Annotated in this window: 56 protein-coding genes, 2 tRNA genes and 1 other RNA gene (2 of these 59 running past the window's edge); 36 read left to right on the top strand and 23 right to left on the bottom strand. The window is 66.2% G+C overall.

What is annotated here, in order from left to right; translation table 11 throughout:
• Positions 1–725, top strand: the 3' portion of a protein-coding gene (gene ftsY / locus KKR91_RS11250) for a signal recognition particle-docking protein FtsY (RefSeq protein ID WP_210229595.1). Its footprint begins 493 nt before the window's first position; only the last 725 of its 1,218 coding nucleotides appear in the window; its start codon lies beyond the left edge, outside the window; its stop codon occupies positions 723–725.
• Positions 726–831: 106 nt separating this feature from the next.
• On the opposite strand, the gene KKR91_RS11245 is transcribed toward ftsY, so the two are convergent.
• Complete coding sequence (locus tag KKR91_RS11245; protein ID WP_210229593.1) at positions 832–2,535, bottom strand: hypothetical protein; 1,704 nt, start codon at positions 2,533–2,535, stop codon at positions 832–834.
• Positions 2,536–2,769: 234 nt separating this feature from the next.
• Here KKR91_RS11245 and KKR91_RS11240 point away from each other — a divergent pair, with 234 nt between their 5' ends.
• A complete protein-coding gene (locus KKR91_RS11240; RefSeq protein ID WP_210229591.1) occupies positions 2,770–4,065 on the top strand; it encodes an ammonium transporter in 1,296 nt (431 codons plus the stop codon).
• Positions 4,062–4,400, top strand: coding sequence for a P-II family nitrogen regulator (locus tag KKR91_RS11235; protein WP_104053827.1), 339 nt, complete (start codon positions 4,062–4,064; stop codon positions 4,398–4,400). Before KKR91_RS11240 ends, KKR91_RS11235 begins: the two co-directional genes overlap by 4 nt.
• A 42-nt stretch (positions 4,401–4,442) precedes the next feature.
• Here KKR91_RS11235 and KKR91_RS11230 read toward each other — a convergent pair whose 3' ends face one another.
• Complete coding sequence (locus tag KKR91_RS11230; RefSeq protein ID WP_210229590.1) at positions 4,443–5,852, bottom strand: glucose-6-phosphate dehydrogenase; 1,410 nt, start codon at positions 5,850–5,852, stop codon at positions 4,443–4,445.
• 129 nt (positions 5,853–5,981) lie between these two features.
• Between KKR91_RS11230 and ffh the strand changes: the two genes are divergently transcribed.
• The 13 genes from ffh to KKR91_RS11165 all read left to right on the top strand — a co-directional run bounded on the left by ffh (position 5,982) and on the right by KKR91_RS11165 (position 15,764).
• Positions 5,982–7,565: a signal recognition particle protein gene (gene ffh / locus KKR91_RS11225; protein WP_210229588.1), complete on the top strand. Its 1,584-nt coding sequence runs from the start codon at positions 5,982–5,984 to the stop codon at positions 7,563–7,565.
• Positions 7,566–7,680: 115 nt separating this feature from the next.
• Positions 7,681–8,238, top strand: a complete 558-nt coding sequence (locus KKR91_RS11220; RefSeq protein WP_210229585.1) for an NUDIX domain-containing protein — start codon at positions 7,681–7,683, stop codon at positions 8,236–8,238.
• 27 nt (positions 8,239–8,265) lie between these two features.
• Positions 8,266–8,787, top strand: coding sequence for a GNAT family N-acetyltransferase (locus KKR91_RS11215; protein ID WP_210229582.1), 522 nt, complete (start codon positions 8,266–8,268; stop codon positions 8,785–8,787).
• 381 nt (positions 8,788–9,168) lie between these two features.
• The gene (locus tag KKR91_RS11210) at positions 9,169–10,056 is read left to right on the top strand and encodes a VOC family protein (protein WP_210229580.1); all 888 of its coding nucleotides are present in this window, start codon (positions 9,169–9,171) and stop codon (positions 10,054–10,056) included.
• Positions 10,057–10,238: 182 nt separating this feature from the next.
• Entirely contained in the window at positions 10,239–10,646 is a 408-nt protein-coding gene (rpsP, locus tag KKR91_RS11205) for a 30S ribosomal protein S16 (protein ID WP_210229578.1), read from the top strand.
• A 1-nt stretch (position 10,647) separates the two neighbouring features.
• Positions 10,648–10,890, top strand: a complete 243-nt coding sequence (locus KKR91_RS11200; RefSeq protein ID WP_210229576.1) for an RNA-binding protein — start codon at positions 10,648–10,650, stop codon at positions 10,888–10,890.
• Between the two features lie 236 nt (positions 10,891–11,126).
• Entirely contained in the window at positions 11,127–11,726 is a 600-nt protein-coding gene (gene rimM, locus KKR91_RS11195) for a ribosome maturation factor RimM (protein ID WP_210229574.1), read from the top strand.
• The gene (gene trmD / locus KKR91_RS11190) at positions 11,727–12,530 is read left to right on the top strand and encodes a tRNA (guanosine(37)-N1)-methyltransferase TrmD (RefSeq protein WP_210229573.1); all 804 of its coding nucleotides are present in this window, start codon (positions 11,727–11,729) and stop codon (positions 12,528–12,530) included.
• A gap of 222 nt (positions 12,531–12,752) precedes the next feature.
• Positions 12,753–13,112: a 50S ribosomal protein L19 gene (gene rplS / locus KKR91_RS11185; protein WP_210229570.1), complete on the top strand. Its 360-nt coding sequence runs from the start codon at positions 12,753–12,755 to the stop codon at positions 13,110–13,112.
• Positions 13,113–13,206: 94 nt separating this feature from the next.
• Positions 13,207–13,839, top strand: a complete 633-nt coding sequence (gene lepB, locus KKR91_RS11180; RefSeq protein WP_237687355.1) for a signal peptidase I — start codon at positions 13,207–13,209, stop codon at positions 13,837–13,839.
• An 11-nt stretch (positions 13,840–13,850) separates the two neighbouring features.
• Positions 13,851–14,651 (top strand): signal peptidase I, encoded by an 801-nt coding sequence (gene lepB / locus KKR91_RS11175; protein ID WP_210229568.1) that lies wholly within the window; start codon positions 13,851–13,853, stop codon positions 14,649–14,651.
• Entirely contained in the window at positions 14,648–15,433 is a 786-nt protein-coding gene (locus KKR91_RS11170) for a ribonuclease HII (RefSeq protein WP_210229566.1), read from the top strand. Before lepB (KKR91_RS11175) ends, KKR91_RS11170 begins: the two co-directional genes overlap by 4 nt.
• 7 nt (positions 15,434–15,440) lie before the next feature.
• Positions 15,441–15,764 carry a DUF2469 domain-containing protein gene (locus KKR91_RS11165; RefSeq protein WP_210229563.1) on the top strand — a complete coding sequence of 108 codons (324 nt, stop codon included), beginning with the start codon at positions 15,441–15,443 and terminating at the stop codon, positions 15,762–15,764.
• Between the two features lie 16 nt (positions 15,765–15,780).
• Here KKR91_RS11165 and KKR91_RS11160 read toward each other — a convergent pair whose 3' ends face one another.
• The gene (locus KKR91_RS11160; RefSeq protein ID WP_210229562.1) at positions 15,781–16,383 is read right to left on the bottom strand and encodes a GNAT family N-acetyltransferase; all 603 of its coding nucleotides are present in this window, start codon (positions 16,381–16,383) and stop codon (positions 15,781–15,783) included.
• A gap of 58 nt (positions 16,384–16,441) precedes the next feature.
• Between KKR91_RS11160 and KKR91_RS11155 the strand changes: the two genes are divergently transcribed.
• Entirely contained in the window at positions 16,442–17,098 is a 657-nt protein-coding gene (locus KKR91_RS11155; RefSeq protein WP_210229560.1) for a 2'-5' RNA ligase family protein, read from the top strand.
• A gap of 107 nt (positions 17,099–17,205) precedes the next feature.
• On the opposite strand, the gene KKR91_RS11150 is transcribed toward KKR91_RS11155, so the two are convergent.
• Positions 17,206–18,021 (bottom strand): RodZ family helix-turn-helix domain-containing protein, encoded by an 816-nt coding sequence (locus KKR91_RS11150; protein ID WP_210229558.1) that lies wholly within the window; start codon positions 18,019–18,021, stop codon positions 17,206–17,208.
• Between the two features lie 196 nt (positions 18,022–18,217).
• The gene (locus tag KKR91_RS11145; RefSeq protein WP_210229556.1) at positions 18,218–19,129 is read right to left on the bottom strand and encodes a hypothetical protein; all 912 of its coding nucleotides are present in this window, start codon (positions 19,127–19,129) and stop codon (positions 18,218–18,220) included.
• Between the two features lie 329 nt (positions 19,130–19,458).
• On the opposite strand from KKR91_RS11145, the gene KKR91_RS11140 reads away from it, so the two are divergent.
• From KKR91_RS11140 to KKR91_RS11115, 6 genes are all read left to right on the top strand, one after another.
• Positions 19,459–19,818 carry a YraN family protein gene (locus tag KKR91_RS11140; protein ID WP_210229554.1) on the top strand — a complete coding sequence of 120 codons (360 nt, stop codon included), beginning with the start codon at positions 19,459–19,461 and terminating at the stop codon, positions 19,816–19,818.
• A complete protein-coding gene (locus KKR91_RS11135) occupies positions 19,815–21,365 on the top strand; it encodes a YifB family Mg chelatase-like AAA ATPase (protein WP_210229552.1) in 1,551 nt (516 codons plus the stop codon). The genes KKR91_RS11140 and KKR91_RS11135 overlap by 4 nt, the downstream gene beginning before the upstream one ends.
• A complete protein-coding gene (dprA, locus tag KKR91_RS11130; RefSeq protein WP_210229550.1) occupies positions 21,362–22,564 on the top strand; it encodes a DNA-processing protein DprA in 1,203 nt (400 codons plus the stop codon). The genes KKR91_RS11135 and dprA overlap by 4 nt, the downstream gene beginning before the upstream one ends.
• Positions 22,565–22,650: 86 nt before the next feature.
• A complete protein-coding gene (locus KKR91_RS11125) occupies positions 22,651–23,172 on the top strand; it encodes a methylated-DNA--[protein]-cysteine S-methyltransferase (protein ID WP_210229549.1) in 522 nt (173 codons plus the stop codon).
• 151 nt (positions 23,173–23,323) lie between these two features.
• Complete coding sequence (locus tag KKR91_RS11120; protein WP_237687620.1) at positions 23,324–24,211, top strand: tyrosine recombinase XerC; 888 nt, start codon at positions 23,324–23,326, stop codon at positions 24,209–24,211.
• 216 nt (positions 24,212–24,427) lie between these two features.
• Entirely contained in the window at positions 24,428–24,931 is a 504-nt protein-coding gene (locus tag KKR91_RS11115; RefSeq protein WP_210229546.1) for a DUF3145 domain-containing protein, read from the top strand.
• Positions 24,932–25,120: 189 nt separating this feature from the next.
• On the opposite strand, the gene fabF is transcribed toward KKR91_RS11115, so the two are convergent.
• The 8 genes from fabF to KKR91_RS11075 all read right to left on the bottom strand — a co-directional run bounded on the left by fabF (position 25,121) and on the right by KKR91_RS11075 (position 34,382).
• Positions 25,121–26,356 (bottom strand): beta-ketoacyl-ACP synthase II, encoded by a 1,236-nt coding sequence (gene fabF, locus KKR91_RS11110; RefSeq protein ID WP_210229544.1) that lies wholly within the window; start codon positions 26,354–26,356, stop codon positions 25,121–25,123.
• Positions 26,357–26,450: 94 nt separating this feature from the next.
• On the bottom strand, positions 26,451–26,696 hold the full coding sequence (locus KKR91_RS11105; RefSeq protein ID WP_104053860.1) for an acyl carrier protein: 246 nt from the start codon (positions 26,694–26,696) through the stop codon (positions 26,451–26,453).
• An 82-nt stretch (positions 26,697–26,778) separates the two neighbouring features.
• Positions 26,779–27,843: a beta-ketoacyl-ACP synthase III gene (locus KKR91_RS11100; protein ID WP_210229542.1), complete on the bottom strand. Its 1,065-nt coding sequence runs from the start codon at positions 27,841–27,843 to the stop codon at positions 26,779–26,781.
• Entirely contained in the window at positions 27,840–28,811 is a 972-nt protein-coding gene (locus KKR91_RS11095; RefSeq protein WP_210229540.1) for an ACP S-malonyltransferase, read from the bottom strand. The genes KKR91_RS11100 and KKR91_RS11095 overlap by 4 nt, the downstream gene beginning before the upstream one ends.
• A gap of 108 nt (positions 28,812–28,919) precedes the next feature.
• Positions 28,920–30,146: a PucR family transcriptional regulator gene (locus tag KKR91_RS11090; protein WP_210229538.1), complete on the bottom strand. Its 1,227-nt coding sequence runs from the start codon at positions 30,144–30,146 to the stop codon at positions 28,920–28,922.
• Between the two features lie 82 nt (positions 30,147–30,228).
• Positions 30,229–31,740: a carboxyl transferase domain-containing protein gene (locus KKR91_RS11085; protein WP_210229536.1), complete on the bottom strand. Its 1,512-nt coding sequence runs from the start codon at positions 31,738–31,740 to the stop codon at positions 30,229–30,231.
• Positions 31,737–32,957, bottom strand: coding sequence for a CaiB/BaiF CoA transferase family protein (locus tag KKR91_RS11080; protein WP_210229534.1), 1,221 nt, complete (start codon positions 32,955–32,957; stop codon positions 31,737–31,739). Before KKR91_RS11080 ends, KKR91_RS11085 begins: the two co-directional genes overlap by 4 nt.
• 63 nt (positions 32,958–33,020) lie before the next feature.
• Positions 33,021–34,382 carry an SLC13 family permease gene (locus KKR91_RS11075; protein ID WP_210229532.1) on the bottom strand — a complete coding sequence of 454 codons (1,362 nt, stop codon included), beginning with the start codon at positions 34,380–34,382 and terminating at the stop codon, positions 33,021–33,023.
• A 176-nt stretch (positions 34,383–34,558) separates the two neighbouring features.
• Here KKR91_RS11075 and KKR91_RS11070 point away from each other — a divergent pair, with 176 nt between their 5' ends.
• On the top strand, positions 34,559–35,254 hold the full coding sequence (locus KKR91_RS11070) for a FadR/GntR family transcriptional regulator (protein ID WP_210229530.1): 696 nt from the start codon (positions 34,559–34,561) through the stop codon (positions 35,252–35,254).
• Between the two features lie 88 nt (positions 35,255–35,342).
• On the opposite strand, the gene aceE is transcribed toward KKR91_RS11070, so the two are convergent.
• Positions 35,343–38,081 carry a pyruvate dehydrogenase (acetyl-transferring), homodimeric type gene (gene aceE / locus KKR91_RS11065; RefSeq protein ID WP_273544895.1) on the bottom strand — a complete coding sequence of 913 codons (2,739 nt, stop codon included), beginning with the start codon at positions 38,079–38,081 and terminating at the stop codon, positions 35,343–35,345.
• Positions 38,082–38,426: 345 nt separating this feature from the next.
• On the opposite strand from aceE, the gene KKR91_RS11060 reads away from it, so the two are divergent.
• The 6 genes from KKR91_RS11060 to gndA all read left to right on the top strand — a co-directional run bounded on the left by KKR91_RS11060 (position 38,427) and on the right by gndA (position 43,239).
• Positions 38,427–38,846, top strand: coding sequence for a DUF3052 domain-containing protein (locus tag KKR91_RS11060; RefSeq protein ID WP_210229528.1), 420 nt, complete (start codon positions 38,427–38,429; stop codon positions 38,844–38,846).
• Positions 38,847–38,852: 6 nt separating this feature from the next.
• Positions 38,853–39,326: a peroxiredoxin gene (locus KKR91_RS11055; protein ID WP_210229526.1), complete on the top strand. Its 474-nt coding sequence runs from the start codon at positions 38,853–38,855 to the stop codon at positions 39,324–39,326.
• A complete protein-coding gene (locus KKR91_RS11050) occupies positions 39,326–40,288 on the top strand; it encodes an NAD-dependent protein deacetylase (protein ID WP_210229524.1) in 963 nt (320 codons plus the stop codon). Before KKR91_RS11055 ends, KKR91_RS11050 begins: the two co-directional genes overlap by 1 nt.
• A gap of 115 nt (positions 40,289–40,403) precedes the next feature.
• Positions 40,404–40,476, top strand: a tRNA-Val gene (locus tag KKR91_RS11045).
• 297 nt (positions 40,477–40,773) lie between these two features.
• Entirely contained in the window at positions 40,774–41,724 is a 951-nt protein-coding gene (locus KKR91_RS11040; RefSeq protein ID WP_210229522.1) for a serine hydrolase, read from the top strand.
• A 78-nt stretch (positions 41,725–41,802) separates the two neighbouring features.
• The gene (gndA, locus tag KKR91_RS11035) at positions 41,803–43,239 is read left to right on the top strand and encodes an NADP-dependent phosphogluconate dehydrogenase (protein WP_210229520.1); all 1,437 of its coding nucleotides are present in this window, start codon (positions 41,803–41,805) and stop codon (positions 43,237–43,239) included.
• Between the two features lie 89 nt (positions 43,240–43,328).
• Here gndA and epsC read toward each other — a convergent pair whose 3' ends face one another.
• The 3 genes from epsC to msrA form a co-directional block, all read right to left on the bottom strand.
• Positions 43,329–43,913 (bottom strand): serine O-acetyltransferase EpsC, encoded by a 585-nt coding sequence (gene epsC, locus KKR91_RS11030; protein ID WP_210229518.1) that lies wholly within the window; start codon positions 43,911–43,913, stop codon positions 43,329–43,331.
• A 52-nt stretch (positions 43,914–43,965) separates the two neighbouring features.
• Positions 43,966–44,901 (bottom strand): cysteine synthase A, encoded by a 936-nt coding sequence (cysK, locus tag KKR91_RS11025; RefSeq protein ID WP_210229516.1) that lies wholly within the window; start codon positions 44,899–44,901, stop codon positions 43,966–43,968.
• A 106-nt stretch (positions 44,902–45,007) separates the two neighbouring features.
• On the bottom strand, positions 45,008–45,532 hold the full coding sequence (gene msrA, locus KKR91_RS11020) for a peptide-methionine (S)-S-oxide reductase MsrA (protein WP_210229514.1): 525 nt from the start codon (positions 45,530–45,532) through the stop codon (positions 45,008–45,010).
• A gap of 138 nt (positions 45,533–45,670) precedes the next feature.
• On the opposite strand from msrA, the gene KKR91_RS11015 reads away from it, so the two are divergent.
• The 3 genes from KKR91_RS11015 to KKR91_RS11005 all read left to right on the top strand — a co-directional run bounded on the left by KKR91_RS11015 (position 45,671) and on the right by KKR91_RS11005 (position 48,512).
• Positions 45,671–46,657, top strand: coding sequence for a Nif3-like dinuclear metal center hexameric protein (locus tag KKR91_RS11015; protein ID WP_210229512.1), 987 nt, complete (start codon positions 45,671–45,673; stop codon positions 46,655–46,657).
• Between the two features lie 70 nt (positions 46,658–46,727).
• Positions 46,728–47,468 (top strand): zinc ribbon domain-containing protein, encoded by a 741-nt coding sequence (locus tag KKR91_RS11010; protein WP_210229510.1) that lies wholly within the window; start codon positions 46,728–46,730, stop codon positions 47,466–47,468.
• 3 nt (positions 47,469–47,471) lie between these two features.
• Complete coding sequence (locus KKR91_RS11005) at positions 47,472–48,512, top strand: reverse transcriptase-like protein (protein ID WP_420481391.1); 1,041 nt, start codon at positions 47,472–47,474, stop codon at positions 48,510–48,512.
• A gap of 33 nt (positions 48,513–48,545) precedes the next feature.
• Here the strand turns inward: KKR91_RS11005 and KKR91_RS11000 are convergent, their stop codons facing one another.
• On the bottom strand, positions 48,546–49,319 hold the full coding sequence (locus tag KKR91_RS11000; protein WP_210229508.1) for a YaaA family protein: 774 nt from the start codon (positions 49,317–49,319) through the stop codon (positions 48,546–48,548).
• Between the two features lie 90 nt (positions 49,320–49,409).
• Here KKR91_RS11000 and rnpB point away from each other — a divergent pair.
• The 3 genes from rnpB (at position 49,410) to KKR91_RS10985 (ending at position 52,832) form a co-directional block, all read left to right on the top strand.
• Positions 49,410–49,817, top strand: an RNA gene (rnpB, locus tag KKR91_RS10995) — RNase P RNA component class A.
• A 136-nt stretch (positions 49,818–49,953) separates the two neighbouring features.
• Complete coding sequence (locus KKR91_RS10990; RefSeq protein ID WP_210229506.1) at positions 49,954–51,255, top strand: MFS transporter; 1,302 nt, start codon at positions 49,954–49,956, stop codon at positions 51,253–51,255.
• 110 nt (positions 51,256–51,365) lie between these two features.
• Positions 51,366–52,832: a glyceraldehyde-3-phosphate dehydrogenase gene (locus tag KKR91_RS10985; protein WP_210229505.1), complete on the top strand. Its 1,467-nt coding sequence runs from the start codon at positions 51,366–51,368 to the stop codon at positions 52,830–52,832.
• A gap of 86 nt (positions 52,833–52,918) precedes the next feature.
• Here KKR91_RS10985 and KKR91_RS10980 read toward each other — a convergent pair whose 3' ends face one another.
• From KKR91_RS10980 to KKR91_RS10960, 5 genes are all read right to left on the bottom strand, one after another.
• On the bottom strand, positions 52,919–53,491 hold the full coding sequence (locus tag KKR91_RS10980) for a peptide deformylase (protein WP_210229503.1): 573 nt from the start codon (positions 53,489–53,491) through the stop codon (positions 52,919–52,921).
• A gap of 61 nt (positions 53,492–53,552) precedes the next feature.
• Complete coding sequence (locus KKR91_RS10975) at positions 53,553–54,710, bottom strand: acyl-CoA dehydrogenase family protein (protein ID WP_210229501.1); 1,158 nt, start codon at positions 54,708–54,710, stop codon at positions 53,553–53,555.
• 160 nt (positions 54,711–54,870) lie between these two features.
• Positions 54,871–54,946 (bottom strand) — tRNA-His (locus KKR91_RS10970).
• Positions 54,947–55,088: 142 nt separating this feature from the next.
• The gene (orn, locus tag KKR91_RS10965) at positions 55,089–55,703 is read right to left on the bottom strand and encodes an oligoribonuclease (RefSeq protein ID WP_210229499.1); all 615 of its coding nucleotides are present in this window, start codon (positions 55,701–55,703) and stop codon (positions 55,089–55,091) included.
• 53 nt (positions 55,704–55,756) lie between these two features.
• On the bottom strand, positions 55,757–56,210 hold the 3' portion of the coding sequence (locus tag KKR91_RS10960; protein ID WP_210229497.1) for a hypothetical protein. Its footprint extends 452 nt past the window's final position; only the last 454 of its 906 coding nucleotides appear in the window; the start codon falls outside the window, past its right edge — the gene reads right to left on this strand; it ends in the stop codon at positions 55,757–55,759.

The following is a 56,210-nucleotide window of genomic DNA, read 5'->3' as shown; positions in this document are numbered from 1 at the left end:
TAAAGATTTCCGGCAGCCGCGACCCGCAGGAAGTGCACCAGATGCTCCGCGAGGAGCTCATCAAGCTGGTCGATCCCACCATGGACCGCACCCTGGCCACCGACCGGCACGCCGACAAGCCCGCCGTCGTCATGGTGGTAGGCGTCAACGGCGTCGGCAAGACCACCACCGTCGGCAAGCTCGCCCGCGTCCTGGTCGCCGAGGACAAGGACGTGCTCCTGGGCGCGGCCGATACCTTCCGCGCCGCCGCCGCTGAGCAGTTGGCCACCTGGGGACAGCGCGTGGGCGTGCCCACGGTAAAGTCCGACGTCGACGGCGCCGACCCCGCCTCCGTTGCCTTCGAGGCCGTGAAGGCCGGCATCGACGGCGAAGTGGACGTGGTCCTGATCGACACCGCCGGGCGCCTGCAGAACAAGGTGGGCCTGATGGACGAGCTCGGCAAGGTCAAGCGCGTCATTGAAAAGCAGGCCGAGGTGGACGAGGTCCTGCTGGTCCTGGACGCCACCACCGGGCAGAACGGCCTGATGCAGGCCAAGGTCTTCTCCGAGGTCGTCAACATCACCGGCATCGTGCTGACCAAGCTGGACGGCACCGCCAAGGGCGGCATCGTCGTCGCGATCCAGCGCACGCTGGGTGTGCCGGTGAAGCTGATCGGCCTGGGCGAGGGCGCCGATGACCTGGCACCGTTCGAAGCCGAGGGATTCGTGGACGCACTGCTGAGCTAGCGTTCTACGCATCAACAACCAAGGGCCCCGCACTTCCGGATGGAAGTGCGGGGCCCTTGGCGTTTCCGGAAGACCGGAACAACGGTGCTTTTGTTTTGCGCCTGGCCTAGCGGTATTCGAAGTTCAGGACTGTCACCGTGCCGGCGGTGACCGGCAGCGTGATCTCCCCGGATTTGCCCGTCTCCGCGGTGTATCCGGGGATCCGGTTGCGGTCGGCAACAGGAACCTGGAGGGCACCGTCGATTACCGTCGTGTCCTGTGACGCGTAGGTAGCGCCCGTCAGCTGGGACATGCTGCCGTACCGGCTGCCTGCCGGCACCTTCAGCGTGACAGGCGTCGGAGCCATTGACTGGGGATCGTTGAGGTTCACCAGCGCAACGCTGATCGACTCGTCCTCGTGCCGGACGGCGTACCAGTAGGTATTGGTGCCTCCGGATGCGTTTCCCGTGAGGAACTCGCCGCTGCCGAGCATTCCGACCACGGACAGTCCGTAATAGTTGGCACGCGGTTCGAAGTCAGGCCCCGCAGATCCCCATTCGCCGGTGGCGCACAGCACGGACATGGGCGGCCCGCCGCCGCAGGCCATCAGGGAACTGTGGAAGGCGATCCGGCTGACTCCGGCCTTGGCCGCCGTCAGGGCAAAGTTTGCCGACCACAGAGCTGACGCATGGGTTTTGGTGTATTCATTGCTGCCGGTGCAGGCGGAAGCACTGGTCTCAGCCAGCCACGTCTCCAGCTTGGCATCCGATCCGATACGGGCTGCCGCATCGCTGTATTTGACGCTGCGCTCCGCAGTCGAGGGACTGACCAGATTGGCCATGGTCGGCGTCTGGGTCGGATCCGTTCCCGAGCAGCTGGAGAGCGGATAGTTGTGGTAGGCCAGAGCAACCTTGTTGGGGACATCCGAGGCGGAGAATTCCTTCCACCAGTCCTGGGTGAAGGTGCCCGGGCCGGCGATCGGGGTTCCGGGGGCTGCGGCCTCAATGGCCTTGCTGTAGGCGGAAAGTTCATCCAGATAGTCCTCCACGTCCCATCCTGCCGGCCGGAGGTCGTTATAGGCGCCGGCGGCTTCGCTGAGCCCGTTGGGTTCGTTGCCCACGATCACTCCAACGAGCCGTTCCCCGAAGATCTCGCCGGCGTGCTTCGCCTGGTCCGCAGCGCGCTCGGGATCGTACTGACCCAGCGTCACGTTCATGATGATCGAGGCGTCAACGGCCTCCGCCAGGGCATTAATACGTTCCAGGTCTGCCGGGGTGACCGTGGTGAACGGCCCGCCTGAGGCGGCGTTCCAACCCGCCGGGACAGCTTCACCGGTGGACGTCCAGAAGAACCGCCGGTCGACGGCGTTGCCGCCGAACCGGAGGGTGGGGCTGCCCAGCTCGCGCAGATACGTCACGAGGGTTGCATTGTCGGCGCTGAGCCGTTCATCGGCCAGATCTGTTGCCTCCAGAGACAACCCCACGGATCCCGGCGTCAGCGAGGTGCCAACGGGCGTGGCGGAGACCTCAAGGTTCAGCGGATCAGCTGCTGCCAGGCCGGCGTCTGGTGACGGGGCGAGCTGCTGATACTCAGGCCTTGCCAGTTTTTCGGAGTCGGGGAGCACCACCTCGGCAGGGGGTGCGGCCACGGTTCCGGCGTCGGAAACCGCAGGGGCATCATCTGCCAGCAACTGCGGGATGGCAACCGCGCCGGCGGCGATCACTACGAGGCCGGCGGCCCCCGCGAGGAAGCGCGTGCGGCGTCGGAGCCGGCGCCGCTGCGGTGCGCTGCCGTCCTGTCCGGGGGCAGGGCTGTCTATAGGGTCAGGCATGAGTCGGTCCATCCTTGGAAATTGAGACTAAGGGTTCATCCTAGCGGCGCTAGTCAGGTCCTCAGCGCCGCTTCAGGGTCCACCGAAACATCCCCGAAATGTCAGCGTCACCGGCCTTTTACCAAAACCGCCGGTTTGTAACCTCCCGGCAACGCGCCCGGGCCGTCGCCGAAATCTGGCCCCGGCAAAGTTCAGGGTGCGGGAAAGCCCCGCGGTAGGTGAAGGGACGTGGAGATGGATCTGTCAGCAGGTCACGTCTGGGTGATGATATCGGCGGCACTCGTGCTGCTCATGACGCCCGGGGTGGCATTCTTTTACGGCGGTATGACCCGCGCCAAGGCTGCACTGAACATGATGATGATGAGCTTCGTGTCCATTGGGCTCGTGGGCGTCGTCTGGGTCCTCTGGGGCTTCTCCATGACAGGGGGCGACGGCGTGGGCGGGCTGTTCGGAAATCCCTTCACTTCCTTTGGCCTCGAGTCCCTTCTCGGCACCGAGGACCTTATCGGCGCCGGCTTCGGCGCCACCTTCGCCATCATCACCGTCGCCCTGATCAGCGGCGCCATTGCCGACCGGGCCAAGTTCAGCGCCTGGGTGGTCTTTGTGCCGGTCTGGGTCACCCTGGTCTACTGCCCGCTGGCCTTCATGGTCTGGGGCGGAGGCCTGCTCGGTGAAGAAGGCGCCATCGGCTCCGTGGTCGGCGAAGCCATCGACTTTGCCGGCGGCACCGTGGTCCACATCAACGCCGGTGTCGCAGCCCTGGTGCTGGCGCTGATCATCGGCAAGCGCAAGGGCTTCGGCAAGGACCCGAGCCAGCGGCCGCACAACATCCCGTTTGTCATGCTCGGCGCCACGCTGCTCTGGTTCGGCTGGTTCGGTTTCAACGGAGGCGCCGCCGGCACCGCCGAGGAAGCAGGCCTGATCTGGATCAACACCATGGCCGCTCCCGCCGCCGCCATGGTTGGCTGGCTGCTGACCGAACGCATCCGGGACGGCCGCCCGACATCGCTCGGCGCAGCCTCCGGTATTGTCGCCGGCCTGGTGGCCATCACCCCGGCCTGCGCCAACGTGAGCCCGCTCGGCGCCGTCGGCCTGGGCCTGCTGGCCGGAATCCTCTCCGCGCTCGCCGTCGGCCTCAAATACAAGCTGGGCTATGACGACTCCCTGGACGTGGTGGGCGTGCACCTGGTCGCCGGAATTGCCGGCACCCTGGCCCTGGGCTTCATCGCACTGCCGGTCGAAGGCGAGGGCGGCGGACTGTTCTACGGCGGCGGCTTCGCACAGCTCGGAGCGCAGCTCGTGGCCGCCCTGGTGGCGATCGTGTTCTCCGCGGTGCTGACGCTGGTCATCGGCCTGGCAATCCACAAGACCATCGGCTTCCGGGTATCCGAGGAGCAGGAGGTCAACGGCGTGGACCTGAGCGAACATGCCGAAACCGCATACGAATTCGGCGGCCTGGGTATGGGCGGGTCCTTCCGGCCCGTCGCCGAGTCCGCAGCGCTGACCACGAAGGAGAGCATCAACTCATGAAACTCGTAACGGCTATTGTCCGGCCGGAAAAGCTCGACGCCGTGCGCGGCTCCCTGGAAAGCTACGGCGTGCAGGGTCTGACGGTCAGCCAGGCCAACGGCTACGGACGCCAGCGCGGGCACACCGAGGTCTACCGCGGCGCCGAATACACCGTGGACCTGCTGCCCAAGATCCGGATCGAGGTGCTCGTGGCCAACGAATGGCTCAACGACATCGTGGATGTGCTGGTCTCGACGGCAAACACCGGGCGCGCCGGCGACGGCAAGGTCTGGGTGGTCAACGTGGAAGAGGCCCTGCGGGTCCGCACAGGGGAGCGCGGCGACTCGGCGCTCTAAGACAGCGGTTCTGCGCGAAGCAGTCCTGCGCAACGCTCACCGTCACAGGTCCGCCCGGCTGGTTTTCCAGCCGGGCGGACCTGCGGTTCCGGCCGGGTAGCTTTCCAGCGGCACCTGGTCCGCCGCCCATGCCGCGAGCACCGGATCCACGATCCGCCAGCATTCCTCGGCGACATCCGCCCGTACCGAGACCAGCGGGTCGCCGGACAGGATCCCGTCCAGCACTTCGCCGTACGGGGTAAACGTGGATTTGTGCATCGGAGCGGCCAGCCCGGTGCGTTCCATATCGAACACATCCGCCGGACCGTTAACATTCAGTTCCAGCTCCAGCCGGGCCGGTGCAAAGGAAATCCGCAGCCGCGACGCGTCGCCGGCCGCACCGGTGAATCCGGTCGGCAGATGGCTGACCGGTTTGAACGTCACCACCGCTTCCTTCCGCTGCTTTCCCAGAGCCTTGCCCGAACGGAGGATGAACGGCACTCCTGCCCAGCGCTCGTTGTCGATCCGGATTTCCACTTCCGCCAGGGTCTCGGTATTCCGGGCAGGATCCACGCCGGGGGAGTCCGCATAGGCCTCGATACCCTCCCCGTTAATCTCTCCTGCAGTCCAGCGGGCCCGGCGGGTGCTGGCCCGGTAATCCTCCGGCACGGACGAGGCCCGCAGCGTAGCGGCCAGCAGATCGCGCAGGTCCCGCTCGCCCAGGGTCGCCGGGGCGCCCATCGCAATAACCGCCATGGTATGCAGCAGATGGCTCTGGATCATGTCCCGCAATGCGCCGGCGCCGTCGTAGTACGCCGCCCGTCCCTCGAGCCCGAGCTCCTCGTCAAAGACAATCTCCACGCGGTCGATGTGCAGGTTGTTCCACACCGGTTCAAGGATCCGGTTCGTGAAGCGCAGGCCCAGGATGTTCATGACCGTGGCCATACCCAGGAAATGGTCCACCCGGTAAATGTGGTCCTCCGGCACCAGATCAGCCAGCAGCCGGTTCAGTTCCCGGGCCGATTCCTCGTCGGTGCCGAACGGCTTTTCCAGCACCAGACGGGTTTCGTCGGGCAGGTCGCCGGGCTTCAGTGCCGCCACGGTGGATTGCGTCAGCCCCGGCGGCAGGGCGAAGTACAAGGCCAGTGGAGCCTGCAGTCCGGCGATGTCCCGGACCAGCCGCTCCGGGTCCTGCAGGTCCACGCGCAGATAGCTGCCGCTTTCGACTGCTGCGTCCAGCGCCCGCCGTCCCTGCTCATCCGCGTCCTCCCGGGCTGCCGCGAAGGAGGCCAGCAGCCTGTCCTGCCAGTCGCCGTCGGACCAGTCCCGGGAACCGGAACCGGTCACCGTCAGGTTCTCCGGTGCCCGTCCGCTGGCGATCAGCTGTCCCAGCCCGGGCAGCAGCAGCCGCTGCGACAGATCACCGGTCCCACCGAGAATCAGGAGGGTGCGCAAAGGGGAAGTATCGTTCATTTCCCCAGCGTGCCACCGGCTGCGCATGGCTGGTAAGGGTTCTGCCTGAATTACCCAACCCGGCTTGGTACCCTTAACAGCTGGGCCTGCCAAACATGGCGAAGATACGAAGAAAGAAGTGCGCGGCACGTGTTCAATTCACTGTCTGACCGGTTGACTACAACCTTCAAGAACCTTCGTGGCAAGGGCCGACTCACCGAAGCCGACGTTGACGCCACAGTCCGCGAGATCCGGCGCGCGCTGCTGGACGCCGACGTCGCCGTGCCCGTCGTCCGTGCGTTCACCGCCTCCGTCAAGGAACGCGCCCTCGGTCTTGAGGTGTCGCAGGCCCTGAACCCGGGCCAGCAGGTCGTCAAGATCGTCAACGAGGAACTCGTAGGCATCCTCGGCGGCGAGACCCGCCGGCTGCGCCTGGCCAAGAACCCGCCCACGGTCATCATGCTCGCCGGCCTGCAGGGCGCCGGTAAGACCACCCTGGCCGGCAAGCTCTCCAAGCACCTCAAGAGCCAGGGCCACAGCCCGCTGCTGGTTGCCGCCGACCTCCAGCGGCCCAACGCCGTCAAGCAGCTCCAGGTCAACGGCGAACGCGCCGGCGTGCCGGTGTACGCTCCGCATCCGGGCGTTTCCTCCGAATTCGAGTCCGCCACCGGCGATCCGGTTGCCGTTGCCCGCCAGGGCATCGAGGAAGCGCGCGCCAAGCTGCACGACGTCGTCATCGTGGACACCGCTGGCCGCCTGGGCGTGGACGCCGAACTGATGCAGCAGGCAGCGGATATCCGCGCCGCCATCAACCCGGACGAAGTCCTGTTCGTCATTGACGCCATGATCGGCCAGGACGCCGTGAACACGGCGCAGGCCTTCAACGAGGGCGTCAACTTCACCGGTGTTGTCCTGACCAAGCTCGACGGCGATGCCCGCGGCGGTGCCGCACTGTCCGTGGCGTCGGTGACCGGCAAGCCGATCATGTTCGCCTCCACGGGCGAGGCCCTGACCGATTTCGAGGTCTTCCACCCGGACCGGATGGCCAGCCGCATCCTGGACCTCGGCGACGTCATGACGCTCATCGAGCAGGCCGAGCAGAACTGGGACAAGGACGAAGCCTCCCGGATGGCGAAGAAGTTCGCCGACCAGGAAGACTTCACCCTGGACGACTTCCTGACCCAGATGCAGCAGCTGCGCAAGATGGGCTCCATGAAGAAGATGCTCATGATGATGCCCGGTGCCGCCGGCATGCGTGAGCAGCTGGAGAACTTCGACGAGCGCGAGATCGACCGTGTCGAGGCCATTGTCCGGTCCATGACCCCGCATGAGCGGGTAGCGCCCAAGATCATCAACGGCTCCCGCCGCGCCCGCATCGCCCGCGGTTCCGGCGTGCACGTGTCCGAGGTCAACGGCCTGCTGGAGCGCTTTGTCCAGGCCCAGAAGATGATGAAGAAGATGGCAGCCGGCGGCGGAATGCCGGGCATGCCGGGCATGGCAGGACCGGGCGGTTTCGGCGGCGCGCGCAAGAAGCAGCAGGCGGCCAAGGGTAAGAAAAAGGCCCGTTCGGGTAACCCGGCAAAGGCGGCACAGGAGCTGGCCGAGGCTGAGGCCCGGCGCGCCGGAGCCCGCAAGGCCATGCCCACGGGCAGCGCGTTCGGCGCCCAGGACACGGACTTTGACCCGTCGTCGCTGAACCTGCCCAAGGGCTTTGAGAAGTTCCTGGGTAAATAGCACTCTTCACCACGCACCGCCGGACAGCATCAGTCCGGCGGTGCGTGTTTAAGCCGCGGTAAGCTCAGGCAACTCTCTCGGATGCAGGAAGGCGGGCACGGTGGCGGCTCAGGGGTTGACCGGATTCTACGGCTCCGTCTTCAAGCGCAGCACCACTGTCGGGATCCTGGTCCGCAACGGTGACGGCCGGGTGCTGGTCCTGCGCACTGGCTCCGGCGGCTGGAACCTTCCCGCCGGCATCGTCAAGAGCGGGGAGGACCCGCGCTCATCCGCACGGCGTCTGCTGCGCAACGTGCTGGGGCTGGAGTCCGACGTCGGGCGCGTCCTGGTCCTGGACTACATCCAGGCCGGCAGTGCGCAGCCCGGCGCAGGCAGCCAGGGCACCGGGGACTCCATCACCTTCCTGTTCGACGGCGGCATCCTGGACACACCTGTGGAGACTTTCACGCTCGCCGGCGGGGAACGGGTTGCCCGGTTCGTTCCGGGTGCCGGTGCCCAGACGCTCGACGCCGCCGGCTCCCACCTGGCGGCCGCCGGATGTGAGGCCCTGGAACTGGGAACGGTCACGGAACTCGTCAACGGCGCCCCCGACAGCACCGTTCCGGACGCCGTTCCGCGTCCGAGCCCGATGATGCCGCCCCTGGCCGGCTTTTCGACAATCCTCGGCCGATAGCCAGCCGACCTGACAGGGCGGACTCTGATGATCCCGGTAATCCGCAGCGCTGAACCTGACGATCTCCCGCTCCTGTCCGCGCTCGAGACGGCAGCAGACACCCTGCTCGCCGGCCTGCCCGGCTTCGACATATCCGTAGTGCGGCAACTTCCGGCCCCCGCCGATGTTGCCGGGCTGGCTGCCGCGCGGCACCTCCTGGTCGCCGGGACGCCGCCCGTGGGGTTCGCCCGCGTGGAAGAAGTGGACGGGCAGGCGCATCTGGAACAGCTGTCGGTACATCCCGATGCCGCCGGGGCGGGAGTGGGCCGGGCACTGGTGGCCGCGGCCGTGGGCTGGGCCCGGGAGCAGGGGTACGCCTCGATGACCTTGTGCACCTTTGCCGGGGTTCCCTTTAATGCCCCGTTCTACGCGAGCTGCGGCTTCTCCGTGGTGGCCGATCCCCGCGGCGGACTGGCGGAGCTCAGGAACCATGAGCGGGAGCTGGGCCTGGACGCGCTGGGGGAGCGGGTCGCGATGAGAAAGGACCTGCGGGCCGACGCTGCAGGCTGAGGCCCGTGCCGCGGCGGGTCCTACTTGTTGCCCTCTTCCGGGAATTGCCCAATACTCGGGCTGCCGGCACAGCGCCGGGTGGGGGAGCCCAATTGCGAAAGGCACACCGATGATTGACCGCCGGGTCCTGGCATTCTCAGCCGTCTGTTTGGGGATGTCTGCATTCGCCCTTGGCCTTGGCGTTTATCTCCTGTCCCGGGACATGTCGGTGACTGCTCTTGCTGCCTTCTTATTCCTCACCGGCTCACTGCCGTCCTTTATTGCCCTATGGATCGCGTACCGGTCCAGGAAGCCTGCCCAAGGTTCCTGAGAAGTCTCTGAAAAGCTCCTGGCGGCTGCTTCAGTCTTGGAAATACGTGAAGCTTCAAGTAACCTCATTACATGAATCTTCAAGTAAATGCCCCCGACCTGCTGCCCGCCGACCTTGCCATGGGTACGGTCATGCTCAAGGTCGGCGACCTGGCCAAGGTCTCCGCCTACTACCGCGGAGCTTTGGGCCTGGAGGTCGTGGCGGAGGCCGACGGCGGCCAGTACCTGGGCCGCGGCATGGTTCCGGTGGTGCATCTGGCATCCGCGCCCGGCCTGCAGGTGGCTTCCCGCGGAGAGGCCGGCCTGTTCCACACCGCACTGCTCTTTCAAACCCAGGCAGATCTTGCGGCCACCGTCGCCACCGCGGCCCAGTACGACCCCGCGGCATTCGTCGGGTCGGCGGACCACCTGGTCAGTGAGGCGTTCTATTTCACCGATCCGGAAGGCAACGGGATCGAGCTCTACTATGACAAGCCGCGCGCCACCTGGGGCTGGGTCGAGACGATCGCCGGGCGCGAGGTCCAAATGGCTTCCCTTGCCCTGTCCCCGCAGGCCTACTTCCGGGAACATCTGACCGAGGCGGCACTGGCGGGCCTGCACCATGCCGGTGCCGGCGTCGGTCACGTCCATCTGCAGGTGGGTGACACCGCGACCGCGGCGCAGTTCTATATCGACACCCTGGGGTTTGAGCGCACCGCCGGCTTCCATGGCCAGGCGCTGTTCGTTTCCGCCGGAGGCTACCACCACCACATGGCCATGAATGTCTGGAACAGCCGCGGCGCCGGACCGCGGCGCGACACGCTGGGCCTGGGCGAGGTGCTGATCACCGTTCCCGCAGCCGACGACGTCGCCGGGCTGGCCGACCGGCTGAAGTCCGCCGGGATCACCAGCCACCACACCGGTGCCGAGCTGCGCTTCGAGGATCCCTGGCGCAACCGGCTGCGCGTCGCCGTCGGCTAACCGCCGCACCCCGGCCAGAGTCGCCAAACATGGAGTCATCTGGCACAATGGTCAGGTACTCGATCTGCGCGGCCCCTCTCTCCGTGCAAGTATCTTGTCCTTTTGAACCCCAACGTTATGGCCCGCCCCACGGGAGCAGAAGTACGGGTTCGTCCCTTTTTAGATCAGGAGTGACCACAAAAGTGGCCGTAAAGATTCGCCTCAAGCGCCTTGGCAAGAAGTTTTCAGCACACTACCGCGTCGTTGTCATGGATTCCCGTGCCAAGCGCGATGGCCGTGCCATCGAAGAAATCGGCATCTACCGTCCGACCGAGAACCCGTCGTACATCGACATCAAGTCGGACCGTGCCCAGTACTGGCTCAGCGTCGGCGCCCAGCCGACCGAGCAGGCTGCAGTTCTGCTGAAGATCACCGGTGACTGGCAGAAGTTCAAGAACATCGAGGGCCAGGAAGGCACCCTGCGTGTCAAGGCCCCGAAGGAAGCTTTCGTAGCTCCCGAAAAGAAGTCCGTAATCGTTCCCGAAGCCATCACCCCGAAGGCCAAGAAGGACGAGGCTCCCGAGGCTTCCGCAGAGGCTGAGGCTGAGTAACTTGCTGGCTGAAGCGCTGGAGCATCTCGTCCGCGGAATCGTTGACAGTCCTGAGGACGTCAAGGTTTCCGCGAAGAGCAACCGCCGCGGGGAAACCCTCGAGGTGCGCGTTCATGAGGACGATTTGGGCCGCGTCATCGGACGCCAGGGACGCACCGCACGTGCATTGCGCACTGTGATCGCAGCCCTGGCCAACGGAGAGCAGGTTCGCGTCGACGTAGTGGATACCGACCGCCGCCGCTGATAACCCGCGGGCGATCGGATGCGCATCGGCAGCTTCCGGCACTTTCTTCATAGCAGTACCAGTTGAACGCAGCTGTACCGGTTCAACGCAGTTCACGGCATCCGGCCCCTGCACCAGATAATGGTGAAGGGGCCGGATGTGTTTCCGGGCAGAACCTGCCCACCCGCCGCCCGAAGGGGCGCATCATGACCAACGCCGCACCAATACAGGCCGCACCAATACAAGGAGAACCCCTCATGCAGTTACAGGTGGCACGCATCGGCAAGCCGCACGGCATCCGCGGCGAAGTGACCGTCCAGGTCATGACCGACGCCCCCGAAGACCGCTTCGTGCCGGGAACCGAGCTCACCGTCGAGCCCGCGTCCAAGGGTCCGCTCACGGTCATCAGCGCCCGGTGGAACAAGGACATCCTGCTGCTCGGATTCGAGGAAATCGTGGACCGCAACGGCGCCGAGGAGCTCCGCGGCGCCATGCTCTCGGTTGATACCGACGAACTCGAGGATGAGGACGACGACGAGGGTTGGTACGAGCACGAGTTGGTAGGCCTGCAGGCCAAGGTGGGCGACGTCGTCGTCGGCACCGTCAGCGGGCTCCGCACCCTCACCGTCCAGGACCTGCTGGTGGTGAACGACAATGAGGGCCGCGAGGTCCTGGTTCCCTTCGTCGAGGCCATTGTGCCCGAGGTCAGCATCGAGGGCGGCTACGTCCTGCTGACCCCGCCTGCCGGCCTGTTCGAGCTGAACCTGCCCGAGGACAAGGCGTCAGCCGAGGCCAAGGGTGAAGGTGAAACGGCGTCCGACGCCAAGCAGGACAAGCAGGAAGAGGCCGGCCGCTAAGTGCGTATCGATGTAGTCAGCATTTTCCCCGAGTATCTGGCCGCACTGGACCTGTCGCTGATCGGCAAGGCGCGGCAGGACGGCCTGCTGGACCTGCGGGTGCATGACCTTCGCGACTTCACCACGGACCGGCACCGCACCGTTGATGACACTCCGTACGGCGGCGGTGCCGGCATGGTCATGAAGCCCGAGCCCTGGGCCCAGGCCCTGGCCTCGGTTGGCGGGGAAGAAGGTGCCGGCGATGGCTCCGGCGACCGCGCGCGCCCAATCCTCATCGTTCCCTCACCCGCAGGCGCCGTGTTCACGCAGGCGATGGCCTACGAACTCGCCGAAGAGAAGCACCTGGTGTTCGCCTGCGGCCGCTACGAAGGCATCGATGAGCGGGTGCTGGAATGGGCCGGAGAGCGCTTTGACGTGCGGCCGGTCAGCCTGGGCGACTATGTGCTCAACGGCGGGGAAGTAGCCGTGCTCGCCATGGTGGAGGCGGTCGGGCGGCTCGTGCCCGGCGTCGTCGGCAATCCCGAATCCCTGGTGGAGGAGTCACATTCGGACGGGCTGCTGGAGTACCCCGTCTACACCAAGCCCTCGTCTTGGCGGGAACGCGAGGTGCCGGAAATTCTGCTCAGTGGCAACCACGGCAAGATCGCCCAGTGGCGCCGCGGCCAGCAGCTGCAGCGCACAGCGGCACGCCGGCCTGACCTGCTGGAGAAAATCGACGCCGGCACGTTGAGCAAGGCCGATAAGGCAGAGCTTGCAGCGCTGGGGTACGAAGTGGCCGGAGACAGGATCCTGCCGCGGCGCTGATTGGTGGCGTTTGGCCGGGTATGGCAGAATAGGTGACTGTGTCATCTGGGTCCGCACCTGCCACAGGGGGAGCGCGGCCAACAGATACGGCACGCCGGCCGCCAATCCTCGGCTCAGCCGGTCCTTAGCTTCGGCAGCATCTGTGCAGCGTGAAAACCGCAGCGCCCTTGTATGCCGTTACCAAAGTGAATGACCTGTGGCGTTCACCAGGAGTGACAACACATGCACATCCTAGATTCTGTTGATGCAGCTTCGCTGCGTTCAGACATCCCCGAGTTCCGCGCCGGTGACACCGTCAAGGTTCACGTCAACATCATCGAAGGCAAGAACACCCGTGTTCAGATCTTCCAGGGCTTCGTCATGAAGCGCCAGGGCGATGGCCTGCGCGAGACCTTCACGGTCCGCAAGGTCTCCTTCGGCGTCGGCGTGGAGCGTACCTTCCCGGTACACTCCCCGGTCATCGACAAGCTCGAGGTCGTCTCCAAGGGTGACGTCCGCCGCGCCAAGCTGTACTACATGCGCGACCTGCGCGGCAAGGCAGCCAAGATCAAGGAAAAGCGCGACGCACGTCCCGCCAAGTAATTTCTTGATCCCCGCACCATCCGCTTCCGGGGAGTCTTCGGATTCCTCCCGGAAGCACACGAAACGCCGGTCCAGATTTGTGGGCTGGCGTTTCGTGTTATGCGCCCTCGCCGCAGCAGCAGTGCTGGCGGCGCTCATCCGTGCGTTCGTCGTCGACGTCTACTTCATTCCCTCCGAGTCGATGCAGCCGCTCCTTGAACCCGGGGACCGCGTGCTCGTCTCGCGGACGGCGTATGCCTCGGAACCGGTCCGACGCGGCGACACCGTGGTCTTTAACGGCCGCGGATCCCTGGCGCCGCTGCACAGCGGCAATTCAGCGCTGGTCGACGCGGCACAGACAGTTGCCCAGTGGGTCGGCCTCGCCGGCAGCGACACCGTCTTCATCAAGCGTGTGATCGGGGTTGCCGGAGACCGCGTCACCTGCTGCACGGAAGAGGAGCCGCGGGTGAGAATCAATGGAACTCCCATCGACGAGCCATACGTTTATCCAGGAGATGCCCCCAGCGAAAAGGCCTTCGACGTCATCGTTCCGGAGGGCCGGATCTGGCTGATGGGCGACCACCGCTCCGAATCGGCTGATTCACGGTCCCTGCTGGGAGCCCCCGGCGGCGGACTCGTTTCCGAGGATCGTGTGATCGGGCGGGCCACGGGGATCCTGTGGCCGCTGGAGCGGCGTTCGGATATTGAGCGGCTAGAGTTAGGAGCCGAGTGGAATACGGCGAAATAAGAGGAAAGCACATGGCCCAGAACGACCCGGAAGAGCCGGGCCAGAGCGCCGGATCCGGAATGCACGATGCCCACGCGGCCCCGGCACATGCCGCAAGCAAGAACCGGGACAGCCACGGGAACAACCGCGGCTTCGCCGGATGGCTGCGCGAAGTGGCGACCATCATCGTGATCGCACTGCTGCTGTCCTTCCTGATCAAGACCTTCCTGTTCCGCGCGTTCTACATCCCGTCGGGCTCCATGGAAGAGACCCTGGAGATCAACGACCGCATCTTCGTTAATCTTCTGGTCCCGGAGCCCTTCGACCTCGAACGCGGCGACGTAGTGGTGTTTGAGGACACCAAGGACTGGCTTCCCGAGCTTCCGCCGGCCGCCGAAGGCCCCGGCACGTGGGTGCGCGAGGCGCTGACGTTCGTCGGGCTGCTGCCTGACACCTCCGAACAGCACCTGGTCAAGCGGGTCATCGGCACCGAGGGCGACCGTGTGGTCTGCTGCGACGCCGACGGACGGATCACCGTCAACGGCGAGCCGTTGAACGAGCCGTACATCTATCCCGGCGCCAGGCCCTCCGACACTCCTTTTGACGTAGTGGTTCCCGAAGGCAAGGTCTGGGTCATGGGGGACCACCGCAATGCCTCGGCCGATTCCCGCGAGCATCTGCAGGACACCAGCGGCGGCTTTATCGATGTGGAGGATATCGAGGGCAAGGCCGCTGTCACCGCCTGGCCTTTGAACCGGGCGGGCTTTGTGGGCAGCTACCCCGAGGTCTTCGAGAACGTGCCGGACCCGTCAACCTCCCCGGCAGGGCAATGACAGCCGACGTCAGCGCCGGGTCCGTGAGCGCAGATACGGTCCGCGTGCGCCCGAAGACCGGCACCGGCAGCAAAGCGCCGACGCTGCGGCACGAACGCGCCTTTGCCGCCGTCGGGCACCGCGTCCTGGCCGGCTGCGACGAAGTAGGCCGGGGCGCACTGGCCGGGCCGGTCAGCGTGGGCATGGTGGCAGTGGACCTGGGCACGGTCCGTTCCCTCAAGGGTGTCCGGGACAGCAAGCTGCTTTCCGCCGGAGACCGGGAGGCCCTCGTGCCGTTGATCCGGAAATGGTCCCCGGGCTGGGGTGTGGGCCACGCCAGCGCCGCGGAAATCGACCTGCACGGCCTCATGGCTGCGCTGCGCCTGGCCGGGACCCGCGCCTGGGACCAGGTCTGCACCCGCCTGACCCCCGACGTCGTCCTCCTGGACGGCAACTACAACTGGCTCTCGCCGGCCCGGCAGGGCAGCCTGTTTGATGTTCCCGGGGATGACGACGACGGCGGCTGCACAGCTCCGGTCCATACCCGGATCAAGGCAGATATGCAGTGCCTGAGCGTTGCCGCTGCTTCCGTCCTGGCCAAGGTGGAACGGGACGCCTTGATGGTGGACTACGCTGTGACACATCCTCAGTATGGCTGGGAAGTGAATAAGGGATATGCCACGGCATCCCATCGGCTGGCGATAGACGAGTACGGGCCCACCGCCCTGCACCGGATGTCCTGGCAGCTGGGATCACGTCCGGAACCGGATGCCGGGGACCATGAGAGTGTCATTGGGGGATGATTGAACCATGAGTGCCGAAGATCTTGAGAACTATGAAACGGACATGGAGCTCCAGCTCTACCGTGAATACCGGGACGTAGTAGGGCTCTTCAGCTATGTCGTGGAAACCGAGCGGCGCTTTTACCTGGCCAACCACGTTGACCTGCAGGCGCGCTCCGCCGACGGCGAGATCTACTTCGACCTCACGCTGCAGGACGCCTGGGTGTGGGACGTTTACCGGTCGGCACGGTTCGTCAAGAGCGTCCGCGTCATCACCTTCAAGGACGTCAACGTCGAAGAGCTCACCCGGAACGACGACCTCACGGTGCCCAAGCCGGACGAGCTGGCCTGATCCTGGTCCGCTTCGCCTAGCGGACTGTAGAAGCCGGCTGTGCCGGAAGGCGCGCGGCGACGTCGTCCCAGCGTTCCCATGCCCCGGAAGGCTGCCTGGGGTCCGTTGAAGCCAGGCTGGAAATCCACCCCTCCACCATTTTTCCTCGGTGCGCGAGGAAATGCGGTACGGCGATCGGCGGCGGAAAACCATTGCGCCACACACTCTTGTAGCTTCCGGTGTTCCCTGCGTTTGCGCTCCAGGTCACCACGTCCCAGCCGAGGTCATCAAAGGCATGGCCCACGGCCAGCGCGACGGCGCGTGACATCAGCCCCCGCCCCCGGAAGGCCGGGGACGTGACAAAGCCCAGGTTTCCCGAGTTGGCCCCCTGGTAACGCAGGTCCAGGGTGCCGGCATAGCAGCCGTCGGCTTCGAGCGCCCAGGACACCGCGTCTTCCTGCGGAACGGAAATGGCTGCCACATACTCCTGCGCCATGGCCGGCGTGTAGTCCAGCGGGATGGTCGTCCATTTACGGGTCAACGGGTCCACTGAGCGGGCAAAAACCGGCTCGACGTCGGAGCTGCGGTGCGGACGAAGCGTCAGGGTTCCATCCGACAGGAGAGGGATCACGAAGGGCATGGGTACACCCTATAGCGGCCGGGGTGTTGGACCGGGATGCATCTCCTAGACTGCTGCCATGGTGTCTGACGATTCGTCGCTGGCCGGCTACCTGGCTGGTAACCGCCGGCTGTATGCGCAGCTTCGTCCGGATCCGCCCTCCCTCGCGCACCTGCTCCGGCTGCAGCAGGCGCTGGGGGCACTGCCGGAAATCAACGACGGCGGTTCCCCGCGCTGGGTGCCCGCGCGGCAGATGCACCTGACCCTGATCCATTTCGGCAAGGTCAGGGACGTCCATGCAGTGGTTGCGGCTGCCACGGGAATCTCCGCGGTGGAGTACGAGGAATTGCTGGCCTGCTATGTGGCGCAGACTGAAGCCGAGATGCCTCGGCACCCCGTGGTCCTTGAGCCGGCCGTCCTGTCCCGGTTTGGCCGCCAGGGCAGGACCCTGGTGCTGGAGTATTTTCCCTCGCCGGAGCTGAAGGAATCCCACGCAGCTGCGTATGCCGCGCTGGAGACCTTTCTCCGTCGCGCGGGGATCTCCGACGTGCCGGCGTTCACCGCGGGCGATCCCAACTTTATGTTCGCCTCACGGCTGCGTCCGCATATCACGCTCGCCCGAGGCTTTGCCGGGACGCTGCCTGCGCCGGCGCAAGGATCCGGGCCGGCCGGTGGATTTCCGCTGGAGCGGGTCCGGCTGGAGCCGATGCCCGTGGTCTACTCCGGGCCTGCATAACCGGAGCAGATCCAGAACCGGTAAAGTCCCGGCGGCCAAGCGCCAGGACTCTACAGACCCCGGCGCCCAAACCGGGTGGGGCTATCGCTGAGGTCCTCTGCTTGCACTTAGGCGTCGGGGGAAGCCTGGCGGCGTCGGCTGCGGACCAGGACTGTAGTGCCGAGTCCGATGGCCAGTGCGCCGGCTCCGACCACTGCGGTCATCACCGGAGCGTTGGCCCCGGTCCGTGCCAACTCAGCTGTGGCGTCGACCATCGGTGCTGCGCTCGGGCCGGTCGTCCCGCTGGGCGTTCCGGTAACGGTGGTGCCAAGCGTCGGGCTCGGACTGGGGGTCGTGCTGGAGATAGGAGTCGTGCTGGGGGCCGACGCCGCCTTGGGGCTTGGGCCCACCGTGGGGCTTGGGCTGGCGCTCGGAACCGTCACCAAGGGCGGACTGGTGGCCGGCGTCGACGGCGCCGGTGTCTCGGGCGCGGGGGTGGTAACGCAGTCCGGAATTTCGCCGTGTTCCTCGAGCTTCTTATGAGTGCTGCCCTGCAGATCGCCCCCGTCCTTGAACTCTTCGGGATAGGTGATCGTCTCTGGCCAGCTGAAGGCCCCGGTGACTTCCAGCTTGTCCTGCTGGATGGCCCAGCCTGTTCCGCAAACTTCTGCAGGGAGCTTTGCCATAATGGTCTCGTCGGGGACCCATTCGCTGCCGTCGACGACGACGATCAGGCGCTGCTTGCCGGAATTACCCCACGCTGCCTGCTCATCTGGGCGGAGCATTTTGTAGACGTACGCGCCAACCTGCTCTTTCACGCTGACCGATGGTGCAGGGGAGGCAGTGCCTGTGGCGACGGCCGGGGTCATGGCGGCGAGCGACAAGCCGCCGATGGCCAGGGCAGTTGCTCCGGCCGTAGCCGTTATCTTCAGAACGTTTTTCATGATTCCTTTATGGAATTTTGAGAGAGGCGCGGGGGGCCACCCTCATCCTGTCCGAGGACCCTCAGGACAGACGCAAGATCACGTCAAGATCACGGCAATACGTGAGGTGGGCCACCCTGCAGCAATAGGACGCAGGGTTCTCATCGCCCACACGAGGAGGACTCCCGCTCAGGCGGTTGACCCACGCAAGTGCTCGCTATCCGAGAACGATGTCCGTCAGCGCGCTGCCGATGATGCCAAGGACCAGGGTCGCCGCAACCGTCCCGAACCATCGGATCAGGGCTATGCCCCGTGCCCGCCCGTTCGGGGGCACCAGTTCAAAGGCCGGCAGGTAAGCCCTCGTCCAGTTCAGGGCCAGCACCATGATGGTCGCGCTCACCAGGGTAAGGCCGGCTATCCACCACAGGGCGTCCCTCGAGGCGAAGGTCAGTCCCGAGGGCATCCGCGAGAGGGCCAGCAGCCACACGCAGGAAATCAGCGTCGCAAAGAAGGCCCAGAGGACCCTTTGGCGGCGGATGAACTTCCAACTGGGAACGTGTTTGCTGATTTCATCTTCAAGCTCGGCGAAAGCGGCCCGGCACCATTGCGCATCCGTGGAGGAAACCCGCAGATCGATACCCGCGCCCCGATCAACACCAATGGTGATGGACCTTCCCCGAATGTCGCCACTTGGTGCCAAGGCGACAAAGTACTTAAAGCGTTCGCCGCTGATGTATTCCATCAACTGTGAAGCGGTGCCCCTTAGGGTGGTTCGATCGCCGTTCATGGCAGTCAGGGACAATTCAATGCTTCCGGCGTCAAGAGCCGCTTCCTCAGCTTCTTTAATGTCGTCGTTGAGCTTTTTGATTTCGGCATCGTTCTCCGAGATACGCGACGCCAGACTCGAATCGATGCCATCCTCCGTGGCTTCCTGCCTTAACCGGACCCGCCTGGCCTCGGCCCATTCCAGCATCCGCCGGGGTTGTTCCAGTTTTTCCTCGACGTGGGGAGCTATGAGCGAGTCGTATTGCTTTTGCACCACTCTGAAGAGGCGCTGCAGATCGCTGGAAGAACCAACCCACATAGACCATGCCTTGGTCTGGGTCCGTGTTTCGAGCAGTGCGGCCATAAGCAAAGGATAAAGAGGCCTTGGTAAATGTCGAGGCCGCGGAGGCGTTTTCTGCGGGCAGGAGGCCAAAATGAAACATATGGTGACTGCTTGTCGTATCACTGCTGAATTGATCCCAGAGGTTCAGCGCCATTCGCAATAGGTCATGTTCCAGGCGTTCGCCGACCCGTCGAAGGCGTCGCCTGGATATTCCCCGGCCATTTCGGGGCATCGGACAATCAGCGCACTTCTCCTCCCCAGTGCGATCCTGTCTGCCACGCAGGGCGCCGCGGTCCACATCCGGCGGCGCGGGCGGTGCCCAGTCGCCATGCTCCGCCCAGAGTGAAGCCATGAGAGCTAAAGACAGCTTGGGACGCCGCGGTGAGGACCTTGCGGCCGGTTACCTGGCGGCGGCAGGCATTGAAGTGATCGACCGCAACTGGCGTTGTCCCGACGGCGAAATCGACGTGGTTGGAATCGAGGACGGGACGCTGGTCATCGTCGAGGTGAAGACCCGCAGTTCCCTGGACTACGGGCATCCCTTCGAAGCGATTACGCCCGCCAAGCTGGCGCGCCTCTACTTGCTGGCCAGCCGGTGGAAGCAGTCACAGGACCGCCGTTTTGCCGGGTTCCGCGTCGACGCCGTTTCCATCCTCGATGACGGTGCGGGCAACCCGGTCATCGAACACCTGCGGGAGGTGACGCCGTGACCCTGGGGCGGGCCTACGGCGTGGGCCTGGTGGGTCTGGATGGGCGGATGGTGGAAGTTGAAGCAGACATCGGACAGACGCTGCCCTCCTTCGTCCTGCTCGGCCTGCCGGACGCGTCATTGAACGAAGCCAAGGACCGGGTCCGGTCGGCGGCGAAGAACGCCGGCCTGCCGCTGAGCCGCCGCAGGATTACGGTCAATCTCATGCCGGCCGATGTACACAAGCGCGGGTCCGGCTTTGACCTTGCCATCGTCATTGCCGCACTGGCCGCCGCCGGGGATATCCGCTGCAGCGGACGCCGCGTTTTCATAGCCGAACTCGGGCTGGATGGCCGGCTGCGGCCGGTGCGGGGCATCCTGCCGGCGGTCATGGCCGCGGTGGATGCCGGATATCCGGAGATCACGGTCGCAGCGGCCAATGCGGCAGAAGCTGCGTTGGTTCCCGGTGCCGCAGTCACGGGCTTCGAATCGCTGGCGGAAGTGGCGGCATATCTGGGGGCCGACCCTGCAGGCCTGATCTTTCCGCCGCAGGCAGACGGGGAAGCAACTGGCTCACAGGAGCATGCGGACTCTCCGGTTCCACTGCCTGCCCGGGACATGGCGGACATTGCCGGCCAGTCCGAGGCGCGGTTCGCCGTGGAAGTCGCGGCGGCTGGAGCCCACCACCTGCTGATGACGGGGCCGCCCGGAGCCGGTAAGACCATGCTGGCGGAGCGTCTTCCCGGCCTGCTGCCGGACCTGCCCGATGACCAGGCTATGGAAGTGACGGCCATCCATTCCCTGGTCCGCGGCGGCAGGTCCTGCTCCCAGCTGTTGCGCCGCCCTCCGTTTGAGAGCCCGCACCACACCGCCTCTTCCGCTGCGATTATCGGCGGCGGGTCCGGGATTGCCCGGCCGGGTGCGGCGTCCCGCGCGCACCGGGGAGTCCTCTTTCTGGATGAGGCGCCGGAATACGACCGGCGGGTCCTGGACGCCCTGCGTCAGCCCCTGGAAAGCGGCAGGCTCGACCTGCACCGGGCGGGTGGGACCGCCTCCTATCCGGCACGGTTCCAGCTCGTCCTTGCCGCCAACCCCTGCCCCTGCGGCCTGGCTTCGGGCAAGGGGATCGATTGCACCTGCACTGCCCAAGCGCGACGGCGGTACTTTAGCCGGCTGTCCGGGCCGCTCCTGGACCGTGTTGACCTGCAGCTGACCGTCCAGCGGGTATCTCTGCGCGAGCTCTCAGGCGACGCAGAAGCTGAACCCAGCCGCGACGTGGCCCGGAGGGTCGCGGCAGCACGCGGCGTGCAGCAGGACCGGCTGAGGATCTGGGGATGTGAGACCAACGCCGAGGTCGCCGGAAACCTGCTGCGGGGCCAACTGCGGCTGCCGCCGCGGGCCACCGCTGCCCTGGACCGGGCCATGGACCGGCAGACGCTGACAGCCCGGGGCTACGACCGGGTGCTCCGGGTGGCCTGGAGCGTTGCCGACCTCGCCGGCCACACCTCGCCCGACGCCGACGACGTCGGGCAGGCGCTGGGGTTCCGGCAGCAGGGCAGTGCGGCATGAGCGGCGCGAGCCGGCTGCTGCAGGCGCGGGCAGCGCTTTCACGGGTGTTCGAGCCCTCGGACAACGTGGGACTCGCCCTCGTTGAGGCAGCCGGGCCGGTGGATGCACTGCGGGTGGTGCGCGGGGAGATTTCCCCCGGGCAGGAGCTCGGCAATTCGGTTGCCGGGGTGCTTGCTGCCGGCGGAATCAGCGGGCGGGGAAACCGTCTTTCCGAGGCGATGCAACGCTGGACACCGCGGATCGGCGACCTCGCCCCTGAACGGGACCTGGCCGCGTTCGCCCGCCTGGGCGGAGAACTGCTCATCCCCGAGGATCCCCGTTGGCCCGGCGCCCTCCGTGACCTCGGTCTGGGCATGCCGCTCTGCCTCTGGGTGCGGGGGAACCTCGAACGGGGCCTCCCCGAACTGGGCAGCACTGCCGCAGTGGTCGGTTCCCGCGACAGCACCGGCTATGGAGTGTCTGTCACCGGGGACCTGGCAGCGGGACTGGTCACGAGGGGCTGGACCGTGGTGTCAGGAGGCGCATACGGCATTGATGCCCAGGCTCATCGGGCAGCCCTTGCCGCAGCCGGAACAGACCGGATGCCGACCATCGCGGTCATGGCCTGCGGATCCGACCGCTATTACCCTGCCGGAAACGAGGACCTGCTGCGGGCCGTTGCCGCACGCGGGCTGCTCCTGTCCGAAGTTCCGCCCGGATCCGCGCCTACCAGGTGGCGGTTCCTTCAGCGGAACCGCATCATCGCCGCCCTGGGTGCCGTTACCGTGGTCGTTGAAGCACGATGGCGGTCCGGGGCGCTGAACACCGCCCACCATGCCGCTGCGCTCGGACGCGAAGTCGGAGCTGTCCCTGGCTCCGTGTACTCGGCAAATTCGGCCGGATGTCACCGACTCCTGCGGGACGGCAGCGCTGTCTGCGTTACCGATGCAGCCGAAGTTATCGAACTGGGAAGCCCCATCGGTGCAGCCGACAACCCGGAAACGGCCCGGGAAGGACCCAAAGCGGCCCACGACGGACTCACCATCGAAGACATCCTGCTTCTGGACGCCCTGCCGCTGCGCACCGGATCGGCAGTCGGAAAACTCGCCACCGTCGCCGGGCTGTCCGTTCCAGCGGTCCGTGCCGGGCTGGCACGGCTCGAACTCGAAGATCTGGCCGTCAGGGATGGACCCGACACCTGGCGGCGAAGACGCAAATAGGCCGCTCCCAGGGTACGGGCGAGCCTGCAGCCCAAAGCGCCGCACGAACATCACATCCACCCGAAAATCGAGCAAAGGAAACCACAATGCGAATCCACAAAAGCGTTGTCACACCCCTGGGCGTTTTCACCCTTGCCTCTGATGAGGGCGCCCTGTGCGCCGTTTTCCCCGGAATCCCCGACCCTGCCTCCGACCACGGGCTGGGCCGCATCGTGGAGGACGGGTTCGAGGAGGCCGAACGCCAGCTGGCCGAGTACTTTGCCGGACAGCGCTGCTGTTTTGACTTGGCCACCGAGATGCGCGGCACCGATTTCCAGCGCCGGGTCTGGGCAGAAGTCGACGCGATTCCCTATGGGCAGACCTGCAGCTACAAAACCCTCGCCATCCGGCTGGGCGATGCTGCGAAGGCGCGCGGCGTCGGCGCTGCCTTGTCCCGCAACCCACTCAACATCGTCATTCCCACCCACCGCGTCGTCGGCTCGCGTGGCGCGCTGACCGGCTATTCGGCCGGAATCGGTTCAAAGCGGTTCCTGCTGGACCACGAGGCCTCGGACGCCACGGCCGCAATGCGGCTCCAGTGTGCCCACGCTGCCGGTGTGCCTGCTTGATGACCGGTGCCGATGCGAGGACAGTGAAAGGGTGAATGCACCAGCCACCAGCGAGCAGCCTCCCACAGACGCCGGCCCAGACCCCGTGGAATCCGGCCGCGCCGCGGAATCCGCCAGCCCCGAACGATGGCCGGCCGGGTTCAGCCGGGCGCTGCGGGGTTTCAGCCGCTACCTGACCAGCGAACGCGGACGGTCCGACCACACGGTCCGTGCCTATGAAGGGGACGTTGCGCAGCTGCTGGACTATGCGTTCGCCGGGGGAGTGCGGACCCTGGAAGGGATTGATTTGGGAATCCTGCGCGGCTGGCTCGGGGAACTCAGCGCGGCAGGCCTGGCCCGGGCAACGCTGGCCCGCCGGGCCGCCACCGCCCGCAGTTTTACCGGCTGGGCGCTGCGGGAGGAACTCATCAATACCGACCCGGCGCTGCGCCTGCGGGCTCCGAAGCGGGAGAAGACCCTGCCTTCGGTCCTGCGTGCCGGACAGGTCGGTGAACTCTTTGATGCTCTCGCCGCCGCAGCGGCGGACGGCGGACCCGTCGCCGTCCGGGACCGCGCCATCGTCGAATTGCTGTACGCCACGGGCGTCCGGGTGGGCGAGCTTACCGGGCTGGACATCGACGACCTGAATCCGGACCGCCGGACCCTCACCGTCATCGGCAAGGGAAACAAGGAACGCACCGTCCCCTACGGGCTGCCCGCCGCGGAAGCAGTTGACGATTGGCTGCGGCGGGGCAGGCCCGCACTGGCCGTTTCCGACAGTGGCCCGGCCCTGTTCCTGGGCCAGCGGGGCCGGCGGGTCGACCCGCGGCAGGTCAGATCCGTGGTGGCAGGGCTGTTTGAAGCGCTCGGCGACACCGGAGCCACCGGGCCCCATGCGCTGCGGCATACCGCGGCCACCCATCTGCTCGATGGAGGAGCCGACCTGCGGGCCGTCCAGGAGATCCTGGGCCATTCCTCGCTGGCAACGACCCAGCTGTACACGCATGTATCCGTTGACCGGTTGCGTGCCAGCTACCAGCAGGCCCACCCGCGCGCCTGATCCGGGGATCGGGTCAAATGTGTCATTGGCGCATTCTGTTAACTTGCGGCACAATAAGGCTAAGTCCGTACCGGATGAAGGTCTCAAGGGAATTGGAAGACATCAGCTAGGGGATAACAAAAACGCAGTTCGTACTGGTGCCAGTAAGTGGCAGTAGCATTTCGCCCAGGTTTGAAGGTCGTTGGGGAAGACGTACCTACAGCTATGGAGGATGGAATGTCTGTTGTGATGGCCCACGGCGTGTTGTTCATACACTCCGCCCCGTCTGCGTTGTGCCCGCATCTTGAGTGGGCGATCGGATCCGTCGTTGAAAAGCGAACGGATCTAAAGTGGACCCCTCAGCCTGCCGCTCCCGGAATGCTGCGCACGGAACTGGAATGGACCGGCCCGCAGGGCACCGGGTCCCTGCTTGCCTCTGCCCTGCGGGGCTGGGCCCACCTGCGGTACGAAGTCACTGAAGAACAGAGCGCCGGAGCCGATGGCAGCCGCTGGTGCCACACCCCGGAGTTGGGCATCTTCCACGCCGCCACCGACGTACACGGCAACATCATGGTCTCCGAGGACCGCATCCGGTACGCCTACGAAAACGGCGCCGGGGATCCTTCCGCGGTTTACCACGAGCTGTCCCTGGCCCTGGGCGAGGCCTGGGACGACGAACTGGAACCCTTCCGGCACGCCGGCGACGGCGCCAACGTCCGCTGGCTGCACCAGGTCGGTTAGCTGGGGGAGCGGCTGGCCACGGGCCGGCTCCGCCGCACCATCACAAAACAACAGACAAAAAGCCGCGGCGGTTTCCCCGAAAAGGGAAACCGCCGCGGCTTTTGTTCGTCCGGCTGCTGCTCCTGGAAAGAAGGTGCGCAGCATTACCTAGTAGCTGCGGTGAATTACCTAGTGGCTGCGGTGAATTACCTAGTGGCTGCGCAGCGCAATCACGGCATTGTGTCCGCCGAATCCGAAGGAATTGCTCAGGACGACAATGTCGCCGCCAGGCAGCGCGCGGGCGGAGGTCACCACGTCGAGCGGAATTTCCGGATCCTGGTTTTCCAGGTTGATCGTGGCCGGAGCCTGCCGGTCGTAAATGGCCATGACGGACATGACCGCTTCGACGGCACCGGAAGCGCCCAGCAGGTGCCCGGTCTGGGACTTCGTAGCGGAAACCGCCACGTTGTCCACGTGCGGGCCCAGTGCGGCCTTCAGGGCCGTGTATTCGGGCTTGTCGCCCACCGGGGTGGACGTTGCGTGGGCGTTGACGTGCACTACGTCCTCGGCCTGGGCTCGGGCATCAAACAGCGCTGCCTTCAGGGCGCGGGTGGCGCCCAGGCCCTCGGGATCGGGGGCGGTGATGTGGTAAGCGTCGGCGGTTACCGCCGTGCCTGCCAATTCGGCGTAGATCCGGGCGCCGCGGGCCAGGGCATGCTCTTCGGCTTCGAGGACGAGGGCGCCGGCGCCTTCACCCATGACGAAGCCGTCGCGGTCCTTGTCGTAGGGCCGCGAGGCGCGCTCCGGATCATCGTTGCGCTTGGACAGCGCCTGCATGGAGGCGAACGCGGCCATCGGCATGGGATGGATGGCGGCCTCGGCGCCGCCGACGACGACGACGTCGGCCTTGCCCGAGCGGATCAGCTCCAGGCCCTGGTGCATGGCTTCTGTGCCGGAGGCGCAGGCCGAGACCGGAGTATGCGCGCCGGCGCGGGCACCGAGGTCCAGGCTGACGGCGGCAGCGGGGCCGTTGGGCATCAGCATGGGAACGGTCATGGGCAGGACGCGCCGCGGGCCCTTCTCGCGCAGGGTGTCCCACGCATCCAGCAGGGTCCACACTCCGCCGATGCCGGTGGCGAAGGAGACCGCCAGGCGGTCATGGTCCACGTCGTCGATGCCGGAATCGGCCCACGCCTCACGGGCGGCAACCACGGCAAACTGGGTGGACGGGTCCATGCGCTTGGCTTCAACGCGGGACAGGACCTCGGTGGCCGGGGTGGAAACCCGTGCGGCGAAGGTGACCGGAAGACTGTATTTGGCTACCCAATCGTCTTCGAGGGTACGGGCGCCGGGGACACCTTTGAGGGCGTTTTTCCACATGGTGGGAACATCGCCGCCGATGGGCGTCGTGGCGCCCAGGCCGGTGATGACTACTTTGCGGGCCATGATTCACTCTCTCGAAAGACTACTGGTGGTGGTGCTGGACTACAGGTGCGCTGCACGGCGGCCGCCGCCGGAAAGGGCAGCGGCCGCCGGCGGATTACGCCTGGGCTTTGGAAATGAAGTCCACGGCGTCGCCGACGGTCTTCAGGTTCTTGACCTCTTCGTCCGGGATGCGCACGCCGAACTTCTCTTCGGCGTTGACGACGATGGTCATCATGGAGATGGAGTCGATGTCCAGGTCATCGGTGAAGGACTTGTCCAGTTCGACCGACTCGGGGGCCAGACCGGTTTCCTCATTGACGATCTCGGCCAGGCCGGCCAGGATTTCTTCGTTGCTAGCCATGTTGGCTCCTTTTTCTCGTGATACCGGCACTGGCCGGCGTGGTTGTCCAACCGCGGAACGGTAGGTGTTTGGGGACGACAGGTTACGGAAGAACGATAACCTGTGCGCCGAAGACCAGGCCTGCGCCGAAGCCGATCTGCAGGGAGAGCTTGCCGCTCAGTTCCGGGTTCTCGGAGAGCAGGCGGTGCGTGGCCAGCGGGATGGAAGCGGCGGAGGTGTTGCCGGCGTCGGCAATGTCGCGGGCGATGACCACTGACTCCGGCAGCTTCAGCTGCTTGGCCATCTCGTCGATGATCCGCATGTTTGCCTGGTGCGGCACGAAGGCGCCCAGGTCATCGACGGTGACCCCGGCGGCGTCGAGGGCACGCTGGGCAACCTTCGCCATTTCCCAGACAGCCCAGCGGAAGACACTCTGGCCGTCCTGGCGCAGCGTCGGCCACAGCTTGGTGTCGCGGGCCGCGACGTCAGAGACCCCGACGACGGTGTCATCGGCTTCTGCGGCCAGCGACAGCTCGCGGATATCAAGCATGGAATGGGTCATGCCGATGGTGGAGGACTTGCTGCCGTCCGATCCCCAGACGGAGGGACCAATGCCGGCCGTCTCCGAGGGGCCGACAACGACGGCGCCGGCACCGTCGCCAAGGAGGAAGGAAATGGTGCGCTCGGTGTTGTCGATGAAGTCCGAGAGCTTTTCCACGCCGATGACCAGCACATATTCCGCTGCACCGGACCGCACCAGGGCATCCGCCTGGGCAACGCCGTAGCAGTACCCGGCACAGGCGGCCGAGACGTCGTAGGCGGGAGCGGGGGCGGCCCCGAGCAGGTGTGCAATCTCCGCTGCGGCAGAGGGCGTGGCGAACGGATGGGTGACGGTGGAAACGATGACGGCACCCAGCTGGGATCCGTCAATGCCCGCGTGGGCCAGGGCCTCGCGGCCCGCGGCCTCGGCCATGTCCACCACGGAGGTGCCCTTGTCCGCCCGGTGGCGGGTGATGATGCCGGTGCGCTGGCGGATCCACTCGTCCGAGGAATCAATCCACTGGCAGACGTCCTCGTTGCTGACAATGACGTCAGGGCGGAAGGCGCCGATGCCGTGGATGCGGCTGAACTGGTGGACGGGGGACTGCTTCAGGGTGGGCGTGCTCACGCGTTACCTTCTCCGGTGGTGGTTGCTGCTGTCGCTGCGGCGGCCGAGGGGGAGTGTTCACGGATGAACTCCCGCGCGGCGTCGAGGTCTTCGGGGGATTTCAGGGCCAGCGTGGGCAGGCCCTTGAGGCCGCGGCGGGCCAGGCCGGTCAGGGTGCCGGCCGGCGGCAGTTCCAGCATTCCGGTCACGCCCATGGCGGCCATGGTCTCCATGCACAGGTCCCAGCGCACGGGGCGTGAGACCTGGGCGATCAGGCTGTCGAGGTTCGCTTCGCCGGAGACGACGGCGGCGCCGTCGTAGTTCGAGAGCAGGGTGGGCAGCGGGGTTGCTGGGCGCAGCTGCGGACGCAGCGCTTCCAGGACGCTCACGGCGGGGGCCATGTGCGAGGTATGGAAGGCTCCGGCGACTTTGAGCGGGATCACCCGGGCTTTCGCGGGCGGGGCGGCGGCGAGGGCTGCCAGCTGCTCCAGCGTGCCAGCGGCGACGGTCTGACCGCCGCCGTTGGCGTTGGCGGCGGTGAGTCCGGCAGCAGCCAGTGCGGCGGCGACGTCGTCCGGATCTCCGCCCAGGACGGCGCTCATGCCGGTGGGGGTCTGCGCGGCGGCACGGGCCATGGCGTTGGCGCGTTCGCGGACGAACATCAGGGCGTCGGCCTCAGGCAGGGCCGAAGCCAGCGCCGAAGCGGTGATCTCGCCTACGGAGTGTCCGGCGACGACGGTGGAGGAGGTCAGTGCCGCGGGTTCCAGCAGCAGCCGTGCGGCCATCAGTCCGGCGGCCACGATCAGCGGCTGGGCCACTGCGGTGTCCTTGATCGTTTCCTCGTCGGAGACCGTGCCGTGGGCGATCAGGTCCAGGCCGGCGACGGCGCTGAGAGCTTCGAGGTGTTCCCGGACGCCGGGCAGTTCAAGCCACGGAGAAAGGAAACCTGGCGTTTGGGACCCCTGGCCGGGGCAGACGATTACAAGCACGTATCAAGCTTTCCAAAGAGAAGGGCAGATGCCGGGTGTTTGCGTAGACCAAGCTCACGGAGCGCCCTTGTAGGAAGTCTACAAGCGGCACCGGCCGTGAAGCCTGGTTTAAGAGCGGGCGGTGGGGCGTTCGGGGGCGGCTTTTCCGGGCGGTGCGAGGCGGCCGACGACGAGTGCGGTCTGCAGCACGAAGGCCTCCCGCGGGAGCATGGGGTCCCATCCCGTAACGTCGCAGACCCGGCGCAGCCGGTACCTGACGGTGTTCGCGTGGACGAAGAGTTCGCGGGCGGTGGCCTCGAGGGAATGCCCCAGGGACAGGTAGGCGGAGAGGGTCTCGGCCAGGCCGTTCGAGGCGCCCAGCAGTGGCTGGTAGATGCTCCGGACCAGGGCGGTGCGGGCGCTGTCGTCGCCGGACATGACCCGCTCGGGCCAGAGGTCGTCGGCGGCGACCGGGCGGGGCGCGGCAGGCCACGCACGTGCCGCGGTGAGCCCGGCGAAGGCTGCCTGGGCCGAGGGCCCGGCCTCCACGAGGGAGGCGGCCGGGGGGCCGTACACCACCGGGCCGGGACCGAAAAGCTCGGCCAGGCGGGCATAGGAGCCGGCGGCGTCGTCGAGTCCGCCCAGCACCAGGATCAGCCGGTCGCCCTGGATGCCCACCAGCGCGTCTTCGGTCATCCGGGCGGTGGCGCGGCGCAGCTCGTTGACGAACGAGGCGTTGGTATCAGAGGGGGAACTGCCCACCATCACCGTGATTCCGGCGGTGGAGGTCCAGCCCACGGCCGCGATGCGGGAGCGCAGGGCATCGGAGCTTTCCCCGCGCAGGATGGCGTCCACCACCAGCGCCTCGAGCCGGCTGTCCCACGCACCGCGGGTTTCGGCCGCGCGGGCATAGACGTCGGCGGCGGCGAAGGCCACCTCCCGGGAGTAGCGCAGCACTGCTTCGCGCAGCGGGCCCTGCACGTTGTCGTCAGCCAGTTCGGGGACCAGGTCCTCGACCACCTGGACCACCACCCGGATCAGCTGCAGGGCCTTCTGCAGGCTGATCGAGCGGGTGAGTTCGGTGGGGGCGGTCCCGAACACGTCGCTCAACACCCAGGCCGGCGAGGCCGGGCGCTCGTACCAGTTCACGAAGGAAGCGATGCCCTTTTGTGCGACCATGCCCAGGGCAGAGCGTTCGTCGGGCCTCAGTCCCCGGTACCAGGGCAGGGAAACATCCAACTGCTTAAGGGTGGCCGTGGAGAGTTTTCCGATGTTGGCTTTGAGCCGTTCCACGGTGGACGGGTCTGCCGGGGTGGCCCGTATCCCGGGTGCGGCTGTGCTGCGAGTCACTGGCATAAGAGCGAGCTTACGGCGTTCGCCGGGCATGCACCATTTTGTGTGAAGGCTACAACCCGGGGTATGGAAGCGGCCATCGGCCTTACAGCACCGACCCCAGCGTCCGGAACCGTTCGGTCCGCCGTGCCAGCCGTTCGGCCAAAGGGACCGGGCGCAGCGAAGCCAGCTCATATTCGACCGCGCGGGCCATTCTCCGGCAGAACGCCGGGGATTCCTCGGCGGCATCGGGCAGTTCGGCGACCGTGTGGTCCACGATCCCGTGGGCAGCCAGCGCCGACACGGTCACCCCCTGCGCCTGGGCCATTTCGGCGCCGTGCAGTGTGTCGCGGTAGACGATGGCTGACGCGCCCTCGGGCGGCAGTGAGGAAAGCCATGCATGCTGGGCCGCGACAGTGCGGTCGGCTGGCAGCAGGGCCAGCGCCCCGCCACCGGCGCCCTGTCCCAGCAACACGGAAACCGTGGGGCACTCCAGTCCCACCAGATCGTTGAGACTGCGCGCGATTTCACCGGCCAGGCCGCCTTCTTCAGCCTCCTTGGACAGTGCCGCCCCGGCGGTATCGATCACGGTCAGCAGCGGCAGGTCAAGTTCCTCGGCCAGCCGCATGCCCCGGCGGGCCTCCCGCAGCGAGGCAGGTCCCATCGCCGGCTGTTCCGCTCCGCGCTGCCGGTCATGCCCCAGCACCACGCAGGTCATCTCCCCGAAGCGGGCCAGCGCCAGCAGGAGGCCCGGGGCCTTTTCGCCCTGGCCGGTGCCGTTCAGCGGCAGGACGTCGTCGGCGCCGAAATGCAGCAGCTGCCGGACACCCGGGCGGTGCCGGTTGCGGGAGCGGGTGATGGATTCCCAGGCGGGCACCGCCACGGGGTCCCTGCCCAGCGATTCGGGCGCCGGCACCGGGGCGGGGTCCCCGGGCAGCAGCATGGACAGGGCGCGGTGGACGGTCCCGGCGAGTTCCTCCGGGGGCAGCACGGCATCAACCAGGCCGCGGGCCTGCAGGTTCTCGGCAGTCTGTACCCCTTCGGGGAACGGCTCGCCGTACAGGGCCTGATAGACCCGTGGGCCCAGGAAACCCAGCAGCGCCCCGGGCTCAGCCACGGTGATGTGCCCCAATGATCCCCAGGAGGCCATGACGCCGCCGGTGGTGGGATGGCGCAGATAGACAAGGTAGGGCAGGCCGGCTTCCTTGTGCCGCCGTACGGCTGCCGTGATCTTGACCATCGAGAGGAAGGCCAGGGTGCCCTCCTGCATCCGGGTTCCCCCGGAAGCGGGGCCGGCCAGCAGCGGCAGGCCCTCGCGGGTGGCGCGTTCCACTGCGTCGGTCAGGCGGTCGGCGGCGGCCACGCCGATGGACCCGCCGAGGAAACCGAATTCGCAGACCACCAGCGCAACGCGCCTGCCCTGGACCAGGCCCTCCCCGGTGAGTACGGATTCGTCCTCGCCGGTCTTCTCCCGCGCCGCGGCCAGGTCAGCTGCATAGGCTGCGCTGTGCTCGGTATAGGACACCGGTGCGTCCCAGGAGCGGTAGGATCCCGGATCGACGACCATCTGCAGCAGCGCCCGGGCGTTCAGCCTCCGGCGGGCAGTCTGCAGGCTCATGCCTGTACTCCTTCTGCCGTTCCCGTTCCCGTCCCGGACAGCCATTCGCGGATCCCGCCTCCGTGCTGGTCGAGCAGGGGCGGGGCGGTGTGGGCGCGGTTGGTGGTTTCGGTTCCCTGCGCCGTGTCGAAGAAGCGCAGCGGCGGCCCGGGCAGGGAAACCTTGCCCAGGACGGGATGATCGACGTCGACGACCAGCCCCTGTGAGTGGACCTGCTCCCAGGCATATACCTCGTCCAGGGTCCGCACCTTGCCGGCAGGAATGCCCGCGGCACGCAGTTTCTCCAGCAGCGGTTCGGCCTCGATGTCAGCGAACGCCTGCTCGACGGCGGCTATCACCGCCTGCCGGTTGCGGACCCGCTGGGCGTTGCCGGCGAATTCGGGGCGGGACGCATCGATGCCGAAGGTGGAGGCGAAAGTCTCCCAGAGCTTCTCGCTGCCCACGCTGATCTGGACCTTGCCGCCCCGGCAGGCGAAGAGCCCGTAGGGAGCAATGGAGGGGTGGTGGTTTCCCTGGGCGGCAGGGGTTTCCCCTGCAACCGTGTGCCGGGTGCCCTGGAAGGCGTGGACGCCCACGACGGCGGCCAGCAGCGAGGTGCGCACCACCTGTCCCTTTCCGGTGCGCTCGCGTTCCAGCAGTGCCGCCAGCAGGCCGAACGCCCCGTACATACCCGAGAGCAGGTCCGCGATGGGTACGCCCACGCGCTGCGGATCCTCGGGACCGGAGCCGGTTAGTGACATCAGGCCGGCCTCACCCTGCACAATCTGGTCGTAGCCGCTCCTGGTGGCCTCGGGGCCGTCGTGGCCGAAGCCGCTGATGGAGAGGATCACCAGCCGGGGGTTGAGCTCGTGCAGGTGCGCCGGTGAGAACCCCAGCCGGTCCAGCACTCCAGGCCGGAAGTTCTCCACCAGCACGTCTGCCCGCTGCACCAGGTCGCGCAGCACCGCCACGCCGTCGTCGGACTTCAGGTCCAGGGCTATGGATTCCTTGTTGCGGTTGCAGGACAGGAAGTAGGTGGCCTGCTGGTCGTCATCCGGTCCCACGAAGGGCGGACCCCAACTGCGGGTGTCATCGCCGGTGCCGGGCGTTTCGACCTTGATGACGCGCGCACCCAGGTCCGCCAGCATCATGCCGGCGTGCGGGCCGGCGAGGGCGCGGCTGAGGTCGACAACCAGGTAGCCGTCCAGCGGACCGCGGGAGGTGGATTCGGTGCTCATGGATAACTCTTTTCCTGATGTGGTGCAGGGAACGATGCAGTGCGGGGAACCGGCGGGGGCGGCTTAGAGCCAGCCGGGAACCACCATGATGAGCCAGGCCACCAGTGGGCCGGCGACAACGATGATGCCGCTGTAGCTGAGGATCTGCCGGTAGAAGCGGTCCTTGTCCATGTCCTCGGGGGCGTTGGCCAGCACCAGGGCGCCGTTGGTGGAGAAGGGGGAGACGTCGACGATCGTGGAGGACACGGCCAGCGCGCAGATGAGGCCGACGGCGCCGATCTCGCCGGAGGCAAGGAAGGGAACGGCCAACGGAATCAGGGCCGCCAGAATGGCGGTGGAGGAGGCGAAGGCCGAGACGACGGCGCCGATGTAGCAGATCAGCAGCGCCGCCAGCAGCGGCATGCCCAGGCCGACGACGGCGTCGGAGACGTATTCGACGGTGCCGGCTTCCTGCAGGACGCCCACGAAGGTGAGCATGCCGCAGATCAGCAGCACGGTGGTCCAGCTGATCTTGTTGATTGCACCCTTCTGGGCCTGCGGTGACACCAGGGCCAGGATCATGGCGATGGTGATGGAGACAAAGCCGACATCGACCTTGAAGCCGAGGGCGATCACGGCCAGCGCAACCAGGCCGGCGATGGTGATGATCTGGGGGAACAGCTCGCTGCGGGTCTTGGTGGCTCCAATGCCGTCGCCGGCGGGGTCGCGCGGACCGTAGATGTCGGAGCCGAAGCCCTTGAAGGCGACGTCGGTGCGGCCGGCGGTGCTGAGGTTCATCCGCGCCTGGGCGACCTCTTCCACGAATCCGCCCATCGTGCTGCTGCGCAGTTTGCTGCCGCCCAGGACGAAGAACAGGATCAGGGCAATGAAGGTGTTGAAGAGCAGGCTGGCCAGGAACACGGCCAGGGGGCTGGAGTCCAGGTCCGTTTCGCCGATGATGCCGTTGACCGTGACGCCGTACACGGCAATGGGGGAGAAGCCGCCGGCCTGGGCGCCGTGGACCACCATCATGCCCATCATCAGCGGGTTGATCTTATGCTTCGCTGCGAATCCCAGGGCGATCGGGGCGACGATGGCGACGGCGGCGGGGGACAGGGCGCCCACGGCGGTGATAACGGCGGTGATCGCGAACATGATCCAGGGGATCAGGGCGACGCGGTTGCCGACGAGCTTTACCGCTCCCCGGACCAGGAGGTCGATGGTGCCGTTGTTCTGGGCAATGGCAAAGAGGTAGGTGACGCCGACGATGGTCAGGAACAGGCCGCCGGGGAAGTTGGCGAGGATGTCCTCGGTGCTCATTCCGAGGAACACGAAGCCCAGCAGGAAGGCGCCGACAAAGGCAAGGGCCCCCATGTTCAGCGGCAGCACGGTGGCTAGGAGGAACATGGCCACCAATATCAAGATGGAGAGGATCGGAGCGGACATCATTGTTCCCTTGGTCGAAGGTCATGCCGCCGCCCAGTGCCGGCGGCCGGAGAATCATTGTGACATGGACCACATGTGCACTGGACTAGCCTCCTAGACTCTCTGTCTCTTTGTCAACGCTGGCTATACTCGGTGTCCTGGCGGCAGACGCCGTGCAGGGACAAAGAGAGGTTCCGATGCCCGGCAGCAGCGATGGCAGTGAATTTGTCCGGGTGTCACGTCCCCGGCTGTATGAGCGGCTCGTGGAACAGCTGCTGGGTTTTATCTCGGCCACGGGGCTGGGGCCGGGGGACCTGCTGCCGGCCGAACGGGATCTGGCCGAGCGGATGGGCGTCTCGCGGGCCACGCTGGCGCAGGCGCTGGTGGCGCTGGAAGTCCTGGGCGTGATCGACGTGCAGCACGGCACCGGCGCCGTCCTGGTCTACCGGCCGGCCGTGGCCTCGGTACTGAGGGAGCTGCGCGAGCACCGGGACCGGATGCCGGAGATCGTGGAGGCCCGCAGCACCTTGGAGGTAAAGCTGGCTGCGCTCGCCGCACAGCGGCGGACCGCTGCCGATCTGGCTGCCGTTGATGCCGCCCTGGATGCCATGGCTGCCGAAATCGCCGACGGCAGCCGGGGCACCACCGGAGATGAGCTGTTCCACCAGGCGGTGGCCGCAGCGGCGCACTCCTCCATCCTGGCGTCAATGATGACGTTCATTTCCGAACTGGTGCGCGAGACGCGGCTGGCCTCCCTGGGCCAGCCCGGCCGGCCGGAGCGTTCGCTGGAATCCCACCGTGCCATCGCCGACGCCATCCGCTCTGCGGATCCCCAGGCTGCCGCGGACGCGATGCAGGCGCATATTGACCTTGTTTCAGAAACGGAACTCTAGGCCGGCGGTGAAACACAAAAAGGAACCGCCGCAGATGCGACGGTTCCTTTTTGTTGGCTCTCCTGCGGGCAGGTGAACCGGGGTACGCCTAGGCGTCGCCGCCGGCGTTGCCGGAGGTTCCGGCGTTCACATTGAGCAGGTCGTACTTCTTGATTGCTTCGGTCGGCGCGCTGGCGTCGACCTCGCCGCGGCGGGCGAGCATTTCCAGGGTGCGGACCACCATGGAGTGCGAATCGATCTTGAAGTAGCGGCGGGCCGCGGCACGGGTGTCGGCGAACCCGAAGTCGTCAGCGCCCAGCGTGGCGAATTCGTTGGGAACGAACTGCCGGATCTGGTCCGGAACGGCCTTCATGTAGTCGGTGGAAGCAATGATCGGTCCGGTGGCACCGGCCAGCTGCTTGGTCACGAACGGCACGCGCGGCTCCGCGTCGGGATGCAGGAACGCTTCTTCCTCGGCGGCCAGGCCGTCGCGGCGCAGTTCGTTCCAGGACGTCACGGACCAGACATCGGCCGAAACACCCCAGTCTTCAGCCAGGATCTTCTGGGCGTCCAGGGCCCACGGCACTGCAACACCGGAGGCGAGCAGCTGGGCGCGGGGACCGTCGATCTTGGCCGGCTCCAGCAGGTAGATGCCCTTGATGATGCCTTCGACGTCGAGTTCCTCCGGAGCCTTCGGCTGAAGGATCGGCTCGTTGTAGACCATGATGTTGTAGATGACGTTCGGATCCTTGGAATCCGGGCCGTACATCTCCTCCAGGCCGTGGCGCACAATGTGCCCGATCTCGTACCCGTAGGCCGGGTCGTAGGTCTTCACCGCAGGGTTGGTCGAGGCCAGGATCGGTGAATGGCCGTCAGCGTGCTGCAAGCCTTCACCGGTCAGCGTGGTGCGTCCTGCGGTGGCGGAGATCAGGAAGCCGCGGGCCATCTGGTCGGTGGCCGCCCAGATGTAGTCTGCGGTGCGCTGGAAACCGAACATCGAGTAGAACACGTAGACCGGAATCAGCGGTTCGCCGTGGGTGGCGTAGGAGGTGCCTGCCGCGGTGAATGCGGCGATGGAACCGCCCTCGTTGATGCCCACGTGGACAATCTGGCCCTGCGGGGATTCCTTGTACGCCAGGACCAGGTCGCGGTCCACGGACAGGTAGTTCTGGCCCTTGGGGTTGTAGATCTTGGCAGTGGGGAAGAACGAGTCCATGCCGAAGGTCCGGGCCTCATCCGGAATGATCGGCACAATCCGCTTGCCGAATTCCTTGTCCCGCATCAGGTCCTTGAGCAGGCGCACGAAGGCCATGGTGGTGGCGGCCATCTGCTTGCCGGAACCACGGTTGGCTACTTCGTAGGCCTTGTCACCGGGCAGGGGGACCGGGGCGTGCTTGACCCGGCGCTCCGGAACGTTGCCGCCCAGCTCGCGCCGGCGTTCCAGCATGTACTTGATCTCCGGAGCATCGGCACCGGGGTTGAAGTACGGCGGCTGGTACGGATCGCGTTCCAGCTCCTCATCGCTGATCGGGATGCGGAGGTGGTCGCGGAACGCCTTCAGGTCATCCAGCGTCAGCTTCTTCATCTGGTGCGTGGCGTTGCGGCCTTCGAAGTGGGTGCCCAGGCCGTAGCCCTTGACCGTGTGGGCCAGGATGACCGTCGGCTTGCCCTTGAACTCCATGGCTGCCTTGTAGGCCGCGTACACCTTGCGGTAGTCGTGTCCGCCGCGCTTGAGGTTCCAGATCTCCTCGTCGGTGAGGTTCGCGACGAGTTCCTTGGTTTCAGGGGTCTTGCCGAAGAAATGGTCGCGGACAAAGCCGCCGTTTTCGGCCTTGTACGTCTGGTAGTCGCCGTCGGGGGTGGAGTTCATAATCTCCACCAGCGAGCCGTCCTTGTCCTTCTCCAGCAGCGAGTCCCACTCGCGGCCCCAGACAACCTTGATGACGTTCCAGCCGGCACCCCGGAAGAACGCTTCAAGTTCCTGCATGATCTTGCCGTTGCCGCGTACCGGGCCGTCGAGGCGCTGCAGGTTGCAGTTCACTACGAAGGTCAGGTTGTCGAGCTTGTCGTTGGCGGCAAGTTGGAGCAGGCCGCGCGATTCGGGCTCGTCCATTTCGCCGTCGCCCAGGAACGCCCAGACGTGCTGCTCGGAGGTGTCCTTGATCCCGCGGTTCTGCAGGTACCGGTTGGACTGCGCCTGGTAGATGGCGTTCATCGGTCCGATGCCCATGGACACCGTGGGGAATTCCCAGAAGTCCGGCATCGAACGCGGGTGCGGGTAGGAGGACAGGGCATGGCCCTCACGGGACTTCTCCTGCCGGAACCCGTCCATGTCTTCTTCGGACAGCCGGCCTTCGAGGAAGGCGCGCGCGTACATACCGGGGGAGGCGTGACCCTGGAAGTAAATCTGGTCTCCGCCGCCCGGGTGGTCCTTGCCCCGGAAGAAGTGGTTCATGCCCACTTCATACAGGGTTGCTGCACCGGCATAGGTGGAAATGTGTCCGCCGACGCCGATTCCGGGACGCTGGGCGCGGTGCACCATGATGGCGGCGTTCCAGCGCAGCCAGGCGCGGTAGCGGCGCTCAACTTCCTCATCGCCGGGGAATTCGGGCTCCTGGTCCACCGGGATGGTGTTCACGTAGTCGGTGGTGGTGACCATGGGTACGCCCACGGACTGCGCACCGGCGCGCTGGAGCAGCGAACGCATAATGTACTGGGCCCTTTCGGTGCCCTGGGAACGGATCAGCTCATCCAGTGACTGCATCCATTCCGCGGTCTCCTCGGGGTCACGGTCCGGGAGCTGGTTGGTCAACCCGCTCAGGATGTCCGTTGTGTCTTCTGCGGCCACGGCAAACCTCTCTCATGTACAGATTGTGTCTGCACGTATTACGTGTGGGGGATCCGGTTGTTCTTCCGGATGATCACTGTGGCTGCGCGGATGCTGATGCCTCCGGAGCCTTCTTTGATCCACTCTAGTCCCGCGGGCATCGAGTTGCGTAGCCTGTTCGCTGAAGGCAATTCACCGCCCGGCCCTAAAGGGGTTGGCATTGGGCAGGCCCGAACGGGGGCCCGGCAGACCCTCTCCGGAGCCTTGTGGGTTGCGGACAAAAGGTGTTGGCTTGAGTCCTAGACACCACATCTCGTCCAAATATGTGATTCCCTTGTATTTATGCAGTCAACCAGGAGGAGTGAAGTGAGCGAGGCCGAAGCCGTCACGGAAAAGAACGTGGCGGAAAGATTGGGTTTCAAAGACCAAGACCTGATTCAGGAATTCGGTTACGACGAGGACGTCGATTTCGACCTCCGCGACGGTCTCGAAGACCTCGTGGGGAGTGAACTCCTCACCGAAGAAGATCATGAAGTCGTTGACGGCGTCATCCTGTGGTGGCGTTCCGAAGACGGGGATCTTGTGGATGCCCTGGTGGATTCCATCACCACCTTGGACGACGGCGGCGTGGTGTGGGTTCTGACGCCCAAGTCCGGACGGGACGGCTATGTGCCCCCGGCGGACATCGAGGAGGCGGCACCCACCGCGGGCCTGCACGTCACCACCACTCCGGCAGTCAGCAGCGACTGGGCCGCTACCCGCCTGGTCGCCCGACGCAAGAAGTAGCGCGGTTTGGAGCAGGATCCGGTCCCCGTGGACCTGGGACGTCCGGCTCCGGATTTTGAGCTCCCCAACCAGTTTGGGGAGCCCATTCGCCTGTCCTCACTGCGAGGGTCGCCGGTAGTACTGGTTTTTTATCCCTTCGCCTTTTCCGGTGTCTGCACCGGTGAACTCGATGAACTCCAGGCTGCCGGCGCGGAGTTTTCCCGTTCGGGGGCTCGCGTGCTGGCGGTCTCCTGCGATTCCAAGTACGCGTTGCGGGCCTATGCCCGGGACCGCGGCTACTCATTTGACCTGCTGGCGGACTTTTGGCCGCACGGCATGGTCGCCGGTGCCTACCGGGCGTTTGACGCCGGCCCCGGCCGCCCGCTGCGGGCCTCATTTGTCATCGATGCGGAGGGCCTGATTCAGGCAGAGGTACGCTCCGACCCCGGTACGCCCCGTCCGGTGCAGGCCTATCTGGACGCGCTCAAGGAAATGGTTTGATGGCAAACGCATCCCGGCCCGCCGGACCGGAGCACCCCCAGCAGGCCCGGCCCGGGCTGGGCCTGACCGGGTTCGTCCGGTCCGATCCGAAACCCGCCGCACCGCCCACTCCCGACGAGGCACGCCAGCTGCGGCAGGCTGTTGCCTTGCTTGGCGGCAGGCGGCTGGCCGTCCTGACCGGGGCCGGTCTAAGCACTGACTCCGGCATTCCCGATTACCGGGGCCCCGAGGCACCGCCGCGCAACCCGATGACCTACCAGGAATTCGTGGGCGACCCCGAGCTGCGGCGCCGCTACTGGGCGCGGAACCATGTGGGTTGGCACCACCTGCGGCATGCTGCGCCGAACGCCGGGCACGCCGCCGTCGCCCGCCTGGAACGCCGGGGGCTCACCACCGGTTTGATCACCCAGAACGTGGATCGTCTCCATGCCGACGCCGGCAGTGCCCTGGCGGTGGACCTGCACGGGCGCTTTGACCGTGTGCTGTGCCTTGAATGCGGCTCCCGCTTTCCCCGGCAAACCATTTCCCGCCTGCTCGAGGACCTGAATCCCGGGTTCCTGGAGCGCACGCGGATGGACGGCGACATCGCCCCTGACGCCGATGCGGAGGTGGCGGACACCGCAGACTTCGTAGTGGCCGACTGCCCCGTCTGCGGTGGCATGCTCAAGCCGGACTTCGTCTACTTCGGCGAAAACGTGCCGCGGGACCGGGTTGCGGCGGCCTTTGCCATGCTCAACGCCGCCGACGCCCTGCTCGTTGCCGGCTCGTCACTGACCGTGATGAGCGGGCTGCGTTTCGTCAAGCACGCCCACAAGTCAGGCAAGCCGGTGGTGATCATCAACCGGGGCCCCACCCGCGGCGACGAGCTGGCGGACCTGAAAATCGACTGCGGGGTGGCCACGGCGCTGGAATACCTGGCTGCCGAACTGCCTGACCTCTCCCATAATTTCGGTACGGAATAGGCGGGTATCGCCTCCCGACGGAGCTGATTAGGACATTTGTCCATCCGTCCGGTAAAGTAATTCCTCGTGATGCGGCGCTGATCAAGGGAACTTGTTAGGCATAACGGTCACGAAAGGGTCTTTAGCTCAGCTGGTAGAGCGCCACGTTTACACCGTGGATGTCATCGGTTCGATCCCGGTAGGACCCACAGCAGTGGATTTAGCATGACAAGCAGACCCGCCCTCCGGCTTCGGAGGGCGGGTTTTCCTGTTCCCGGGCCTTTTAGCGGGGAAGCCTGCGTGCCATGCAGCGTGAGATTGACCACCCCTGCCCCTCCGGCTTCCTTGAAAATCCGCCGTACACCGGCAGCCCGCACAGGTTGCCGACAGTGCCTCTTGCTATCAGTGAAGAGTCCGGGACTCAGGGCGTCTACCGGTCCCATAACCAAACGAACCGGACTCACGTGAACGAGCCGCACTTACACGAACAACAAGGGGGCGAAGCCATGCAGACAGTATTCAGGACCACCTTGGCGGCAGTTGCCGCCCTGTTGCTTCCGCTGACGGCTTCCGCCTGTGCCGGATCGGTGCCCGCTGCGGAGGCGCCGGCCATCAACGTGGGTGCAGTCCCGGAGGCGGCCCCGGGGGCAGCTCCGGAAGAGACAACCGACCCGCTCGCCGCCCGGGATGGCCAGCTGTTGTCCGCAGCGCTGGATGAGTACGCCGCGGGGATGGGAGCCGAAGTTTCCGCTGCCGTCTATGACTTCTCCACCGGAGCGACCTGGTATTACAACCGGGACGGCCGGTACCTTGAGGCGAGCCTGGTGAAGGTGCCCATTCTGCTGACCCTGCTCCGCCAGGCTACGGAGGAGGGACGCGCACTGACTGAGGACGAGGAGTACCTCGCGGCACTGATGATCGAATACAGCGACAACCCCTCCACCACCGCCCTGTATGAATCAGTGGGCGGGCCAGAGGAGCTGTCCCGCACCTACGAGCTCCTGGGTGTGTCCGGGACCGAGGCAACGGAAACCTGGGGTACCAACGACACCGGCGTCGAGGACCAGCTGAAAATAACCCGGGCAGTTGCCGAAGGCGTGGACTGGATCGATGAGGACCTGCTGGCGTTTGCCGTCGGGCTGATGGAGAACGTGGACGCCGGCCAGCGGTGGGGCATCAGTGCCGGTGTTGGCGACACCGGGGCGGAGATTGCACTGAAGAACGGCTGGCTGCCGGACGACACCCTCGCCTGGAACGTGGGAAGCACCGGCTTTGTACGCTCGGCCGCGGCGGAGTATTCCATTGTGGTCCTGACTTCGGGGGCGCTGACAATGGACGACGGTGTGTCAGTGGTGGAGGAGGCAGCCCGGATGATCAACTCGTTCCAGAGCCCCGCCACCGACGGAACCGCGTCTGGCCCGGACCGCGTGTGGCGGGCGGACGGCCCGGACGCATAGGCTGGAGGCTGAAGCCGGCGGGTGAGCGCCGGTCGCCGTGCCCCATGCCAGGGGCACCCGAAGAATCCTGGAGAGAACTTGAGCGCACAAATTGGCGTAACCGGCCTGGCCGTGATGGGTGCAAACCTGGCCCGGAACCTGGCCCGCAACGGCTACACGGTGGCCCTGCACAACCGGTCGATCGAAAAGACGGACGCCCTGCTGTCCGCCCACGGCGATGAGGGCGACTTCATCCGGACCGAGTCCCTGCAGGAACTGGTCGACTCGCTGGAGAAACCGCGCCGCGTACTGATCATGGTCAAGGCCGGCGCCCCGGTCGATTCCGTGATCGAGAAACTGGTACCGCTGCTGGAAGCCGGTGACATTGTCATCGACGCCGGCAACTCCCACTACGAGGACACCCGGCGCCGCGAGGCGGCACTGGCGGAAAAGGACCTGCACTTCGTCGGTGTCGGCGTCTCCGGCGGCGAGGAGGGCGCACTCCTGGGCCCGTCCATCATGCCCGGCGGCTCGAAGGAGTCCTACGATTCCCTGGGTCCGATGCTGGAAAAGATCGCCGCCAAGTACGACGGCGACCCGTGCTGCACCTGGATCGGAACCGATGGCGCCGGCCATTTCGTGAAGATGGTCCACAACGGCATTGAATACGCCGATATGCAGGTCATCGGGGAAGCCTACGACCTGCTGCGCTCGGCCGCCGGCATCGAGCCTGCCGAACAGGCCAAGATCTTCACCGAGTGGAACACGGGCCAGCTCAGCTCCTTCCTGATCGAAATCACCGCCGAGGTCCTGGCCCACACCGATGCGCGGACGGGCAAGCCCTTCGTTGACGTCGTTGTGGATTCCGCCGGCCAGAAGGGCACCGGACGCTGGACCGTGGTCTCCGGCCTGGACCTGGGATCGCCCGTCTCCGCCATCGCTGAATCGGTCTTCGCGCGCGCCCTGTCCTCGCAGCGCAGCCAGCGCGAGGAGGCACAGGGCATCCTCGTCGGCGGCGAAGCTGCCGTCGAACTGCCCGACACCTTTGTGGACGATGTCCGCCAGGCACTGTACGCGTCCAAGCTGGTCAGCTATGCCCAGGGCATCGACATGCTCACCGGCGCCGCCAAGGAATACGGCTGGGACCTGAAGCTGGACGAGATCGCGTCGCTGTGGCGCGCCGGCTGCATCATCCGTGCCGAGCTGCTGGACGACATCATGAAGGCCTACGCGGATGGGAAGGCTCCGGCGAACCTGCTGCTGGCACCGGCCTTTGCCGAGTCCATAGCTGCCGCCCTGCCGGCCTGGCGCCGGGTTGTGTCTGTCGCGGTGCAGCTGGGCATCCCCGTGCCCGTGTTCGCCTCTTCCCTGGCCTACTACGACGGCCTGCGCCGCAAGCGCCTGCCCGCCGCACTGACCCAGGGCCTGCGGGACCTCTTCGGGGCACACACGTACCACCGCGTGGATGCCGAGGGGACCTTCCACACGCTGTGGGGCGGCGACCGCTCCGAGATCGAGGCTGTGGACACCCACTAGCACCTTCGTTAAAGGCCAGAGGCCGCCGGCACCCAATAGGTGCCGGCGGCCTCTGGCCTTTAAGGTCCGCGGAAGATCCTCGCCCGGGCTCAGATGTAGATGGCCGGATCGATATATTCGGCCGGGTCCACGGCGGGCTGCGTCTCCTTGACCTGGCGGTGCCGCCAGCGCGCTGGGATCCCGGTGATGATGGAATCGGCCGGAGCATCCTTGACGACGACGGCGTTCGCGCCAACGGCGCTGTTCGCCCCGATGATGACCGGTCCCAGGATCTTGGCTCCGGCACCCACCGTGACGCCGTCGCAGATGGTCGGATGGCGCTTGATCCGGGCCAGGGACCGGCCGCCCAAGGTGACCCCGTGGTAGAGCATGACGTCGTTGCCGATTTCCGCGGTTTCGCCGATCACGACGCCCATCCCGTGGTCGATGAAAAAGCGCCGGCCGATGGTAGCCCCCGGATGGATCTCAATGCCGGTGGCAAAGCGGGTCAGCTGCGAGAGCACCCTGGCCGGAAACCGCAGTCCGGGCCGGGCCCACATCCTGTGCGTGAGGCGGTGCATCCAAATGGCATGCAGCCCCGAGTACACCACGATGTTCTCAAGCGATCCGCGCGCGGCCGGATCGTGGGAGGCGGCGGCGTCGAGGTCTTCGCGCAGGCGTGCAAACAGGCTCACAGGGGACTTTCTGCTCGGGTGGATCAGGCCGGGGGCCGATTGATGATGCGGCTTAGCCCCGGATGTCGTCGTACAGGACGGTGGAGATGTAACGCTCTCCGAAGTCGCAGACCACGGCGACAATCAGCTTACCGGCGTTTTCCGGACGCTTGGCGAGCTCCAGCGCAGCCCAGACTATGGCGCCGGAAGAGATGCCGCCAAGGATGCCTTCCTGGGTGCCCAGGGCGCGTGCGGTCGCTACCGAGTCTTCGATCGAGGCATCGATGACCTCGTCGTAGATGTCCGTGTCCAGCACCTCGGGCACGAAGTTGGCGCCCAGGCCCTGGATCTTGTGGGGTCCGGGGGAGCCGCCGTTGAGGATGGCCGAGTCCTTGGGCTCCACGGCAACGATCTGCACGCCGGGCTTGCGCTTCTTCAGGACCTGCCCGACGCCGGTGACGGTGCCGCCGGTGCCGACCCCGGCCACAAAGATGTCGACCTGGCCGTTGGTGTCTTCCCAGATTTCCTCGGCCGTGGTCTGGCGGTGGACCTCGGGGTTGGCTGCATTGGCGAACTGCTGGGCCCAGATGGCGTTATCGGTGGTGGCCACGATCTCCTTGGCCTTCTCCACGGCGCCGCGCATTCCTTCGGAGCCGGGGGTGAGGACAATCTCTGCGCCGTAGGCACGGAGCATGACACGCCGCTCGGTGGACATCGTCTCGGGCATGGTCAGGATCACCTTGTAGCCGCGGGCAGCACCCACCATGGCCAGGGCGATCCCCGTGTTGCCGGAGGTTCCCTCGACGATTGTGCCGCCGGGCTTCAGGGCGCCGGCTTCTTCGGCGGCGTTGACGATGGCCACGCCGATCCGGTCCTTCACGCTGTTGGCGGGGTTGTAGAACTCAAGCTTGACCGCAACCTGCGCGTCCAGGCCTTCCGTCAGCCGGTTCAGCCTCACCAGCGGCGTGCCGCCGACCAGCTGCGTCACGTCGTCGTAAATCCGTCCCATGGTGTGTCCTCTATCCGTTGTGGGTGTTCTGGGGAAGCCGTCGGCCGTCCTGCGGATTACTGCCGCAGGCCGCCCGTTCCAGCCTATCCTCATGCATGCTGGTTGGTCAGTTGTCAAGCCATTCGGCGTAATATTTCCTGGCCTTGGCGAGCTTCGGATTGATGATCACCTGGCAGTAGCCCTGTTCGGGGTGCTTGGCGTAGAAGTCCTGATGGACGTCCTCGGCCACGTGGAACGCGGGCAGCGGGGAGATTTCCGTCACGATCGGGTTCTCCCAGTGTTCCTGGGCCCGGTCCCGGGCCTTCTCGAATTCCTCGCGTTCGGCGTCGTTTTTGTAGAACATCGACGAGCGGTATTGGGTGCCGACGTCGTAGCCCTGCCGGTTCAGGGTCGTGGGATCGTGCGAGATGAAGAACATGTCCAGGATCACATCGCCGGGGATGATGTCCTCGTCGAAGGTGACGGCCACCACCTCTGCATGTCCCGTAGCGCCGGAACAGACGCTGTCGTAGTCGGGATGAGGTGTCTGACCGCCCGTGTAACCGGAAACAACCTCGGTCACGCCGCGGGTTTTCTGATAGAGGGCATCGAGGCACCAGAAGCAGCCTCCGCCAAGTACGTAAGTCTTCATACCTCTTTCAATGCCCTGGCGGCCGCTTTGATTCCCCGGCTCCGAAGCCTTCCTCGGCCCCGCCGGACCTGCCGGCGTGGAAGGAACGCGGGCGCGGCCGAATTGAGCGGGGCAAACCAAGCGGGTACAACTGAAACTATGGAAACAGACAAGCCCGCCGCAAGCAGCGAACCGGCGGCATCCGGGACCGGACCGGCGACCCCGGAAACCTCCCCCGCACCCGTCCCCGAGGCAGAGCAGGGCGCGGCGGCTGCGCTTGATCCGGCAGGGTTGTCCGCGGAGGCCATCCCCACTCTCGGAGATGTGCTGCTGGCCGCCGAGGAACTCTGGCCGGAGTCCCTTGCCGAGGGCTGGGACGCGGTGGGTTTGGTGGCCGGCCGGCCCGACAACAGGGTCGAACGGATTCTCTTTGCAGTCGATCCCACGTCCGAGGTCATCGACGAGGCACTGGAGTGGGGCGCTGATTTGCTGCTGACCCATCACCCGCTGTTGCTCAAGCCGGTCCATTCCGTTGCCGCCACCGGTTTCAAGGGCGACGCGGTGCACCGCCTGATCGAGGGAAAGTGTGCGCTGCTGACCGTGCACACCAACGGCGACAGCGCCGTCGGCGGCGTCTCCGACGTGCTGGCCGACGCCTTCGGGCTCTCCGGCGTCGTTCCGCTCTCCGCGGCGGAGGACGGGCTGCCCGAGGAAGGCATTGGACGGGTGGGGGAGCTGCCGGAAGCCACCACCCTGGCCGACTTCGCCCGGCTCGTCTTCAGCATCATGCCTGCCGTGGCAGGCGGCGTGCGGGTAGCGGGGGATCCGGAGGGGCTGGTACGCCGGGTAGCGGTCTGCGGCGGGGCTGGAGACAGCCTTTTCGACGCCGTGCGCCGGCATCAGGCTGACGTTTACGTCACAGCCGACCTGCGCCATCACCCGGCCTCCGAGGCCCGTGAGGCTGCGGTGAACGACCGTCCGTACCTGATCGATGTGTCGCATTTCGGCAGCGAATGGCTGTGGTTGACGCCGGCAGCGGCAGCTTTGGAGAACGTTCTGGGCGACCAGGGCTTCACCGCGGAGATCCGGGTCAGCGGCACCAACACCGACCCGTGGGACTTTGTCCTGACCCCCGGGCTGAACTGACCTGCCCCCTTGGCATAGGCTAGGGGAAGAACCGGGCCAGGTTGGCCCGGGCACAAGTGGAGGTTTTTCGGTGGCAAAAGCATCGTCGGCGGAGCAGCTGAGGCTGCTCGAACTGCAGGCTCTGGACAGCACGATTCGCAAACTCCGGAACCGGGCTCGCAGCGTCAGCGATAACTCGGCTATCGCGGACCTGGCAGTTCAGCGTGCCGCTGCGCAGAGCAGGCTTGTAGCCGCCGGTACAGAGGCTGCGGACATCAGCCGTGAACTCACCCGCGCCGAGGCCGATGTGGCCTCCGTCGTCTCGCGTGTGGAGCGGAACCAGCAGCGCCTGGACAGCGGTACGGGCAGTTCCAAGGAACTGACCGCCCTGCAGAGCGAGATGGAGTCGCTGCAGCGCCGCCGCTCCGATCTGGAAGACGTGGAACTGGAAGTCATGGAACGCCTGGAGGCCGCGAAGGCGGCCGAAGACGTCGTCCGTGAAGCCATGCAGGCGCTCGACGCCGAGGCAGCCGCACTGGAGGAAAAGCGCGACGCCGAACTGGCTGAAATCGAAGCCGAACGCGTTGTCACCGTCGCCCGGCGCGCCGAGCTGGCCGACACCTTTGAACCCGGACTGCTGGCCGTCTACGAAAAGACGCTGGCCAAGAACGGCATCGGCGCGGCCCGCCTCTTCCACGGCACCTCCGAGGGCTCTGGCATGCAGCTGAGCCCGGGCGACCTCGCGGAGATCCGCCGTGCGGCCGAAGATGACATTGTCTTCTGCCCCGACTCCGGATGCATCCTGGTGCGCTCCGCAGAGTGGGACAGCTGATCAGTGACCCTGTTTGACCCTGCCGACAGCCCTGCCCAAGCGCCGCGCGCCGGCGGCAGTTCCGCTGCGGACCGCCGCACCCTGATCGTGGAGGCCGACGGCGGCTCCCGGGGCAACCCCGGCCACGCCGGCTACGGCGCGCTCGTCCGCGACCCAGGGACCGGCGCCATCCTGGCCGAAAAGGCAGAGTACATCGGCAAGGCCTCGAACAACGTGGCGGAGTACTCCGGGCTGGTGGCTGCCCTGGAAATGGCCCATGAGATCGACCCGGACTGCTGGATCCTCGCCAAGATGGACTCCAAGCTGGTGGTCGAGCAGATGAGCGGGCGGTGGAAGATCAAGCATGAGGACATGCAGAAGCTGGCCGCCAAGGCCCGCGGCATCGTCAACCCCCGCCGGGTCAAGTACGAGTGGATTCCGCGGGAACTGAACAAAGATGCCGACCGGCTCTCCAACGAGGCAATGGACGCCGGAATGGCCGGGATTCCCTGGGTCCACAAGGGTGGACTGGCCCTGCGGGGCGGGGTCGCGTACGTCGACGGCGGAGGCGAAGCTGCTGCAACCGGGCCTGCCGGGACACCCGAAGCCCAGGCTCCTGACGCCCAGCCAGCTGAAGCCCTGGCCCCTGAAGCCCCGGCAGCAGCCGGAGCGCTGCATCATACGGAACTCTGGGTACGGGACTTCGCGGAAGCGGAAGCCTCACTGGGCTGGCTGCTGGAGCGGCTGGGCTACCTCAGGGCGGAGCACTGGAAGACCGGCGCCAAGTGGCAGGGTGCGGACAGCTACATCGTCGTTGAATCCGGTCCCGACGTGCTCGACGCCGGCCACGACCGCCGTCGGCCCGGCCTGAACCATCTGGCCTTCCGTGCCGGATCCAAGGCCGACGTGGACCTGCTCACGCGCCGGGCGGCAAGCCATGGGTGGACGCTGCTCTTCGCTGACCGGCATCCGCACGCCGGCGGCGGGGAACACTACGCCGCGTATCTGGAAAACAGTGCGGGCTTCGAAGTGGAGCTGGTGGCCGAAGAGTCCGGCCCCGCCTAACCGGACGGTCTCGCTATCCCGCCCGGCCGGGGGTCAGTGACCCTGGCCGGGCAGGATGACGTTGAGCTGGAACGGTTTGCGGGCGGTGGCCGGCACCAGTTCCGCATCCCATTTCTCCGCTACCGCTGCGAGCAGCTGCTCCGGCGTGGCCGGATCCGCTCCCGGGCGGGTGAGCAGATGCCGGGCCAGCTCGCCCCGGGTGTGCTTGGCGAAGTGCGACACCACTGTGCGCTTGCCGTTGCGGATCTGGAACACGTTCACCGCTGCCGCAGACGACGGCTCAGGGGCCCAGGCGGCCGCGTAGGTGCTGGAGCGGCAGTCCACCACCAGATGGCCGGACGCGTGTTCGGCGAGCACTCCGGCAAGGTGGCTCTTCCAGAACGCCGAGAGCTTGCCGATCTCCGGCAGCTTCACTGCCATCGACAGCCTGTACGCCGGAATCGGGTCGCTGAAGCCGAGGGCGCCCCAGAGACCGGAGATGACGACGACGGCGTCGTCCGCCTTGCGCTGCTGGGCTTCAGTGAGGTCCTCGTAGCCCAGTGCGTCGTACAGGACACCGGTGTAGATGCGGTGGGCCGGGGCGCAGGGGCTCTCTTCCAGTATGGTGTTTCGAGCCACTTCGGCCGCCAGCGACGGGCCTACACCCAGGACAGCATGTGCGTCCGGACCGGTGCTGGCCTCGGCCAAGGCAGCGAGCACCAGTTTCCGCGCGTCGTTGAGCGGGTGGAAATGCAGCTGGCCGGGGTCGAACAACGGGCCGGAAACGGCGGGTGTTTTACCTTCAGAGGGTGGAAGCAGAATCAGCACCAATTAATCCTACGCGAGGTCCAGCCGGCGCCCGGGCCCACGGCTTGGAATCCCCGGCACAGGCGCCGAGGCGGTAGCATTGAGGCTGGACGGGTTGGCCAGGCGATCGCGTTGGATTCTTTTTCGAAAGAACCACCGAGGAAAGTCCGGGCTCCAAAGGGCAGGGTGGTGGGTAACGCCCACTCGGGGAAACCCGCAGGCCAGTGCCACAGAAAAGAAACCGCCGCCGGGAAGCATTCTTCGCAAGAGGAACCGTTTTGCGGCGGTAAGGGTGAAAAGGTGGTGTAAGAGACCACCAGCGTTCCGGGTGACCGGACCGGCTAGGTAAACCCCACCCGGAGCAAGGCCATACAGGACACGTTTGAGGGCTGCCCGCCCGATGTGTCCGGGTAGGCCGCTTGAGGGCGCCGGCAACGGCGTTCCTAGATGGATGATTGCCGCCTTCGGCCCGGTAACGGACCGGAGATACAAAACCCGGCTTATCGGCCAACCCGTCCATTCACCGCCGCATTCTTTCCCCCTCCGGATCCCCGGGGCAACAGCGTCGGCCACATTCCCCGTGTTTTTGCGCAAGTTTTGCCAAAGAGCACCGTAATGCTCCTGCCGCCTGCAGCGCCGGGACTATTCTGTGGCAATGTCCCGGATCCACGCCAAAAGCCAGCCGCTGGTGGTCCGCAATGCGAATTTCCGCGCATTGTGGATTTCGTCGACGGCCGGAATCCTCGGCACGTCCGTGGCGGCCGTTGCCCTTCCGCTCATTGCGGCAGTGGAGCTGGGTGCCTCAGACTTCGCCGTAGCCGCGCTTTCGGGCATGGGTTTCCTGCCCTGGCTGTTTTTTGGGCTGCCGATCGGCGCCCTCGTTGACCGCTACCGGCGAAAACCGGTGATCATCACTGCGCTTTCAGTGCGCATCCTGGTGTTGCTTTCACTGCCGGCCGCGTTCTGGCTGGACCGGCTGAGCGTTCTCCAGCTTTTTATTGTCTCCTTCCTCTCCGGCCTGGCGGCTGTCTTCTCAATGCTGGCTGAGTCCGCGTTGGTCCCGCGGGCCGTGACCCGTGATGAGCTGATCCAGGGTAATGGCCTGATGACCGGTTCCGCGGCTTCTGCCGATGCCGTGGGCCGCGGGCTGGGCGGCTGGCTGACCGGCTCTTTGGGGGCCTCCAATTCCCTGCTCGTGCAGGTGGCCGCCTCGGCTCTCTCCCTGGGCTCAGTGGCCCGGCTGAAGGTCCAGGAGGCCAAGGCCACCCCTCCTGCCAGGCCGCGCATCTTCCGCGACATGGGGGAGGGGCTGCGCTACAGCTTCAGCACAGCACCCCTGCGGGCCCTGCTGCTGACCGGAGCGCTCTGGAACCTGGGCGGCGCGATCCTGGTGTCGCTGCTGGTCATCCTCGTCGTACGCACCCTGGGGGAGTCCGGGGCCATGCTCGGCTTCCTGACGGCTTCCACCGCCGTGGGTGGAACCCTTGGCGGTCTCACCGTCAGGCGGGTGGCCCAGCGCTGGGGATCGGGGACGGTCTGGCGGTTTTCCCTGCTGCCGGCGGCCCTGGGCTACTCCAGCCTGCTGCTGATGACCCCGGGCTGGGGCATGGTTCCCGGGTTCGTCGGGCTCTTTGTCGCCGGTTACGCCATTTCCATGAATGTGGTGGTCTCCACCAGTTTCCGCCAACGCGTCTGCCCGCCGGGCATGCTGGGCCGGTTGGGCTCCGCGTCCCGGATGGTCACCTGGGGGATGCTGGCCATTGCCGGCGTTATCGCGGGGCTGCTGGTGGACGCAGTGGGCGTGCGCGGTGCCATGGCTGCCGGATTGGCTGTCGCCTTCCTGGCTCCGGCAGTTGCCGCGTTCGGCCCGCTCCGCGGGATCCGGGCGCTGGAAGACCTGGAGCCGGAACGGGTGGACGTGCCCCCGCCGGCCGGACCAAGGGCCCGCAGCATGTGATGAACCTCTCGCTGAAAGGCAGGGAGGGCCCGCTGTGACCTAATACACTTGGTGGAACAAAGAACCAACCGGCACAAAGCAGTGCCGGCTGATCAAAGGATGTGAAGATCTTGAGCCACCTATCCGATACGTGCCTGGATACATGGATGGACCGTGAGGCCCTCGCCGAGGCAATGATTCCGCTGATCGGGCGGCTGTACCGGGAAAACAGCGTGGTCACCTCGGTTTACGGCCGGTCGCTGGTCAACCGTTCAGTCATCGACATCCTCAAGGCGCACCGCTTTGCCCGCCAGATCGATGAAGTCGAACTGCCCGTCTCCGAGACCTTCCCGCTGCTGCAGGCGCTGGCCGAACTTGAACTCGGCGCGGCGTCCATTGACCTGGCCCGGCTGAGCCTGAAGTACAAGGCCGAGGGGCAGGGAATGGACCTGGACCAGTTCCTGCGCAGCGAACTGGCCGACGTCGTCGGCCGCCACGGCGCCGACGACCGCACCAGCACCGACGTCGTGCTTTACGGCTTTGGCCGGATCGGGCGGCTGCTGGCCCGTATCCTGATCGACCATGCCGGCGGTGGCCAGGGCCTGCGCCTGCGTGCGATCGTGGTGCGCAAGGGATCGGACAACGACCTGGTCAAGCGCGCATCGCTGCTGCGCCGGGACTCCGTACACGGAGCCTTCGACGGCACCATCACCGTCGACGAGGAGAACAACACGATCCTGGCCAACGGCACGCTGATCCAGGTCATCTACTCCAACGACCCGTCCACCGTGGACTACACCTCCTACGGCATCCACGACGCTGTGGTTGTGGACAACACCGGGCGCTGGCGCGACGAAGAAGGGCTGTCCCAGCACCTGTCCGCCAAGGGCGTCTCCCGGGTCCTGCTGACCGCGCCGGGCAAGGGCGACCTGAAGAACATCGTGCACGGGATCAACCACGGCACGATCAGCGACGAAGACCGGATTGTCACCGCTGCCTCCTGCACCACCAACGCCATCACGCCGGTGCTGAAGGTGCTCAACGACAAGTACGGCATCATCCACGGCCACGTCGAAACGGTGCACTCGTTCACCAACGACCAGAACCTGATCGACAACTTCCACAAGGGCGACCGCCGCGGCCGTTCCGCTGCTTTGAACATGGTCATCACCGAAACCGGTGCCGCCAAGGCCGTTGCCAAGGCGCTGCCGGAACTGGCGGGCAAGCTCAGCGGCAACGCGATCCGCGTCCCCACCCCGGACGTCTCGATGGCCATCCTGAACCTGAACTTCGAGACGGCCACCACCAAGGAGGAAATCAACGCCTTCCTGCGCGAGACCTCGCTGAACTCGGACCTGCACAAGCAGATCGACTACATCGACTCTCCCGAGGTGGTCTCCACCGACTTCGTGGGCTCGAAGCGTGCCGGGATCGTCGACGGACTGGCCACGATCTCCAACGGCAAAAACGCCATCCTCTATGTCTGGTATGACAACGAGTTCGGCTACAGCTGCCAGGTCATCCGCGTGCTCGAGGAAATGGCACACGTGAACCCGCCGGCCTTCCCACGGATCCAGGAGCTGGCTGCCTCGCTCTAGGCTCGCCCAGGCGTCATAAACAGCAGAAGGTGCGCTTCCCGGTTGGGGAAGCGCACCTTCTGCTGTTGAGCGGCCGAACTGGGAGGCTAGTGGCCGAACGGATCGGGGTCGACGCCGGGCATCCAGGTCAGTCCCGGCACATTCCAGCCGTTGGCCTTGATCGCCTTGCGGGCCTTGCGCGCCCAGCGGTCGTTGAGCTTGTCCACATAGAGCTTGCCGTCGAGGTGGTCGTACTCGTGCTGCAGCACCCGGGCGAACCAGCCGGTGGCCTCGAATTCCACCGGCTGCCCGTTTTCATCAAAACCGCTGATCTTCGCCCAGTCGGCGCGGTTCACGGGAAAGTTCTCGCCCGGAACCGACAGGCAGCCCTCGGAGTCCTCGTCCGGATCCGGCACGGAGCCGGGGACCTTGGACGTGATGAGCACCGGATTGATGACGACGCCGCGGTCCGGAGCGTCGTCGTCGTTCTCGAAGGCAAAGGTGAACAGCCGCAATCCCACGCCCACCTGCGTGGCTGCCAGCCCGACGCCGTTGGCCACATCCATGGTTTCGTACATGTCAGCCACCAGGGTGCGCAGCTCGTCGTCGAACTTTTCGACGGGCGCAGCGCGGCGGTGCAGGACGGGTTCGCCGTGGATAACGATGGGACGGACGGTCATGGCTGGTCTTGGTCTTTCTCTAGGGCGGGCAGTGCTGGTGCTGCGGGGTGTGTCAGGACGTTTAGGCGGTGATCTGCCGGCCGATGACCTCGCGCATGATCTCGGAGGTGCCGCCGAAGATCGTCAGCAGCCTGGCGGCCAGGAAGGCCTGCGCCACCGGGTACTCCAGGATGTAGCCGTAGCCGCCGTGCAGCTGCAGGCAGCGGTCGGTGATGGACTTGACCCGTTCGCTCGCCCAGAGCTTGGCCTTGGCGGCGGAGACAGCGTCCAGCTTGCCCTCGTTGAAGGCTCCGATGGCGGAATCCACGTACGCCTCGGTGACCTCCACCTCGGTGAGGATGTCGGCCAGGACAAAGCGGCTGTTCTGGAAGTCGGCGATCCGCTCGCCGAAGGCGTTGCGGCTCTTGGTGTACTCGAGGGTGGCTTCGTAGATCCGGCGGGCGACGGCGGAGGAGGCGACGGCGATTGCCAGCCGGCCCTGGGGGAGCTGGCCTGCGGCGTACTCGAGCCCGCGGCCAACCTCTCCCACGAGATTGCCCTCGGGGACGGCCACGTTGTCGAAGAACAGCTCGGCGGTATCCGAGGCCTTCAGGCCCATCTTGTCCAGCTGGCGGCCGGTGCTGTACCCCTCGGTCTTTTCCACCATGAACATGCTGAAGGAATCCTTGCCGCCGCGGCCTGTGCCACCGTCCGTGCGGGCCAGGACCAGGGAAGCGTCGCCGCTGATGCCGTTGCCGATGAACGTCTTCTGCCCGCTCAGCCGCCAGCCGCCGTCGTCGGCCCGTACCGCTTTGGTGCGGATGCCGCGCAGGTCGCTGCCCGCGCCCGGCTCGGTCCAGGCCACAGAAGTGACCTTCTCGCCGCTGACCATCTCCGGCAGCCAGCGTTCCTTGAGTTCGTCGGAGCCGTAGGCCAGCAGATGGGGCAGGACCATGTCGTCGTGCAGGTGGAAGGCGAGGCCGACGGCGAGGTGGTTGGCGCGGGCGAACTCCTCGTCCAGCACGGCGCGGTAGCGGTAGTCGGGCATTCCGGCGCCGCCGAATTCCTCGGGAACGGCCAGCCCGAGCAGACCCTGCTCGCCGGCCGCCTTCCAGAGCTGCCGGGGCATCATGTGCTCGGCGTCCCACTGGGCGTACCCGGGAGCGACCTCGCGGGAATTGAATTCCCGGGCAAGGTCGCGGAAAAGCTCATGGTCTTCTTCGAACAATTTGCGCTCCAAGGCGGCGCCTCCTCATTGATTGGCCACAACAGGTCCCGACGGCGGGGCTGCGGCTGTCCTGCTTCGGATGTAATCCGAACGCCAGTAACAGTCAAACACAAGAAAGGCCGCCCCGAATGAACCGGGGCGGCCTTTGGGAAGCTGGTCCTGCCAGCCTCATTGGGGTGAGTAACGGGGGTTGAACCCGCGACCTCCTGGACCACAACCAGGCGCTCTGCCAACTGAGCTATACCCACCATGTGCCTCGGATAACATATTCGCAAAGTCCAGGCGAGTGGTCTGTGCGAACTCATTTATCTGAGGCAGCGGAATCAAGCTTACACGGTTTTTGGGGTGGTCCTGACCAACTCTGCGCCAAGGGCCCCAAATGTGACGGAGCTAACTTTTGGGGCCGTCCATGATGGCCGCGGAGATCTTCTTTGCGGTCGCGGAATCCGGGCCCGGCGCGGGGACAAAAACCGCCTCGCGGTAGTACCGCAGCTCGTTGATGGAATCCACGATGTCGCCCAGCGCGCGGTGGTTGCCTGTCTTGGCCGGAGCCTGGAAGTAGGCGCGGGGGTACCAGCGGCGGGCCAGCTCCTTGATGGTGGAGACATCGATGATCCGGTAATGCAGGTAGTCGATGACCTCGGGCATGTCGCGGGCCAGGAACATCTTGTCCGTTCCCACGGAGTTGCCGGCCAGCTGCGCCTTCTTGGGCTCGGGGACCCATTTGGTGATGTATTCGATGACCTGGGCTTCAGCCTCCGCCATCGACATGCCGCCGGGCAGCTCGTCCAGGAGCTTGGACGTGGTGTGCATGTTCCGCACAAAGTCGCCCATCTGGGCCAGGGCGGCGTCGTCGGGCCGGATCACCACGTCCACCCCGTCTCCCAGGATGTTCAGCTCGGAGTCCGTCACCAGGACGGCCACTTCGATCAGGGCGTCGGCGCTGATGTCCAGCCCGGTCATTTCGCAATCGATCCAGACGATACGTTCATTAGTTATTGGCACAAAACCAATGTACCGCGCCGTCTGCGGCGCTGCTGCTGCGCCGGTTCGGGGGATTAAAGGCTGGAGTGGCTGCGCTGGCGCCGGTCCGGAAGGGTGGGATCGGCGGGATCGGTTGCGGCGGATCCGGCCACATACCGCTGGATCGGCAGCTGGCCGGTCTCGGGAGGGCCAAACGTCCGGGTCCAGCGGCTTTCTCCTGCAACCGCCAAGGCGTCCCCCGATGCGGGGGAGGCTGTCCCGGCGGCGGGAACCGCCGGCTCGGGAGCGGGGCCGTAGACAGCGGCCTCGATGATGACCGGGCCGAAGGTGCTGCCGGCCCCCGCCCCGGTGACCGTACCCGGACTGATCGGACCTGCCGGTCCGGGGGATGCCGGCGAATCAGCTGCCGCGGTTGGTGCCTGGCTCCCTGCAGCAGAGGTGGTTCCGGCGTGGCGCCGTTCCCGGCGGCCTCCGGGCACAACGGTCTCGAGGCCCTTTTGCACCGATGCCGGTGCGGTCGGAACGGGG

Origin of the sequence: Arthrobacter jiangjiafuii, from assembly GCF_018622995.1 — a bacterium.
In the GTDB taxonomy this organism is placed as follows: Bacteria; Actinomycetota; Actinomycetes; order Actinomycetales; family Micrococcaceae; genus Arthrobacter_B; species Arthrobacter_B jiangjiafuii.
The sequence above is the reverse complement of the archived record's forward strand: the minus strand, read 5'-3'. Positions and strand labels throughout refer to the sequence as shown.

Bases quoted from the DNA above. Each gene is read 5' to 3' on its own strand.
- KKR91_RS11245 (WP_210229593.1), bottom strand. From the start codon at position 2,535: ATGCCTGACCCTATAGACAGCCCTGCCCCCGGACAGGACGGCAGCGCA.
- KKR91_RS11240 (WP_210229591.1), top strand. From the start codon at position 2,770: ATGGATCTGTCAGCAGGTCACGTCTGGGTGATGATATCGGCGGCACTC.
- KKR91_RS11235 (WP_104053827.1), top strand. From the start codon at position 4,062: ATGAAACTCGTAACGGCTATTGTCCGGCCGGAAAAGCTCGACGCCGTG.
- KKR91_RS11230 (WP_210229590.1), bottom strand. From the start codon at position 5,852: ATGAACGATACTTCCCCTTTGCGCACCCTCCTGATTCTCGGTGGGACC.
- KKR91_RS11215 (WP_210229582.1), top strand. From the start codon at position 8,266: ATGATCCCGGTAATCCGCAGCGCTGAACCTGACGATCTCCCGCTCCTG.
- KKR91_RS11210 (WP_210229580.1), top strand. From the start codon at position 9,169: ATGAATCTTCAAGTAAATGCCCCCGACCTGCTGCCCGCCGACCTTGCC.
- rimM (WP_210229574.1), top strand. From the start codon at position 11,127: ATGCAGTTACAGGTGGCACGCATCGGCAAGCCGCACGGCATCCGCGGC.
- rplS (WP_210229570.1), top strand. From the start codon at position 12,753: ATGCACATCCTAGATTCTGTTGATGCAGCTTCGCTGCGTTCAGACATC.
- lepB (WP_210229568.1), top strand. From the start codon at position 13,851: ATGGCCCAGAACGACCCGGAAGAGCCGGGCCAGAGCGCCGGATCCGGA.
- KKR91_RS11170 (WP_210229566.1), top strand. From the start codon at position 14,648: ATGACAGCCGACGTCAGCGCCGGGTCCGTGAGCGCAGATACGGTCCGC.
- KKR91_RS11165 (WP_210229563.1), top strand. From the start codon at position 15,441: ATGAGTGCCGAAGATCTTGAGAACTATGAAACGGACATGGAGCTCCAG.
- KKR91_RS11160 (WP_210229562.1), bottom strand. From the start codon at position 16,383: ATGCCCTTCGTGATCCCTCTCCTGTCGGATGGAACCCTGACGCTTCGT.
- KKR91_RS11155 (WP_210229560.1), top strand. From the start codon at position 16,442: ATGGTGTCTGACGATTCGTCGCTGGCCGGCTACCTGGCTGGTAACCGC.
- KKR91_RS11150 (WP_210229558.1), bottom strand. From the start codon at position 18,021: ATGAAAAACGTTCTGAAGATAACGGCTACGGCCGGAGCAACTGCCCTG.
- KKR91_RS11145 (WP_210229556.1), bottom strand. From the start codon at position 19,129: ATGGCCGCACTGCTCGAAACACGGACCCAGACCAAGGCATGGTCTATG.
- KKR91_RS11140 (WP_210229554.1), top strand. From the start codon at position 19,459: ATGAGAGCTAAAGACAGCTTGGGACGCCGCGGTGAGGACCTTGCGGCC.
- dprA (WP_210229550.1), top strand. From the start codon at position 21,362: ATGAGCGGCGCGAGCCGGCTGCTGCAGGCGCGGGCAGCGCTTTCACGG.
- KKR91_RS11125 (WP_210229549.1), top strand. From the start codon at position 22,651: ATGCGAATCCACAAAAGCGTTGTCACACCCCTGGGCGTTTTCACCCTT.
- KKR91_RS11115 (WP_210229546.1), top strand. From the start codon at position 24,428: ATGTCTGTTGTGATGGCCCACGGCGTGTTGTTCATACACTCCGCCCCG.
- fabF (WP_210229544.1), bottom strand. From the start codon at position 26,356: ATGGCCCGCAAAGTAGTCATCACCGGCCTGGGCGCCACGACGCCCATC.
- KKR91_RS11105 (WP_104053860.1), bottom strand. From the start codon at position 26,696: ATGGCTAGCAACGAAGAAATCCTGGCCGGCCTGGCCGAGATCGTCAAT.
- KKR91_RS11090 (WP_210229538.1), bottom strand. From the start codon at position 30,146: ATGCCAGTGACTCGCAGCACAGCCGCACCCGGGATACGGGCCACCCCG.
- KKR91_RS11085 (WP_210229536.1), bottom strand. From the start codon at position 31,740: ATGAGCCTGCAGACTGCCCGCCGGAGGCTGAACGCCCGGGCGCTGCTG.
- KKR91_RS11080 (WP_210229534.1), bottom strand. From the start codon at position 32,957: ATGAGCACCGAATCCACCTCCCGCGGTCCGCTGGACGGCTACCTGGTT.
- KKR91_RS11075 (WP_210229532.1), bottom strand. From the start codon at position 34,382: ATGTCCGCTCCGATCCTCTCCATCTTGATATTGGTGGCCATGTTCCTC.
- KKR91_RS11070 (WP_210229530.1), top strand. From the start codon at position 34,559: ATGCCCGGCAGCAGCGATGGCAGTGAATTTGTCCGGGTGTCACGTCCC.
- KKR91_RS11050 (WP_210229524.1), top strand. From the start codon at position 39,326: ATGGCAAACGCATCCCGGCCCGCCGGACCGGAGCACCCCCAGCAGGCC.
- KKR91_RS11040 (WP_210229522.1), top strand. From the start codon at position 40,774: ATGCAGACAGTATTCAGGACCACCTTGGCGGCAGTTGCCGCCCTGTTG.
- cysK (WP_210229516.1), bottom strand. From the start codon at position 44,901: ATGGGACGGATTTACGACGACGTGACGCAGCTGGTCGGCGGCACGCCG.
- msrA (WP_210229514.1), bottom strand. From the start codon at position 45,532: ATGAAGACTTACGTACTTGGCGGAGGCTGCTTCTGGTGCCTCGATGCC.
- KKR91_RS11015 (WP_210229512.1), top strand. From the start codon at position 45,671: ATGGAAACAGACAAGCCCGCCGCAAGCAGCGAACCGGCGGCATCCGGG.
- KKR91_RS10990 (WP_210229506.1), top strand. From the start codon at position 49,954: ATGTCCCGGATCCACGCCAAAAGCCAGCCGCTGGTGGTCCGCAATGCG.
- KKR91_RS10980 (WP_210229503.1), bottom strand. From the start codon at position 53,491: ATGACCGTCCGTCCCATCGTTATCCACGGCGAACCCGTCCTGCACCGC.